Below are 57,671 nucleotides of genomic sequence, written 5' to 3' on the forward strand. Positions count from 1 at the left end.
TGGCGGTATTTTTCCCTCAAGCTCTGCCAATGGCGCAGCGATTTCCTCAAATGAACCCAGCAGGTTGATAAAGGCCGGCCTACTGATACCAAACGATGCGGCCAACGCCTCCATGTCTTTGATGCTGCACATCAGCTTTGACGCAAGGGCCCGGCAAATAATGCGCATGGCCTGTCCGCGTCCAGAAGGTCCCACATACCGGCACCCTGGCGCAAAGCATCTGATCAATGACTGAACTGCCGAAAAACTTTCCCCGTTTCCTCCCACGAACACGGAAAACGGCTCTGTCAATCCGCTGCTTCCAAAGACACCGCAATCAAGATAAGAGACGCCGAACCGGCGCATTCCATTTGCAATGGAATGCGCCAAGGCAGGCGATGTGTCCGTCAAATCTATTATAATCTGGCCAGTATGCAGAAACGATGAAACAGCATTACAAAGCGCCGTCAACTCCGCAGGAGCGGCGAGCGCGATCACAATACGCTCACACTGATCGAATAGTTCTGCTGCTGTATCGCACCGAACAATTGTACCGCATCGCCTGCCGTCCGGGTCATATGTACAAATATCATGCGCTGTTTTCGCAAGCAGATGCCCTGCAATGATACAGCCGGCCGCATCAAGGCCAACGACCCCAATCTTCATACTTCGCTCCCCCTGTCTCCCTTGAATGATTATAACAGGTCTACGGCTGCAATTCCAGAGTAAATCTATTTTCAGAGCAATGATATCTCGACTATAATCAAATATATTAAATTATAATTCACTATTGACTTTAATAATATTTAAGTATATAATAAATATTATTAAAGAAGGTGTTGAAATGGCGATTGAAATCATGCCCGAGTGGTTGGCTAATCTTGATCATGAAGACCTTGTATTTATTAAAAAATTTTTGCTGGCGTCCGGTTCGCTCAAGGAAATTGCCAAGCAGTATGGCGTCACTTATCCGACGGTACGGCTGCGTCTTGATAAATTAATTCAAAAAATTAAAATCAGTGAGGATGCAGAAAACGAACCGTATATCGCCCTGATTAAACGTTTGGCAGTCAACGATAAACTTGATTTTGATACAGCAAAAATTTTGATTCATGAATATAAGAAAATCCCAAAGGAGTGAATACCATGGCAATCGCCACCTTTATTTTGATCATCCCCCTCATTGCCGTTCTGGTTGTTTGTATCGGGGCGATCCTGCTTCAAATTTATCTTTCCAAAAAAGAAAACCGATTGTTAGGATTGATTCTGCCCTTACTGACGCTCCTCAATTCCCTGCTGGCAATTCTGAGCCTTTCAAAATCGTATTCTTATAGCGGACCTTTTTGGGCTGCCATCCAAACATTTCTTATTATGAATATCCCTACGGCGATCCTTATTTCCATATATTTTTTATGTCAGCATAAACAAAATCGTAAAAAACTGCTGGAAAAGATGAATATACAGGATTTGGAGTAGATCTATATCAGTATAAATTGAAATAATCGCCGGCAAATGCCGGCGATTATTTTTGTATCATTCGGTCGATCACGGGCTGACCGTATAATTGGGCGCTTCCTTTGTGATATAAATATCATGCGGATGGCTTTCCTTAAGGCCCGCACCGGTAATCCGGATAAACTGCGCGCGCTCGTGCAGGTCGACGATCGTTTTGCATCCCGTATACCCCATACCGGCCTTGATACCGCCAATCAATTGGTAAATGGTATCCGCAACGGTTCCCTTATACGGCACGCGGCCCTCAACGCCTTCAGGAACAAGTTTCTTTTTCGAATCCTGAAAATACCGGTCGCTGGAACCCTCACCCATTGCCGCCAAGGAACCCATACCGCGATAAACCTTGAAGCTGCGGCCCTGGTAAATTTCTGTTTCACCCGGACTTTCCGCGCATCCTGCCAGCAGCGAACCAAGCATGACCGTTGACGCTCCAGCAGCAAGCGCCTTGACAATATCGCCGGAAAACTTAATCCCGCCATCGGCAATGACAGGAATACCATATTTCGAGGCGGCGCATGCCGCATCATAGACAGCCGTAAGCTGTGGGACGCCGATACCAGCCACCACACGCGTTGTACAAATGGAACCAGGGCCAATTCCGACCTTGACGGCGTCCGCCCCTGCTTTTATCAAATCTTCAGTCGCCTGCGCCGTCGCAACATTACCGGCAATGACAGGAATGTCGGGATATTTTCGCTTGATCTCACGCAGACAGTCAAAAATCATAATATTATGACCATGCGCGGAATCAAGAGACAGCACATCGGCCTGCGCCTTGACGAGCATATCCACACGGTCCATAAAGTCGCGTGTAATGCCGACCGCGGCCCCAACAAGCAAACGGCCGCCTTTATCACGCGCCGAGTTTGGATACTGGACGGCTTTTTCAATATCCTTGATTGTGATAAGCCCCTTGAGATACCCTTGCGCATCAACAATTGGCAGCTTTTCAATCTTATGTTTGCGAAGAATCTGGCGTGCGTCGTCAAGCGTTGTGCCAACTGGAGCAGTCACAAGGTGGTCCTTTGTCATGACCTCCTTGATTTTGATGCTGTAATCCTCCAGAAAACGCAAGTCACGGTTTGTCAGAATACCGACCAGTTTACTGTTTTCACAAATCGGCACGCCTGAAATCTTATATTTTCCCATGATTTCATCAGCATCGTACACAAAATGCTCCGGCGACAGATAGAACGGATCGGCAATCACGCCATTTTCAGAACGTTTGACCGTATCGATTTCATCGGCCTGCGCCTCAATGCTCATATTTTTGTGGATGATACCGATACCGCCCTCTCGAGCCATTGCAATTGCCATTTTCGAAGTGGTAACTGTATCCATCGCCGCCGACAAAAAAGGAGAATTCAAATGGATCCCACGCACCAGCTCCGTGCCAATCTCCACGTCCGCCGGAACGACCTCCGAACACGCTGGGATCAGCAGCACATCGTCAAAGGTCAAACCTTCCTTCAAAAACTTTTCACTTGCATTTGTGTTCAGCATACGTCCTCCATTCCTCGCTTTTCACAGCCAACTGTTCACTTGTCAGGTGTATATTTTTATTATCATATCACTAAATACGTCTGTGATCAAGAGATTTTTGTCTTAAATTTCCGTTAGCCGCAAACAGTCAAGATGCTGCTTGACCGCTTATGGAACACATGGTACAATATGCGCAGGGTTACGGCTTTGACGTTTGCAGCCGCTGTCTGGCGGCACGCTGCATCAAAGCGCTGTTCCGAGCGCTGTTCCGAAATCTGCCAACTGGTCCGCCGCATACAAGATCATCCGTTTTGACGGACAATTTGGACATGCCGTTTCACAGATATGATATCATTTCTTTAAATCAAACGACGGTTTGCCGTTATACCATGGGGGTATTATTCTGATGAAAAAAATTCTCTGCGGCGCGCTGTGCGCCGGTTTATTTACTTGCGCCGTCTGGATGACTGGCTGTGAGGCGCGCAGTGCGGCCAATATGCAGCCCTCCTCTGAGCCGGTCTCTCAAAGCGAGCTTCCTTCTTCTGACGAACTGGTGGTTTCCTCTCTCCCTTCTTCATCCAAATCCTCATCAAGTGAGTCTGAGGAAGAATATCCGCTTCCCGAACTTAGCGATACAGATCAAAAGGTTTTGGAAACCGATCTGATCCAATTCATCAGCTTTTTTGGCATGGAAGGCACTGCAACTGCCTCGGAGCTTGATTCGCAGGATGTGTTATTTTTCTGCCTTGTTGAAGCGTTCCGCCAAAAGGATATGCTGGGTTACTATTTCGAACAGAACGACAGCGGCGAATATTTGATTCCATCCTCTATTGTCACACAGCAAGCAAAAAACCTGTTTGGGCTTGACGGGTTTGCGCCAACAGATTCCACGCGTTATGATGCTGATAATGACGCTTATCTTTATTCCGTCGGCCATGATGCCGGCAGCTATAATTACGCGTTAGCTGATCCAAAAGGCACGCCTGACGGCGGCATCGCCTATGAAATTGATTTTTTTGCACCTGAGGATCTCAATTTCGAGCAGCCGCCGCTTTATACTCTGCGCCTGTCTTTTGCTATGGCCCGGATCAATGGAATGCCCTATTTGCAATTTGTCTTGAAAGAAACGATTTGATATAAAAAGGCATCCCCTTGCGGGGATGCCTTTTTATATCAAGTTATGGCGGCTTCTATAATCGGCCAGCAGCAGATCGACCATGCGTCCGTAACTTTTAACGCCGTCGCTCTGATGATTCATAACCAGATAAGCATTGTTCACTGCATCAGATACCTCGGCTACCGGTCCTTCAAATTGCGCCCAATACGCATTATTATCTGCGAAATCCCGCCGCACACCATCGGAAAATGTTGACGCTACATCTTGGTACAACATCCGATCCGTCTCATATAGCCGATTACTTGCATGAACCAGAGCCAACATGACGCCGCTATACTGAAACTCTGCCGAATCACTGTTGATGCATGCGAGATAACCGATAAAATTCGCCTCATCCTCACGCATAAAACCGCGCGTATGCGCCAGCTCGTGGCACATCGTCGCTGGGATGGAATAATCCGGCGCATCTTTGTTGATATTAGCCTCAAATGTAAACAACGTAAACTGACCCGTCAGTTGCATACGCGACATAAAGCGCGAATTTAAAACCGGCTTCGGTGCAATCGCATAGTTTGGAAAAACCGCGTATTCCTGTGAGAGCGATCCAAAAGTATCGCGTGCTTTATGCGCTGTGTCAAAAAAATCTGATTCCAAACGCATCACACCAGATGCATCCTCCCCAACCTCCAGCCGCAATTCATTTGCACGTGCAGACAGTTCCAGACACAGCGCAGCAAGTTCCTGCGCAGAGGAATCACGGATTTGCAGGCCACTTGTCTGCGCAAATTCCAAACGATGGTAATTCAAGCCACAGGTCGTAACAAATATAAAAAAGATCACGCATACAGCTTTCGGCAACAGGGCAAACAGGCGTTTCCATGCAACACGTATTGGCGCGGGACGGCGCAGCAATGCAAGCAGCAGCCACACCATCCCATATAACAGCAGCAGCGCCGCAGCAGCCAGCAGCAGCAGCAGCCCAATTTCAAACAGTGAAAATGGGAAAAGAGAAGTCAGCGCGCCGACTGAAGCGGCCAGCAATGGATAAATCGTTCTGGAATAAACCTGTTCTGTGACCACAGGAAATCTGTGTGCAAGCCAGATCAACAAAAGTCCCGCAGGCAATAGAAACAATGTCCACCAGCGCCGCACCCATAAGCCAAGGCGCGGTTTCACCGCGGCTCTCATCTCTCCCTCCGGCGAGATGTTTTTAACAATGTTCCCATACAGCTATACCAATGCGGCGCAGTCGGCCTCGGTCAATGTCAGATCGGAATCCGACATGCTGTCCTCCAGTTGCTCCACCGTAGAACAACCGATGATTGCGCACCCCGGCACACGGTTTGAGGTGATATATGCAAGGCTAACCGCAGCGGGCGACTTTCCGGTCTTTTCACACAACACGCGGATGCTTTCGAGTCTGCGACGATTTTCCGGACAATCGTACCGTTCCATATATTTTTGTTTCAGAGGCTCGCCCGCAATCAGTTTGGAAAAGTACCCGCTTGCCTGTGGAGAAAACGCCATCACCGGCAGGCCGTTTTTTATGTATCCTGTATACTCCGTTTCATTCATAGATACAATGGTTGGATCCGGCCAGGCGTTTGGTTTCACATAGGCGGCGCACCACTGGATTTGTGAAATAGCAAAGGGTGTCTTTCCATGTGTCCGTGCATAAGCATTGGCTTCGTCAATGCGGGCGCATGTCCAGTTAGACGCGCCAATCGCTCTGATTTTTCCTGATTTTACATGATCATCCAATGCGTCCATAATTTCCGAAACAGGCTTTTCGGGGTCGTCTCTATGTAAAAAGTAGATATCGACATAATCAACACCAAGCGCTTTTAGGGACTGCTCCAAATCAGCGGCAATACATTCAGGGTTCACACGCCGTTTTGAAATGTCCTCAATCACTGGATGAGCGCCTTTTGTTACAAGGATCACCTGATCGCGATTCCTCCGGGTACGCAGCCACTCCCCCACAATCGGTTCGCTGTGCGCATATTCGGCGTCAAATGGCCGTGCACGGCCATAAAGGCGCGCCGTATCAATCACATTGCCCCCAAGCTCCAGGTATCGATCCATCAGCGTAAACGCACGCTCTTTTGGAATTGTTACACCAAAATGGTCGGCACCTTTAGCGATTTTTGACAATTTTATCGTACACCCGGCCGACTTTACATCCATAAATTTCATGATGCATTCCTCCTTACCGCTTTCTACGCCGCCTGCGGACAACCCGTTCGCCAGAACTGCTGCATCTGTCATTTATTATAATATTTTCTTTTATTTTTTACAACCTGTTCCCCGTTTTCCAGAGCTGGAAAAGTCAGGTTTCCAAAAATTTCTTGTCCATTTACAGCGTTGCATTTGCCTTAGAACATGGTATCATAAAAGCAAGATCATTTTTCAAAGGGGATGCCAATATGGGGGACAACTTGATTCGGGTGGTTTCCTTTAATCTCAAACGCGACTTCGGGATCGCACTGAACCGTTCACACAAGTGGGGGCAGCGGCGTGCTTTGGCAGCGCAATTTATTCGTGAAAGCGGAGCGACCATTGTCGGCGTTCAGGAGCTTCTTCCGAATATGCGCGACGATGTCAGCCGCCTGCTCGATGTCGATTACAGTGTGCTGGGATTTGGCCGTTTTTCCGGCGCCAAACCCCATAGCGACGAACATAGCGATATTATCATAAAAAATGAAAATGCCAGTGTGCGCCTGATAAAAACCTTTTGGCTGTCAAAAAGCCCGGAACGCCTTTCGCGCGCCTATTTTGCTGTATTTCCGCGGATCTGTACGGTTGCGGAGGTATATCTGACAAAGCTGAACAGATCGATTCGCGTGTTCAATACACATCTTGACCATATCTGCGGGATTGCGCGCACGCTTGGCATCCGAGTCATCCTGGACTATATGCGTTCTTTCAATGAGGAACGGCCCATGCCAACCATCCTGATGGGTGACTTCAATGCAAAGCCGACAAGCCGTCCTGTACGCTTGCTGCGCGGCTGTTCTGAGGAATATCCGCAGCTCCATCTGACAGATGTGTATACGCGTTTCCCGGCGCATGTAAACAATACGCTTCACAATTTCAGCGGCCGAGTACGTCCCGGCGCCCAGCCAATCGACTATATCTTTGTTTCAGACGAATTTGAGATCGTAGAAGCGCATATTATAACCGATCCGGTTGACGGACATTATCCGTCTGACCACTATCCGTTGGAAGCAACGCTTATGCTCAAAAGCTGACGATTATCAGATAGAAAACGCCCGCGGCGCGGCCGCGGGCGTGCTTCTTTTTTTGAAATCGCTGTTACTGTTTCCGGAAGGACTGGCAGTCCGTGCACTGATCCATCGACGGATTGTTTTCATGCGTACCGACCCTGATGCAGTCGAGCGCGCAATAATTTGAGGTGGAGCAGTGATTTGCACATTGAGTGACGGTGCATTCAATGCATCTGTTGGCTTTGCAGTTATCCATTTGAGGACGCCTCCTTTTAAAGTCTTGTATTTTTGCAAACGGGGACGCAACCCAATTGTTACGTCGATCTTAGTTTACCCGTCAGCCGCTGCAATATGCGCACCATAACCAAGCTTCAAAAGGGAAACCGGCCCTTCGCACATTCATCAGAACTGCGACGAACCGGTCGAACCAAAGGATACCAAGGACGGCAAATTCCGCCGAAATCAATTTGCATTTTTTAGCCGCAGGCGCAGCTTGTCGGCAATCATAGCGACAAATTCACTGTTGGTGGGTTTGCCACGCCCATTGTGAATGGTATATCCAAAGTAGCTGTTGAGCGTATCGACATCGCCGCGGTCCCACGCCACTTCAATTGCGTGCCGGATGGCGCGTTCAACGCGCGATGCTGTTGTCGCATATTTCTTGGCCACAGTTGGATATAACAGCTTTGTGACAGAATTGATGATCTCGGGTGTTTTTACCGCCAGCATGATTGATTCACGTACATAATGATATCCTTTGATGTGCGCAGGTACGCCAATCTGATGGATGATTTCTGTCACCATAACCTCCAGGTCAGGTTCGCTTCCCGCCACGGTCTCCGGCCCCGGAAAGCTGGCGCCCAAAGGCATCCCCGCCATCTTAATGACACGCTCAACCATAACCTCCGGATCAAACGGCATCAAAAAGAAGTAACAAGCACCCGCAGTGATCAACTCATTCTCCAGCATTGGATTGCTGAAGGTAGAAGTGATCATAAAGCGTGGTTCGTACCCAAGGGTCATTTCTTTGACAGATTTCATCACGCCTATGGCGTCAAGCCGCGGCATGAAAACATCCATCAGCACAACCTGAGGGCGCATCTCCCCAACCATCTGAACCACGGTCAGACCATCACGTGGTACGATCATTGCCTCAAATCCGTATGTTTTGAGCAAGGATGCGCATTTCGCACAATATTCGCCTGCACTCTCTGCAATCAGCACTTTTGCCTTTTCTTTCATCCTTTCGATAGCCCCTTCTTTGCGTTTCCCTAAACAAATAGTATCACCTTTTGCAAATTCTGGCAACCTTTTTTAGACAATTTTGACCTAGAAAGTTAAGGAACTTTCCAGCACTTATTTGTGTAATATACTCATGTCATTTTCGCCGTTGTTCGACACTTGATGACATTTTCTCCATGTTTTCTGCAAAGATACCGTATCCTCGAGTTGGATCGTTGACGAAAACATGTGTAACAGCACCGACTAGCTTACCGCCTTGCAGGATTGGGCTGCCGCTCATTCCCTGTACGATACCGCCTGTCTTTCCTAAAAGCCGCGGATCTGTGACGCGGATCACCATATTTTTAGTTGGATTATTTTCTGCAATACTGACTTTTTCGATGGAAATCGAATATTCCTGCGGACCCTTGTCATCAAGCGTGCAGAAAATCGTCGCCGGGCCCTCCACCACTTCATAACGAAGCGCAAGCGGGACAGGCTCCAAGGCTGTATCGGGTTGACCACCCGTTCCAAATATACCTACCTGTGAATTGATCAACAGCTCTCCTGTAGTGTCGCCTGTAAAGCTCCCGCGCAGTTCACCCGGCGAACCGCTTGTGCCGCGATGGACGCCGGTGATGGTCACGTCAACAATCTCACCAGAATGGAGCGGCATGATGTCTCCTGTGTCAATATCACAGATCGCATGTCCAAGGCCGGCAAATACATCTGTTGACGGATTATAATATGTGAGCGTTCCAATACCAGCCGATGAATCACGAACCCAAATACCTGCCCGATAAACGCCGTCATCGCTCTTAACAGGCTGCATTTGACAAGTCATCGGTTCTCCGTTGCGCTCCAAATCAATGCGTACCGGATTGCCGCCACTGGCCGTTACAATCCGTCCCACATCCTCATTTGTTTGAACTGTGTTGCCATCCATAGCTGTAATGATATCGCCGACACGCACACCGGCTGTTTTGGCCGGATTCGATGAAGTACCTCCACTTGCAATATCGCTCATACCAACAACGATGACGCCCTCGGTAAACATTTTGATTCCAAATGGCGTGCCGCCTGGAACCACCATCTCACGGTCAACAACCTGAACCTGTACTTGTTTGATTTCAACACCGTATGGCAGGCGCAGGTCGACATTATAGCTGTTACCCGCAGCTGAATAGACTTCTACCGGCATACTGCCGCGGCTAGCCTGGGACGTGATCGGCAGGGTAGAATTGATTGTAAGTGTTTCACCCGCCGCAACATAATAATGATCCGGCAGAATGGACTGTGTATAGAGCGCCAGCGTCTGTACCGCGACGATTGCCGCCGAGAGCACGCACGCAAAGCGTTTATAATGCTTTCTCATTGGTATGATCCCCCTACAATTTTTTAAGTTACGTGTCTACTGTTCCACCGGATAATCTGATTATTGCGGGGAATAACTTCATTAAAATTTTGAAACAAAATTTAAAGGTCCGCAAAAGCCCTCCACAACGGCCATCCCATATTTTCATCGTTCAATCTGGCGAATGATTTCCTTGCATGTTATAATAGAAGCAACCAGAATTTTTGGATGGATTTTTTAAAAGGCGGTGTTAAGGATGCGGGTGGCGATTATTGGTTCACGTGAAATTGGACCATTTGGTACGGATGATCTCATCAAGCATATCCCGCTCAATACCTCCGAGCTTGTCAGCGGCGGCGCGGCGGGAATTGATGCGATGGCGGAGGAAGCAGCCCGCAGGCTTGGTCTGCCAATGACCGTATTTCGTCCAGACTATGAAGCAAACGGACGTCTTGCGCCGTTGATACGCAATAGCAGAATTGTCGATTACGCAGATCTTGTGCTTGCTTTCTGGGATGGCCATTCACGCGGCACAGCATATACATTGCGCGTCTGCGTTGAGCACGGCAAGCCTTTCCGTATCATCTCTGTCCCAAGCGCACAATGATAGCTGACCATAATGGGCCGCGCGGCGCGCGGCCCATTATGATTTTTAATACCACGCCATACTCACGCTTCAACACCGGTGCGGTCGATCGTACAATGCACAAAAACGTTGTAGCCCGCCGTTGCAATCACCTTTGACCAATCGGCTTCATGTGCTTTGTAAAAGTCGGGGTGCCTCTGGCGCATTAACAGCGACAAGCCCATGACATCATAGCCTTCGCGTTGCGCATCAAGCACCGCCGCCTCGATCTCTCCACGAATCAGATGCTCTTGGAGGGCCGCTGTATAAATGCGTGCCTGTTCATCAAACAGCAGGCTGTCCGGCAATTGTTTTTCAAGCGCCGTGCTGCACACTGTCACATCGATGTTAAATACAGGCACATCGCCTGTCAGATCGACCTTTATCTTTGCTTTTTGATCATGTGTAACAGCAGCTACCTTTCCAATCCGGTTGTCTCCGACTGTCACTGTGGCGTTTTTCATATCCTTACGCATCCATTCCAAACCGCGTGTCGCCGCGGGATTGAGGAATCCTGCAAGCTGTTGGCCATCAAACATCGCGCTGCCAGACAGACGCAGACGCTTCTCCTCCTGTCCGCCAGAGGAGTCCTTTGTATCTTCTCCCCCTTCGGATGAATCCTGTCCGCCGGATGACGCATCCTCCTTCGGTTCTTCTTGAGACATCTCCCCGTCGTCCTGCGAAAATAACGCCTCGGGGAGCGGTTCTTCAGGGGTCAGCGGCTTCTGACCGTTCTGTGACACCGGAACATATTCGATCAATGCCAAAGTTCCGGCGACAGGCGGTTCCCCACGGACTGCATTTATCAAATCGATCATGCGGCTTTTTGGGGCCAAACCCGCTTTATACGCACTTTGCATTACATCGAGCAGCCCGTCCGCTGAAAGCGCCGGATCATCACGCCCAGCCTGCACCAGCTCTCCAGCCTCACCGCGTGCCACCACAATTGCTGTCGTTGGTGAAATCTGATGGTTTGAATTGAGAAAATCGAGGACCCCGTCGATTCCCGCAGCAACCATTTCCTCCCCCAGAACAATGATTTGTACACTGCCAAGAAACATCTGACGGCCCTGCGTCACTGAAGCGCGTGTAAATACCTCTGTCAAGGTCCTCCCTGTTTCCTCGACAACAATACTTTTGCTGCTTTCGTCAGGCTGATTGGGCGCTCCGGATGTACCGACGGCCTCCCGTACCTGCAATGTCACACGGTAAAATCCATCTTCATTCAAGTCAATTCCTATTGTCTGTACGACACCCCGCTCGTTGAGCTTCACACTTTGCACGCAGCCGGTCAGCATTACAAGCGTCAATACCAAAGCCGCTATTCTTCTCATGACGCCCCCTCCTTTTTATCCGCCTGCTTTTGCGGCGCAAGTGTACGCCCTAGTGGCAGCAGACACAGAGGCAGAAGGATGGCAATTATCACGAGCGGTATGATCAGAATCATACGATTACCCGCCTCATCCCAAAGGTGCATTTTCTGTACTGTTAAAATCGCGGTGACACCGGCTGCGGCCGCACAGATCAACGTTCCAAATCCAACGGAAAGCTTCGGCGCCATGCGTCGCAGGCAGGTATATCCGCAATAAAGATAAGCCGAAGCACGTAAAAATGATATACCTGTCCATGTCAGGATATGAAACAAGTCCATACGCCCAAATAATGAAACGCGCGCCATGGTCGCAGCCGTTTGGAGCGGAAAGAGGCGGGTCACCGCGAATCCGCCAAGTGCAGCGATCAAAAATATTGTAAGCGCCATGCAGATGGCCAGCGACAGAACCGCCCACCATATATATGCTTTTCCGGCCCCCCGGCTGATACGTGGTACAAGCAGGATGAACAGAAGAATTTCTGCGTTTGATGCCAGCACACGGATTGTACCGGGTATGACCGGCTCGGGTCCGTCCACCAAAGGCCAGGCGATACGCACCAGCTCAAATTCGGGGAGCAGCGCTCCCAGGATCAGAAGCCCGACAACCAGTGTCAGCGCAAACAAAAACGCGCCGAGCCTTGCAATTGACTCCAATCCAAGCGATGCGGCATATCCGGCCGTGAGCAGAAAAATAACTATAAAAATCCATGGCGGCGCATTTTGATAAACTGTGCTGAGCATTAGAAAAACGAAATAGGCAGTTGTTTGAGCCGCCATATAGATGCAAAACAATCCAAACAATGCCGACGTCACCGCGCCGACTGGGCGGCCGGCGCGATAGGCGGCCGTCAACAAATCCGGGCCGGCATGTTTTTTCAGAAGGAAAAACGGAATAATCACGACCAGAGCGCCGACCGACGACAGCAAAAGTACCAGCGGCGCCGCCGGCGCAGAAAGTATTTCCCGCGTTCCTGAGGTATAGGAGAATATCGTGAATATGCTGCATAAAAAGAGCATCATGATCATCTGTCCAGCAGAAATATCATGTGGCTTTGTCCGCATTGTTCTTTCCTCCCTGTGTGCTGATGTCGCTGCCGGTCAGCCCCTGCACGCGCAGATCCTCCTGCGCAAGCGTTTTCCAGCTCCAACGAAATAATACGTCACGCATTGAGTAGAGCGAAAATGGCGTTGCAGGAGTTGTGACTGGTACTCCCAATGGATTGACTGCGCATAGGTTTGCCGCCACAGCAAAAAACGCGGCCGCCACGCCAAAAATTCCAAACATGCCGCCAATCAGAATAAATGCAAACCGCAAAATCGTAATCGGTTCATAAAGCGTCGGTACGACAAAAGAACTGATTGCGGTCACAGCCACGACAATTACCATCGGGGTTCCAATGATTCCCGCACTGACAGCCGCATCGCCAATAACAAGCGCACCCACTATGCTGACGGCATGCCCAACCGATTGCGGCATTCGAAGTCCTGCTTCACGCATAATTTCATAGATGAAAAAAATCACCAGCGCCTCAAACATCAATGGGAACGGCGTCGTCTCCTCGCTGACAAGTAAACTGTTCAGCAGCGTGGCTGGCAGCAGCTCCGGATGGAAGGAGCCGACAGCCACATAAAATCCGGGCAGAAGAATGGAAAAGAAAAACGCAGCATACTTGAGCCAGCGGATAAAGGTCGCATAATACGGCCGATGCGCGTAATCATCGAGACTTTGAAAGTGTTCATTGAATAAATACGGCACAATCAAAGCATATGGCGTCCCATCGACAATCAGCCCAATGCGTCCTTCAGCCACCTTGGCGCAAAGCGTGTCAGGCCGTTCCGTATATCCGACGCCTGAAAAAAGCGACAGCGGCTTTGCATCCAAAAAAGGTTGAATATAACCGCTTTCAAGGACAACATCCATGCGTACTTTTGACAGCCGCTCCTTAACCTTGCGCAGCAGCTCGGGCGCAACAGTCCCGCGCAGATAGACAAGCGCGGCGTCTGTACGGCTTTTTTCCCCAAACGTAATGATCTCAAACATCAAGTCGGGCGATTTAAAGCGCCGCCTCACCAGGGAAATATTGGGACGCAATTTTTCGATAAACCCTTCGCGGGAACCGCGTTCATTCGTCTCCCCTGACGGCTCGGATACGGAGCGCCCGGTATATCCCTGTATGCCGAATACAATACCAGGTTCTACGCCGTCTATCAGCAGGACAACAAAACCGGACATTATAAAACGAAAAAGCTCCGCATACGTATATATTTCCTTTTGATCAGGCGCGAGCAGCGCATTTTTACGCACCCACGTGAGGACAGCCTGTGGTGATGCATCCGAAAGCGAGAGGGAAGTCAGTGGAAGTGCAAACATTTTTGAAAACGTATTTGTATCGACCATGCCCTCACACAGTACCACGGCACAGGCGACACCGCTGACCTCCAGTTCGTGGACGATCAAATCGCCGGTACCGCCGCATAACGCACGAATATCAATCAAACGCTGCAAAAGCGTTTGATCCATCCTGCGATCCGCCGCGCTGTCCGCCTGCGGCGGCGCATAGGCGCCTGCGGGCGGCTGTGACCGGCTTTTCAAAAAATTCCAGATGCCCATGTTATCATTCCTTCCTGGTGTGCGAAACCTGCAAACATACTCTATTATTGCCATTCATTCGCTGGGAATATCCAAAGGTGTTATGGCCAGACTAAATTTTGTATTGAAATCCAGGAGGACTGATATTTTTGTTGATCGTATTTTTTCGCGTATTGCTGATTTACGCGTTAATCATTGTTAGCCTGCGTCTAATGGGTAAACGACAAATCGGCCAATTGCAGCCCTCCGAGCTTGTCGTTACAATTCTTGTTTCAAATATCGCCACAATGGCGATCGAAGACAATAACGTCCCGCTTATCAGCGGTATCATACCGATTTTAACACTGGTTTCCTTCGACGTTATTATTTCCGCCCTCACGCTTCGTTATAAAAAAATACGGCGTCTTGTATCCGGAACGCCGCGTGTAATCATCCGTGATGGAAAAATCGACCAGAAGCAGCTAAAAGAATTGCGCTTTACAATCGATGATATGATGGAGGAACTAAGGGGCAAGGATATTTTTGATATCCGAGACGTGGCCTTTGCCATCGTCGAAACAACAGGCACGTTATCTGTTTATCCCAAGTTCCAGGCACAGACTGTCACTGCTGAAATGCTCAAGCTCAAACCTTCGCCCGGAGACGACGCGCCGCCTGTTGTTCTCATCGCTGACGGTGTTGTGATTGACAGCGCGCTTGAGTACTGCAACCTCCGCTATGAATGGCTTGAAAAAACGGTCACGGATAATCATTATGTTATCAACGATATCTTTCTGATGACATGTAACCGTCAAGCCGACTATCTGATCGTTCCCAAAGAGAAAAAAGCGCCTGCCAAAAAGGAGGCTTCCGCATGAAACGGATTGTGATCGTTTGTTTCATCATGGTTGGTATTATCGCCACTGGCGTCGGTTCTCTTGTGCATCTGATCCGTGTATCTGATGAAATGGATCAAATGCTCTCAGAGGTTGCACAAGCGATTGACCGGGACGATCTGGAACATGCCGCCAGTATTGCAGATCAGTTTTCCAGCGCATGGAAAAAAAATGAAGCTGTCATGACACGATATATCCACCACGACGAATTGGACATGATCAATGGCGTGGTCGCACGGCTCCCCGCGCTCGCACAGTATGGGGCGAAAGCGGAGTACGCTGCCGAAGTCGACCGCTTGCGCAAGCTGATCAGTCATATACGCGATTCCGAAATTCCGAACCTGTCCAATATCTTTTAAGATAAAAGGAGGTCCCGGCTGGCCGGGACCTCCTTTTATCTTCTTTTCCTGCATGACAGCTCATAGCCGCCCCGTATCATAATGATCTTTACCTCGTATAAATCCTGATCGAGATAGAACGAGACGGGCATTTCACGGCTGACAAATGTCAGCCGCTCCTTACTACCGGCAGCATATGATTCGACAGCTTCACAAATGATTCGCGCGGATGGATAAGTCAAAGAATCCTCCAGTTCAATTTGAAAACTCTTTCGAAACATCAATGATCACTACTTTCGTGTGAATAGACTTATCCACGTTGATGGAGCGGAACATAATCGACACGCGGCGCAACGCTTCCATAAGCCGGGCGGATGATCTTTCCAGCGTTGGCAAGCTCCTCCAGACGGTGGGCGCTCCAGCCTGAAATACGGGCGATCGCAAAAATTGGCGTAAACAGTTCCGTCGGCAGATTGAGCATACTGTAAACAAAGCCGCTGTAAAAGTCGACATTCGCTGAAACGCCTTTATAAATCCGGCGTTCCTCGCCGATCACCTCTGGAGCGAGGCGCTCAACCAGCGAATAAAGCTGATATTCACGATAAAGTCCTTTTTCCTCAGAGAGCGACTTAACAAACGTTCGGAAGATATCGGCGCGCGGATCAGATAGGGAATAAACTGCATGACCCATGCCATAGATCAGACCCGCATGGTCAAACGCTTTCTTATTAAGCAGCGCGCGCAGATATTCCCACACCTGGCTCTCGTCGGTCCAATCATCCAGTGTCGCTTTCATATCTTCGAACATACGCACCACTTTGATGTTCGCGCCACCATGCCGTGGACCTTTCAGCGAACCGATCGCAGCGGCGATTGTTGAATATGTATCTGTCGCTGAAGACGAAACGACATGTGTTGTAAAGGTCGAGTTATTGCCGCCGCCATGCTCCGCGTGAAGCACAAGCGCGACATCAAGCACACGCGCTTCAAGCGCAGTGTAGGAACTGTCAGGCCGCAGAATGCGCAGCAGATTTTCCGCAGTGGAAAGCGCCGGATCTGGCGCATGTATGTACAGGCTCTGCCCCTCGTGGTAATGATTATATGCCTGGTAGCCATACACGGACAGCATTGGGAACAAAGCGATCAATTGCAGGCATTGACGCAGAACATTTGGGATACTGATATCATCAGCACGGTCATCATAGGAATAAAGCGTCAGAACACTGCGTGCAAGCGTATTCATCATATCACGGCTCGGCGCCTTCATAATGATATCACGCACAAAGCTTGTCGGAAGGGTCCGGTAACGCGCCAAAAGATCTGTAAAGCTCTTTAACTGTACCTCTGTGGGCAACTGGCCAAACAGCAGAAGATACGTGGCTTCTTCAAATCCAAATCTTTTCTCAGTGATAAATCCATTGACCAAATCCTTGATGTTAATGCCATGATAAAATAACTGTCCCTCACATGGAATAATAGAACCGGTTTCGTCCGTCGTGGTTGACTGGATATCTGAAATCTCCGTCAAACCAGCCAGAACCCCTTTTCCGTTTATGTCGCGCAGTCCACGTTTGACATCCAGCTTTTCATAAAGCGCGGGATCAATAGCGCTGTTCTTTTGGCTGAGCTTTGCAAGATCAAGAATTTCCTGCGTGATCTCAGAAAACGGATTGGCCGACATAAGCAAACACTCCCTTTCACCTGTTCTTTTTTATATTCATTTTCCATTATACCAACATCCAAGCCAGAGCCTCTCCAGCATAGCTCATACTTCAAACAGAATGAATTCCCCACTATATCATATGGTAATTGTATTGATTATAACAAAAATATATTGCGAAATTATGAATGGCCCTCATCAAATTTACAATTGTTCCCACAACGTAAGATAAGCCCGAAAAGCCGAAGGCAACGGATAATCGCCCTGTAGCCGGCGCGGGTCAATCCACTCAAGCCCCTCTTTTTCCAGCGGCTCCTCAACTGTAACGCGCCATCCGGTCATATGCCATTCAACATGTGTGAAAATATGCTTTGCATCTCCAAGCGGCGCTATGCGCAGCGGCGCCAACCCAAACCCGCGGACTGCTTCGATCACCTTTGTGTCGTCCAAACGGCCTTCAACAGACGGCAATTCCCACATCCCCGCCAAAAGCCCGCGCGTTGGGCGCCGCCGCACAGCTAAAAGCGCGTCGCGTGTCAGGACAAGGACCGTACGCTCCTCAATCCGACGCGGTTTTTTAGCTGCCTTGACCGGCAGGTCGCCCGCAGTCCCATTTGCATATCCCATACACAAAGAACGAAGCGGACAATATAAACACTCCGGCGGACCATTCGGACCACAGACCGTCGCCCCCAGCTCCATCATTGACGAATTAAACGCTCCAGCGCGCCCCTGTGGGATCACTGCGCGCAGCTTTTTTGCAGCCGCGCGCTTGACTGCCGTATCCGCAATATCGCTGTGATCATCCTCCAAGCGTGCGAGTACGCGCAGCACATTGCCATCGACCGCCGGCTCCGCCAGCCCATATGCGATCGACGCAATCGCGCCAGCCGTATATGGACCAATGCCAGGCAGCTTGAGCAGTTCGTCGCAGGAGCGCGGCAGCGCGCCGCCATACCGCTCCATGATCAACGCGGCGGCGCGCTTTAAATTGCGTGCGCGGCTGTAATAGCCCAATCCCTCCCAAAGCTTCAGAAGGCGTTTTTCTTCAACCAGCGACAGCGACTCCACATCCGGAAGTGCCTGCATGAACCGCTCAAAATATCCCTTAACGGCTTCTACACGCGTCTGCTGGAGCATGATCTCCGAGATCCACACGCGATAAGGCGTCACACCATGGCGCCACGGCAGATCCCGAGCATTTTTTTCATACCAGGCGAGCAACGGCTCCACTATTTGCTCCAATCGGCTCATACCAGCTTCTGCATCCTCCCGATCAGCTTTTGATAAACAGGCAACATATGCGTTTCATTACACATCCGCTCCAAACTATCAAACGCGATCCACTGGACGCCGCTGTTTTCGTCAGGCTGTGCAGAGATCGTTTGTTCCTCCGGCGCAATAAGCAAATAGGCTGCCGACAGATGCAGATGTGCCGACACATATGCTCCATGCTTGACGTGTCCCGGGACTGTCAGTACATCAAGCGACATGATTTCCTGGGAAAGCGGCGCCACATTGACAATTCCCGTCTCCTCACGCGCTTCACGCAATGCCACAGCCAATAAGTCGCTGTCTCCATCCGCATGGCCTCCTGTCCAAGACCAACTGTTATAAATATTGTGATGCACCATCAAAACTCTGTCGCGCGCTTCATTGATAATGAAACCGGACGCCGTCATATGCGCTGCAAGGCTCTCCCGTGTTAAAATAGCAGCCGGCTCCCGCAGTGCGAGCGAAAGGATCAAATCCTGATCGGCCGCTTCCTGTGCGCAGCCAGGCACAAATAATTGGATCGCCTCAATCCAGTTCATAAAACCCCTCCACTTCATTTTTAGAACAATTACAATTTGTTCTAAAAAAACCGGCCCGCGGCCTGTTCAGACAAAACATTCCCGTCCGCAATACAGGCAGGTATACAAAAAATTGTAAGCTCTTGCTATGAATTTCACTGCATTTTATAAAAATTGTACCATATCTTCATAAAATTTGCAAAACAGCCGTCAGCAAAGCTGACGACTGTAAAAAAGGAATCATATCTATATACCATTATTAAAGCTGCGCCCTGACTCCCGCAGCGGCCGTCCATTCCAAAATCCGATCATATACAGCCGCATCTGCATAATGCCGAAGCGGCTCACCCGCCGCTGCAATTGTTTTTCTCTCTGTCATTCCGGCCGTCTATATCGGAACAGCTCCACCTGCCCGCCGTTTCGATCCTCCGCCAGCACAACAATGTCTCCATCCTGTTCGACACGTTCCATACGTTCATAAGTATATCCGCTTGTTGTATTTTTGGGTTTGCCCGGCGTGCGTGTATCGTCCTCGGTGCAATCCACACGCAGCCCATTGAAATAGAGTTCAAGGATGCGCGGTCCTCCCTGGTCGTAATCCGTTACACGGATAATCGTCTGTTTTTGGAGGCCCATCTCATCAAAGAAGGCATCCAGGCGATTTAAATTTTCAATTTCTCCGCCGCTGATCACAATATCGCCATTTGCAGCAGCCTGGTCCTTTGAATAGCCAGGCGGCGGACCAAATTCAGGTGTCAACCGCGGCGGATGAGGCGCGTCTATCGGGCAAACCGTCACGCTTTCGGCAATTCGGATCGCTTCCTCCATCGGCATATTCTGTGTAATCACCATATACTGGTAGCGGCTATCATTCCAAAGAACAAACTGGCTGCCCCTGTTATCCATTTTGTAAGCAGTTTCACCATTCAAATCAAACTGCTCCAGCTGCGCGCCTTCCGTATTAATTGCTACGCCAGGTACGCCGATGATAGCCTGGTCAAACGAAATAAAACCTCCGTCCGGGCTTTCATACGTCGACCAATTGACGTATTCATCCAGCATTTGTGAAGTGAGGAAATATCCGTCCGGAAGATAGGACGGACGGTATTCAATCAGCTTAAAGTCCGGCTGACCGTCCATCTCTGATCCATCCACAGGACGATAGGAAATGTTAGAATACTCAGGATGCTTTTCCTCCACCATTTCATAGAGCTTATCACGCCAGGCGTCGACGCTCAACATACATGCTGAAAATCCCACAAATGCAGCCAGTACAAAAACAGCCGCTCTGCGCGCGGCGGCACGCAGATGTTTTCGCCATGTAAAGCGCTGCTGTGAACGTATCAATGCGCACATCTGCCGCTCAAAGTCTTCGGAAAACACATGCTCCGGCTCATTGGGCGGCGGACATTCAAATAATGTACGATCGCGCGCTTCCCGCAACGCCCGTGTCAAAAGGTCGTCATTAAGCCTCATGTGTTCACCTCCTCTGTGCCCAGAATCTGCTCCAGCTTTTTACGTGCGCGCTGGATGCGCTTTTTAACATTCTCCTCTGTTAAATCCAGCATCGACGCGATTTCCGCTGTCGAATAACCGTTATCATATTTTAGAAGCAGCACGCTGCGATAACTTTCCGGCATCCGGCCGATCAGCTCTATCAAACAATCGTAGCCTTCTTGGGCTTCCATTTCATTTTTCGGCGTAGCGGTACGCTCCGCCGACCAGTCAGCCAGCTCGTCAAAGGAAAGGACCGACTGCTTTTTGCGGCGGTTATAAAAATTAATCGCAATGTTCTTTACTATAATAACCACGAAGCTTTTCGTTTGGGGACACTCAACCTCCAAAATATTCCCCATGTGATCCATGATTCGCAGAAACGCCTGATGAACCGCATCCTCTGCGAGCTGGGAGTCATGCAGGATGCTGTTGGCTACGTAGAACATCGTCTGACGGTAGGTCAGATATAGCTGTTCAAATTTTGTTTTTTCCTGCTCTGTCTCCAACGCCGTCAGATAAACCAGCATCCCGCCCCTCCTTATTCACACAGATTTTTCATGACATCATCATATCATGAATTTCATTTATTTACAATCTCCGTTGCCATAAACCCGATGTCAGGCACGCAGCCTTACAAATAAAAGCCCCCGATTTCAGCCAGTTGAAACCGGGGAGGCTATTAAAAAATCCCGATGATATTCCACCAGAGCACTTCAAATAAAACAACAGCTGCGACCACCGCCGTTTGCGGTATGCCGAGACGCAGCACATCCCTTTTTTCAAATCCGCCTCCATCTTCACCACACCCCACCAAAAGATTCATATGGTGAAAAGGGAGCAGCCAATGCAGCGCAACAGATGTGTAAGCGATTAAGGCGGCGGCCAGGGGCGCTATACCAGCGGCTGTACCAAATGAAATAATTGCCGGACACGCGATTCCTAATACAGCCAATGTGCTGCCTAACGCCATATGAAGCGCCATACAGATCAGCATGGCCGTCAATGCAAACAGATAAGGACTCCGAACCGTCTGCTGCGGGATGATCAGTTCCGCCAGCCATGCATTCATACCGACTGCCTTTCCAACCGAACCAATAGCCAGCGCGGCACACAGAAAAAACAGCGTTCCGAGGTTTACGCCGCTCCAGGACTTTGCATCAAGCAAAGCACGCGGCGGCATTGCAAACGAAAGCGCCGCGATCAGAGCTACCCATCCGGGATGAAGTCCGTGCAGGGAATCTGTCATCCAAAGCAGAACAGCTGCCGCCATTACTGCAATCACACGCATTTCCGGTCGGGTCAGCTTTCCCATGTCCGCAAGCTGGCAGCGCACCTGCGCAAGATCCAATTGGAACTCCTCGCGCTGCCTGTAGCTCAAGAGCTGGACCGTCCCAGTCAGCGCTAGGGCCAGCAGTCCCGGAGGCCCCATATAGACCAGCCATTGCAGCCAGGAAACCGTCGTACCCGCAACAAAACCGCCGACAATCGGATTGAGCGTGCTGTCGCCAGTGAGCAGGATCATTGAAGCCGGAACCGAAGCGACAAAGACAGCCAGCCCTAAATTGGCCGCCGCCCTCTGCGAAAGCCCCGCAGAGCGCGCCGCATGCGACATCACGGAAAGCAGCAGAAACGACCGCGGCCATGGATGCGGAATCACAAAGCTCAAAAGAAGCCCAAGCAGGTAACAGGAAAATACCATGCCTCCATAAGAACGCGTAAAACGGCTGATAAACGCCAACGCCGCACGCCGGCCAAGGCCGGACGCTTCGACGGCCTTCGCGATCAGAAAGCCGCCGATCACAAGATACATCGTGGGGGTTGTCCAAAGCCCGAACACCGTGGCGGCGGGCGCAAGCTTGCTGTCCAGAAAAAGCGTGTAGCCGGCCAGAAGCGCCAGAGCGGTATATCCGGGATGCATTGCGCCGGTCGCCCACCAACAGACGGCACACAGGCTCATGGCAAGGCACTTTTTCCCATCCGGCATAAGACCAGGTATCGGCAATAGCCAAACGGCCGCACAAATCACCGCGCCGGCGGCAAGCCCTATAAACGCCCGATCCTTCCTGTCCGCCTTGCTCCGGCTGCCGGCAGGCGGCGCAAATATGCGGCCTGTTTCAAGCAGCCCCGCCATTATGAAACCGCCTGCATGACCGCGATTAAAACGGCATGGTATTTATCCTTCGCGCGGTCGGTACGGGAAGTCATAATCACGGGGACGGTTGTCCCATTCAGGACGCCCGCCGTAGGAAGTCCCGTCACATAGGTCAATGATTTTGTGAAAATATTGCCGGAAGCGAGATCCGGCAGGATCAACACGTCTGCTTCTCCCGCTACCGGACCGGTAATCCCCTTGTGGCGCGCGGCTTCTTTTGACAGGGCGTTATCCAGCGCCAGCGGACCGTCCACAATGCAGTTTTTAATCTGCCCACGCTCAGCAGCCTTGCTGAGCATCGCCGCGTCGACGGTGGATATCATCGCCGGATTGACCATCTCGACGGGCGCGAGAACTGCGACCTTCGGACATTCGCAGCCCAACCTGCGCGCCAGATCGACTGCATTCTGCGTAATTTTGACCTTATCGGGATATTCCGGCGCGATATTGACCGCGCAATCGCTCGCCACCATCAGACGCCCCTGGAATTCAAATACTGTGGCCTGGCTCAAAAGCTGTTTTTCCGGTACAAACCCGTTGGATTTATCCAAAATCGCCCGCATGAAGTCTGCAGTTTGCATGATGCCCTTCATTGGGATATCCGCTTCCCCGGCCTTCACCAGCCTGCATGCCCGGGCGGCGGCCTGTGCGGCATCCGGTTCCTCGATCAGCTCCCAGTCCGTTTCAAGCTGTCCAAGGCGCTTTAGAATCTCCCTGACCTGCTCTGTCCGTCCGATCAAAATCCCATGTGCAATCCCAGCTTCGCGCGCCCGTACCAGAGACGAAAGCGCGTCAAGGTCGTGCGCCCCCGCCAATGCGATCCGCGCGCGCTTGGCACTGTCCAATACCGCATGTTCAATCTCCTGAAAACTTTTAAACATTGTCCGCCCCTCCCTCAAACCAGTTCCTTGATCTGTTCAATGCCGCGCAGCGCGTCATAGGCGCTCAGGGCCAACGACTGCATCTCGTACTCGCCCGGATACAGCACAACCGGCGCGATGAATTCCACACGCCTGCGAATCCAATCCATCATCATCACGGAATGCGCCATCCCGCCGGTTATAATAATCGCATCCACTTCGCCGCAGAGCACCGCCGCACAGGCGGCAATCTCCTTGGAGGTCTGGTAACACATCGCTTCCAGCACCTCCCTGTGCTTTTGGCTGCCTTTGGCGGCCTCCTGTTCCGCCCGGTATGCGTCGGCGTCGCCGAGATAAGCCATAAGCCCGCCTTCCCCGTTTATTTTGCGCATCATCTGCTGATATGTAAAGGCTCCGGAATAGCAGGCATCCACCAGCGCGCCCACAGGCAGTGTCCCCGTGCGGTTTGTGGAAAACGGCCCGTCTCCTGCGATGCCGTTATTCGCATCCACCAGGCGTCCTTTTTTATGCGCCGCTACAGTGATACCGCCGCCCATATGTGCCACGATTAAGTTAAGCGCCCTGTAGTCCCTGCCCTGCTCCCTGGCAAACTGTTTGCCCACAGCCCGGTGATTGAGCACCTGGAAGCTGCTGCGGCGCGGCATCTCCGCAAGCCCGCTGTACCGGGCCAGCGGTTCGAACTCATCCGTGGTCGGCGGGTCTACCGTCAGGGGAACCGGTCCGTATTTGGCAAATCCCCAGGCGATTTGCAGCCCTAAATCTGTGGGGTGATTGCCATAACGCTCGCTGCGCGACTGTTCCAGCATCAATTCGTTGACGCGATAGACGCCCCCGGACAGCGGCTTTGTGTGTCCGCCGCGCGTCACAAAGGCGTCCAGCTTCTCCACCCGGATTCCATGAGCGTCTAAAAATCCGCCGATCGCGTCCATCCTGTAGTCATACTGTTCCCATACGGTTGCAAAGCCCTTTAAATCGCTGCTTTGATGGGACAGGCTCTCCTTGATAATGCAGTGGTCATTTTCATAATAGGCGATTTTGGTTGAAGTGCTTCCCAGATTGATGGCCACGATTTTATAGACCTTCATTGCGAGCCCCTTTCCTATCCGTTTTAAAAAAGAACCGGGGAAAAGCGCCCCCGGTTCCTGATGTTTGCATTTACACGCTTTTATCAACCAGCGCCTCATACCGTTCCCGCACCGACTTTTGAATTCGTTCGATCTGATCGGCCGGGACGCCTTTGAAACGGCCCTGCAAATTCAAATAATCCGCAACCGGATGCAGCTCCTTCGGTTTTACGTTGACTGTGGTCCTGCCGCCCTCAACCTCATAAAGCACCCATGCCCCGGTATTGACCGCCGCACGGCAAACCTCAATCGATTTGGCGGGCGGATATCCCCATCCTGTGGGGCAGGGCGCATGGACATGGATCAGGGAAGGGCCTGCGGTATCCCTGGCCTTTTGAACCTTTCTGCGCAGATCCGGAATATTTGCCACCGATGCGCTGGCCGCATAGGGAATCCCGTGCGCCACCGCAATCGCAATCAGGTCTTTTCGCGGCGTAAGCTTGCCGGCAGGCGTCGTCGTGGTGCTGGCGCCCATCGGCGTGGAGCTTGAGGACTGAATCCCGGTATTCATATACGCTTCATTGTCATAGCAGATATAAAGCACCCGGTCCCCGCGCTCCACCATTCCTGAAAAAGATTGCAGGCCGATATCAGCCGTAGCTCCATCCCCCGCGAACGCCAGCACGGTTGTATGATGGTTTCCCTGCGCCTCAAGGCCCGCTTTCACGCCGGCCGCCATCGCCGCCGTATTCTCCAGATTCCCCTGGAATCCGCCAAGCCTCATACCGGCTTCCGGTCCAAATCCGCAAAAAAGAGCGGAGCATCCCGGCGGTATAATGACAACCGTATCCTCCCCCAAAACGTCCAGGACATTTCTGAGGATCAGCTCCAGGCCGCATCCCGCACAGGCGCTCACCCCATGCGCAACAAGCCCCTTCGCTTGCTTAACGACATCAAACATGCTTCAACACCTGCCTTATATTCATGGGATGCTCCTTCAAATCGATCCAAGCCGGGTTTTCATATACCTGCGTGCATTCTTGCGCCATATCTTCGAAAATATGCCGGATGGTGTCCATGCTGATATCGCGCCCGCCCAGGCCGCCGATATAGCTGCACACATTGAGCCCCATGCTTTGAAGCGCCGCGCAGACCTCCAGCCAGACGGGCGCGCCCTGCGCGCCCAGGCCGGCGCTGCGGTCCAGAACGGCTACCTGCTCCACGTTTTTGAGCAGCGCGGCCACCTGCCTGTATGGGAACGGACGGAAGGAAACAATTTTCAAAACGCCAACACGCTGCCCCTGTTCACGCAGCAGGTCAGCCACATATTTGGCCGTACCCGCCATTGAGCCGATTGTCACCAGGACTGTCTTTGCATCCTCCAGCCGGTAAGGTTCAACCATATGGTGCTCACGTCCGAACTGCTCCTTAAATTCCGCGAATACCTCCTCCATTACGCTTTCCGCCGCAAAGAAGCCGCGGCTCTGCTGGTAGCGCATCTCTGTGAATTCATCCGACGAGGTTAGATTGTTGACGATCATCGGATCTTCCGGGTCGATGTAGCTGTTATGCCGCCGGTAAGGACCGATAAACGCATCCGCCTCAGCCTGTTCGGCGACCCGGACCTTCTGCATGGAATGCGATAGGAAAAATCCATCCAGACAGACCATACACGGCAGCTGTACACGACAGTCCTCCGCAATCCGATAGGCGCACATGGTCAAATCATAAACGTCCTGTACATTTTCGCAGTAAAGCTGCATCCAACCGCTGTCACGTTCCGCCATGCTGTCCTGATGATCGCACCACAGGCTCCATGGGGAGGCCAGCGCACGGTTGACAACCGGCATCACAATCGGTGCGCGCACGCCGGCGGCTGCGTTTACAATTTCGTGCATCAGGGCAAGCCCTACCGAAGCGGTGGCCGTGGCGGCGCGCACGCCGGTCATCTGCGCACCCAAAGCCACCGACAGGGCGGAATGTTCCGATTCCACGCGCACATAGTTCGCGTCCAGTGCCCCGTCGGCCACCGCGTCGGCCAGCTTTTCGGCGATGGTGCTCTGCGGTGTGATTGGATACGCAGAGATCACCTTGACGCGCGCCGCTTTGATCGCCTCGACGGCAGCGGTATTCCCATCCAGCATCTTGTCATGCGCCATTATGCGTCACCTCGTTCCGATACCATTTGGATACAGCCTTTTGGGCATTCATTTGCACAAATCCCACAGCCCTTGCAGTAATCCCACATAAATTCCACACAATCCGGCTGGTCCTTATGGATTGTAATGACATCCGCCGGGCAGTAACGCTGGCAGATGCCGCATTTGATGCAAGCCGAAGCGTCCACCTGTGGGCGTTCGATCCGCCAGCTTCCTGTATTTGCCGCGTCAAAGATATACGCGACCGGCCCTAAAATATCACATCTCGCAAGTCCGTTCATAGGCTTCTCTTGCAGCGTTTGCATTCTTATCCCCCGCCTTCTCTCCAAACGTTTCTTTCAGCGCCGCCATCACTGATTCAATGGAAACAAGTCCTGTTTTGCTCAACGCGCCAAGCATTGCTCCATTTGGAATCGGACGCCCAATCCATTTCAGCGCCACGTCGATTGCATCGGTATAATACGCCTTTTTGAACCCGTATTGTTCCATATATTCCGACGCTTCCCGTCCCGATTTTGTATTGAGCACCAGAACCGTACCGTCGTGTTTACCCTTGCCGACATCAATATCTTTTTCCCTTACAGACGGATCCATCACAAGCACGATATCGGGCTCATACACAAAACAGTTGAGCAGGATCGGTTCATTATCCACCACCACATCGGTGTACACCGGCGCGCCGCGCCGTTCATGGCCATAGGCTGGGATAGTAACAGCGTATTTGCCCTCATGGATCGATACCGCCGCCGACAACACTTTTGCCGCAGTCACGACCCCCTGGCCGCCCAAGCCGTAAAATTTCAGCCGGATCATATCGGCCCTCCTTTGATCGTTAAATTCATTTCCTGATGGATTGCAGCAAAGAATGGATTTTCTTCACCGCCTCGTCGAGCTGCCCTTGTTCCTCACTGGAAAGCTCAAGCTCCAAAATCTCCGTGATCCCCCGCTCTCCAAGGCGCGCCGGCACACCGACACTGACCGCCCGGTATCCATATTCACCATCCAGTATGGCTGAGCACGGCAGTATCTGTCCGCTGTCGGACGCAATTGCTGCTATGATACGCGTCAGTTGTACGCCGGAAGTCCACCCGCTGGTCCGCCCGCTTTGCAGCGCCTGATAGCGGGAAAACCAGGAACGCGTTTCTAAAAGTACATCCTCCTTCTGCCGTGCATCCAGCAGCACATGTTTTTGATCGATGAAAACACGGCTGAAAAGCGGGGCTGTTTTTTCCCCATGCTCACCCAGGCAAATAACGTCCACCCTGTCCGCCCCGATATCCAATACCTTTGCAATGGCCCATTTCAGCCGCAGCGTATCGTTCGCTGAAAAGCCGATGATCTGGCGCCGATCCAGGCCGGTGCAGTCCTGGATCACAACATTGATCACATCCACGGGATTGACCGCGTTGATAATCACATGGTTTTGGTTCAGCCCGCGCAGCCTGGAGCAAATCTCCGTCACGATCTCCCGGTTTGCCTGTAGGTAGCTGTCGCGCGTACCTGTTCCTGTTTCAGGAACGCTGGCGGTGATCAGGATCAGTTCGCAATCGCCGAGCTGCCCATAATCCCCCTTTGTGACTTTTGTGCGCGAACATGCCGAAAGCGCCTGATCCATGTCCATCACATGACTCATCGTCATATTTTCCCGGATATCCAGCAGCCGGATCTCCTCCAGCAGGTCCAGTCCGCCCGCGCAGAATGCCGCAGTGCTTCCCAGAAGCCCCGCGCCGCCGATGACCGCCAGTTTCACTCTGCTCCCCCGTTTCCGCCGCCTGTCTGTTTAAAATCCGCTTTGATTTTGGCGACAAGCTCCGGCGTGCAGAACAAGCGCATCGCCGTATCAGCAATCACTTTCGCCGCGTAGAGCATCCCCTTCTGCCCGATCGACATACCCGCGCAGGCGGCGACCTGCCAGGTGTGTCCGGGCGTTCCCACCGGCATGCAGCAGGTAAAGACCTGCCCGGTCGGGACCGCCGCGCTCACATCCGAAACGTCTGTGGAACCGGCAAGGAAAGCCGGGGCGGCCTTGAGCGGCGTCACGCCGCTGTGAAGGATCTGTCCCTCCAGTTCCACAACGGAAAATTCAAGCAGTGCGTTTCTTTGCACCTGATCAGGAAACGTATCCTGGATTTTTTTTGCGAATTCCAGTTCCTCCGGCGTCCAGTCCGGGCCAGGGATGCGCGTCATGCTTTCATAAAGCAGGCGGTTGAGCGGCCTATTCAATATGGTGTTGCTGCATCCGCTCAAAACCTCGTGCGTAACGGTTGTCCCGGTCATCAGCGCCGCGCCCTTTGATACGTCGATTAGGCGCTTTGTGATCTCCTCCACCTGCTCCCTATAAGGCGCGCGCACATAGTACCAGGACTGCGCCCGCCCCGGCACCACATTCGGTTTTCCGCCGCCGTCCGTAATTACATAGTGAACCCGCGCCTGCGGGATGATGTGTTCGCGCAGATAGTTTGCGCCGACATTCATCAGCTCCACCGCGTCAAGGGCACTCCGCCCCTGTTCAGGCGCGGCGGCGGCATGGGCGGTTTTCCCAAGAAACGTAAATTTCATGGAGGTCATCGCCGAATAGGAATAGTCAGACACCGTATTGCTGGCCATCGGATGCCATGTCAGGCAGACGTCGGAGCTGTCAAAAGCGCCCTGCCCTGCCATCACGATTTTTCCAAGCATGATCTCCTCCGCCGGGCATCCAAAGTACTGCACGGTTCCCGGCAAACGGTACCGCTCCAGCAGCTCCCTGACCGCCACTGCGCTGCCAGCCATTCCGCTGCCTAACAAATTGTGGCCGCATGCATGGCCCGGCGCGCCGTCTCTTATGGGTGCCTGTTCCGGCAGGGCTTTTTGGCTCAAGCCCGGCAGCGCGTCGTATTCCCCCAAAAACGAGATCACGGGATTTCCGCTGCCCCACTTCGCGCAAAACGCGGTCGGCAGCCCGCAGACGCCCTCCTCGACTGCAAAGCCGTTTTCCTTCAGATATGCCGCCAACCGCCGGCTGGAACGGTGTTCCTCCTCTGAAAGCTCGGCGTATTCCCAAATTTCCCGGCTCAAATCCGCCAGTTCCTGCCGGCGGCTGTCAAGCGCCTGAATCAGTTCCTCAGTAAAATCCTTCACCTGACCACCAAATCCTTCACAACGTTTTCATTTTTCGGGCCAAGTTCGAGCGATTCTTCCCAAACCCGGCAGGTGCAGGCCAGCCGCACCTTGCCGTTCACGCGCACCGCGCACCGTCCGCAGATTCCCTGGTTACAAACACTGTGCCGGTAATAGGAAAGCGTGCCGTCGAACTTTTCATAGATATAATCGAGAACGTCCATCACCGTATGGGTGCCATCCGCTGGCAATGGGAGCTGATAAAGCTGCATATGGGGACGGCTGTCTGTTTCAGGGTCCCATCGCGTCACCTGTACATTCATCCTTCATCCTCCTCACAGGATATCCGCCAGATAGTCGGCGACTGAATTGTAATCCTGGTCCGGCAGCGGCAGACGGCCGGCTCTTGGCAGGATGCGCCCCTGTATCAGGCGGCCGTTCTCCAGCTTTGCGGTCAGGCGGCACAGATAATTGTGATTGTCCACACCAGGATAGTCGGCACGGATGTGCGATCCCCTGCTTTCCCGGCGCTGGTCGGCGGCCAGCAGGGCGGCCTCTGTCAGGACGGACAGGTTTCTCAGTTCGAGCCAACCCAGGTAATCCAAATTGTAACGCCGTGATTTTGACGCAATGCCAACCTGCCCGAGCTCCCTGCGGATTTCCCGCACGCCGTCAAGCGCGCAGCGGATTTTTTGTTCATCACGCACCACATTCAGGCCGCTGTCCGCCAGGGAGCAAAGCCGCGCCGTCAGCATCGGCACGCGCGTTTCCCCGACGGGCCTCTCAAAGACCGACTCAAGCTCTGCGACTATTTTTTCGGCCTGTGCGGACAGGTTTTTGGGGCGCGCGGCTCCTGCCGCGAAAGCAGCGGCCTCCAAGCCGGCGCGGTATCCGTGCGCAAGCATTTCCGTCAGCCCGTCGCCGGCGCGCAAGGCGCCAAACAGGCCGCTGGTCGTTTCGCCCGCCGCAAACAGCCCTTCAAGGTCCGTCTGCATCCGCTCGTTGATTACGACGCCGCCGTTGCTGTACTCGTTGCCCAACGCAAATTCCAGCCTGCGTTCCCGCAGGATCAATTCACGCACCCCGGCAAGGTCGATGCCGTTATAAAAGCCCTTTTTATGCCAACGGGAATAATGCTCCGTAAAGAAATCGAACGCCTGATTGATCTGCTCGTCCGTGTGCATGGAGTAATCGAAAAAGAGGTTCCCATTCATTGTGTCACATGTGGAACCGGTACTCCAAAAGTAACTGTAAATCAGTTTTTTCAGTTTGTTGCTTCCGGCAACATCATCAAAAGGCGCCGGGATGTCGAGCGTTTTGCCGGTGCTGTCAATCACCTTAAACGGGAGCGGCATAAACACTGGGATTGTAAACAGATAAGGCAGAATGGAACCGCGCAGATACGACGGCTGGACAGCGGTTGGGATATAAAGCAGAAATTCCATGTCCGCCAGCCGTGCGCCGGCGCGCAGGGCCATGGCCATGCCGTCTCCGGACATTTCGCTGATGGTATTTTTCAGTGTATGCGGCTGGTATCCGCCTGTGGCGAGCACCACGCATTTCGCTTCAAATATCAGATAGCTGCCGGTATAAAGATCAAGCCCCACTGCCCCTGCGACCCGTCCGCCATCGGTCAGAAGCTCCAGAACCATCACGTCGTCATACACTTTGCAGCCCGTGATGCTTTTTATCCCCTGCTGGATGGTTTTTCCGACAGAGCTTCCGGAAACCGCATACAGGCCGCTTTTTACAAAGGAAAAATCCTGGCCGGCCGCCTTTGACCATTCCAGAAACTGTTTCGTCATCAGTGGCGCTTGTGTCACAAACTGTTCCGCCAGAGCCTGGTCCGACAGGAAGAACGAAGCCTTCACCACCTTTTCAAACAAAACCTGCGGCGTATAGTGTTCATCGGCCTGCGCCTCTCCCAGGATATTCCTGGCGCTGTAACCGTCCACGCCAAATCCGCCGCCAACCATCATCGCATTTCCGCTGCGCCCGGCTTTCCCTTTTGACACCAGCGCCACGGACATCCCCTTCTGCGCGGCCATAAACGCCGCTGAAACGGCCGCGCCCGAACCGCCGATGCAAAGCACATCGCAGCTTAAGCGGGTAAATTGCGCCGTCCGCATAATATGTACCTCCAGATCACTTGTCATAGGTGAAGTGCATGACGCACTCGTCGTCCCCCAGGCATTTGTTTTTTGGCCGGTCCAGATGGAACCCAAACCCGCCGTAGAGGATATAGTCGATCTCGCAGTAATATGAACCGAGCTTGATCCCAAGATCGCCGTACCGTTTCCAGACCTCGTGGAACAGGCACTGTTTGACCACGCCGCGCTCGTCCCCGTTGATCCAGCCGCAGTCCGGCATGTCGCGGACGGTAAAATACTTTTCAAAATCGGTCACTTCAACGCCTTTTTCAGCGGCTTCCCGCTTCATGGAGGCGACCCGGTCCTCGCCGAATTCCTTGAGCGCCGCGCGGATCACCTGCGCGCCTTTTTCTTCCCCCATCGCCTCCATAATGTGCTTTGCCATATAGTAATAACATTCCGCCATCAGCTTGCCGAAACGCAAGCCCTCGCTCTCGTCATGACGGATAATACCGACTTCGTTCATAATGATTCTCCTTTTTAAAATCTTAAAATTACACGCTCATCATGCTGGGCAAAAAGAGTGAAATCTGCGGGATGAAACAAACCGCCAGAGCAACGGCAACAAGGAGCAGCAAAAAAGGCATGATGCTTTTGCTTACCTGCGTCATTGTGCGCTTGCGCATCCCCATGGTCGCGTACAGATTCAGGCCGAACGGCGGCGTGATATAGGAAATCTGCACACACATCACGCACATGATTCCAAACAGAATGGGATCGATATTGAAAATCGAAAGTGTGGGCGCGAGAATCGGCCCCAGGATGACGATCAGCGCGATCAGATCCATAAAGCAGCCGGCTATAAAGAACAGCGCCATCAGGATCAGGATGAATATCACCTTGCTGCTTACATATTCCGTGATCATACCGGAGATCAGCGCCGGGAGCTGCTGTGTGGTAATCAGCCAGTTGAGCACCGCCGCGCAGGAAATGATAAAGATAATGGAGCCTGAGGTTTTGAGCGCGCCATAGGCCTCCTGGGCGATCTGTCCGAGCGTCAGCGTCTTATAGACGAAAACCTCAATCAAAATCACGTAAATCAGGGCAATCGCGGCCGCTTCGGTCGGGGTGGCAAAGCCGAAATAAATTCCTCCCAGTACAATAAAGGGATACAGCAAAGCCCAAATGCTCTTTTTCCAGATCTCCTTCTTTTCTTCTTTTGTGTATACCTTCGTGTCCTGAATATCGCTTTTTTTACATTTGAAATAGATATACACACACCAGACGGCCGCCAGCAGGATCCCCGGGATGAAGCCGGCCATAAACTGCTTGCCTACCGAGGTTCCCATAGCAACGCAGATCATAATCATCGGCGCGCTCGGCGGGATCAGGATACCGATCGAGCCGCCCGCGGTGATGGAACCTTCCGCCATTTCCTCGGGGTAGCCCATCTCAATCAGCGCCGGGATCATGATGGTGCCGATCGCCACCACCGTCGCCATGCTGGATCCGGAAATAGCGGCGAAAAACGCGCATGCACAGATACCGGCGATCACGCTGCCGCCTTTGACTGGGCCGAGCAGCATGCGCATGACATTGATCAGATGACCGGAGATGCTCCCCTTTGCAGCAATGTTGCCTGCCATGATAAAAAATGGGATACCCAACAGCACGAAGTTATTCAGTCCATTAAACATCTGTTCCGCAACCAGCAGCAACGATATGTCTGAAAATGCAACAATACCCAACACGGACGAAATCAGCACCACCAATGAAACCGGGATACCCAGGATCAGAAGCAGGAAAAACGATACGACAACAATCATGAAAGCTCCCCCTCCCCTTTCTGTCCCATGGATTTCATGATTTCCGCCGGCTCAAGAAAGCATTGCAGCAGAAAACGCAGGGCCATTACACTCAGGCAGACAGGCATCGCCAAAAACGGCACCCACATCGGCAGGCCCCAGAGGGACGAAGTTTTTGTGCCGATCCGGATATAATTGGCCAGCTTGATCCATGAATAATAGCTGACCACGCCAATACAGCCCGCACATAAAAGATTTGTCAGCACGCTGACCATGATCCGCGGCAGCCGCGGCAGAGAATCCTTAATCGCGGACATGGCCGGATGGGAACGGTCCTTGACAGCGATTGCGGCGCCTAAAAACGTCCCGTAAACCATGATGTATTTGCCCAATTCCTGAAGCCAGGAAAGCCCGAATCCAAAAAATTTTCTGGAGAACACCTCAAACACAATGCAGCATCCCAACAGTAAAAACGGATAAACAAGCAAAATCCGCTCGATCCCATCGATCGCCTGGCTAACCTTTTTCATAGTTCATACCTCAAAACCTTTCCTCGGTTCCTTCAGCGTTGAGCCGAACGCTTTCTATTTCTTGATGCTCGTGACAAAATCATAGTACTCCTCGCCGATCAGCGGGACATATTTATCATACACCGGCTGCACCAGGTCGCGGAACGTCTGGAATTGCGCATCGGTCAGATGGATGACCTCCACGCCAAGCTCTGTTTCGGCAACTTCATACGCGCCCGCATCGGATTTATTCGCCTCGTCCACCAGAATCGCCTCTACCTCTTTGCAGGACTCCCGCAGGATATTGCGCTGTTCCGGGGAAAGCTTCTGATAGGCCTGATCGGAAATAAACAACGGGCTGAGCTGGAAATAGTGCATGGTGTTGGTAAAGTATTTGGCGACCTCCGTAAATTTCATCATGTTGGAGGCAAAAATACCGTTGTCCAGGCCGTCGATTACATTCTGCTGCAAGGCGGTGTAGACCTCTCCAAAGGCAAGCTGCGTGGTCGTAACGCCCATCGCGTCAAACGTATCGGCCAGGATAGAGCCCGTATTGACACGTATTTTCATACCTTTGAGATCCTCCGGCGTCCTAACGCTGTGTTTTGTATTCAGGATTCCGCGCGCCGCCATCAACGGCGTCCCGAGGAAATGTACGCCCTTTTTTTCCACAATTTCCGCAGTCTTTTGATAAAACTCCTCATTGGCAATTACAGAACCGACCTGTTCAAAACTGTCGAAATAAAACGGCAGCACAATGCAGTTAAATTCTGGGATAGTGGTCGCCGCTACGTTTGCAGAAATAATGCCCATGTCCATTGTCCCGGAGAAGATGGAATCCAACATGGTTTCCTCGCCGCCAAGCTGTCCGTTTGGGTAAATTTCCACAATAACAGCTCCTCCGGTTTTTTCCTCCACCGTTTCTTTAAAAAGAACCGCATTCGCATGCATGTCCGAAGTGTCGGGAGAAATATGCCCAAATTTTAATGTGATGGGATTTTCAGGGGTTGGATAGCTGCCGGCGTCTGCTGTATCCGCCGTGTCAGGGGCAGCGTCCGGCTGCGCCTTTTCCGAGCATCCTGCAAAAAGGGAACAGACAAGAATCGCTGTGAGCGCGATGCTGATAATCTTTTTCATATTACGCCTCCTAAACTTTCTCATGTCTTTTGGACTTCCGGATTAACCTTTTTCCAGCCTCCTTTTGTTTCTTTATAAGAAATAATATTTCTTAATTATTAGTATAAGTGATTTTCTATAATAAGTAAATATAAACTTAAACTTTTTTTGTAAAATTTCACTTTGGTTTTTAGGTTATAATCAACAAATAAGCAACATCGGTTCCATATGCGAAACGATCCCCTTTGCTATGACAGCAAAGGGGATCGTTTCATGTTATGGGAACTTCTATTCATTTTTCATATCCAAGCATTGTGGACGCCTCTTTGGAGGCGCTTATAAGGGCCTTTAAAAGCTTTTCACGGTTTTGATGCATACGTACCGACGGTCCCGAAATACTGATCGCCGCGATCACAGCACCGCTGAAATTACGAATCGGAGCCGCATAGCAGACAAGCCCCACCTCGCTTTCTTCCATGTCTGATCCATAGCCATTGGAACGGATCGTTTGCAGACTCTGTAAAAGCCGCTCCTGTGACGTAATGGTTGCTGAGGTCAGCTTGTTGAATGTCATCTTCTCGAGCGCGGCATCCAATCGGTCTTCGGGAAGATAGGCCAGCAGAACTTTTCCCGTACCTGTGCAATAAGCCGGCATCCGCACTCCGATCTGCGAGGCCATCCGGATAGAGGTGTTGCCGATCTCCTTTCCAACAAATACAATCTCTGTATCGTCAACAAGTATCGCCAAATGCGAGGTTTCGTTGTTTTCGTCGCGCAGTTTTTGCAGAACAGGACGCAACAACACCATGAGATCCTGCCGCTCTGAGATATTGCTCCCAAACCGGACAAATTTCATCCCCAAGCGGTATTTGGCATCCGGGGTTTTATAAACAAACTGTTTGGCCTCCAGAGTATACAGCATACGAAATACACTTGTCTTGCCCATATGCAGCTTTTTGCAGATTTCAGCAAGGCTCAATTCCTCATGGTCGTTTAAAAGATCAAGAATATCCAATGTATTGCTTACGGAGCTTAAGAGATATTGATCCCCTTTCATTTTACCGCCACCTGTTCTGTCGCTTTTTTTTCATTGTAACATAACAACATATCCTTTACAATTCCTGACGATTGTGATTCAAGAAAAAAGCGCCTGTTCTGCTTATAGCAGAACAGGCGCTTTTTTTGACCGATGTATGAGGGGCGTCAACCGCTGACCACCTTGACAATTCCAGCAATTCCCATCGCCGTGACAATTACAATCAGGACAGGCGTAATAATCCGGATACACCACAGCCACGCTTTTTTCAGCTTAAAGGTCACGCCGTCCGATTCAATATGTGCAAGCAGGCGCTGGGGCCCCCATATCCATCCGACATAAATGCACATAGCGATTCCGCCGAGCGGCATCAGGAAATTGTCGGTAAGCACGCCCATGAAGTCAAAGAAGGTATAATTGAAGATCAGCAGGTCGCCGAGCGGCCCAAATGACAGAGAACTTGGCACACCAAGCAGGAAGATCAGGACGCCGAGTAAAAATACCGATTTCCCGCGGCTCCAGTGGAGATCATCCATTGTATAGGAGACAACGCATTCCAACAGCGCGATTGCCGATGTCAGGGCAGCAAAAAACATTAAAACAAAAAACAGAATTGCAAATACAGCGCCCGCAGGCATATTGCTAAACACATTCGGCAAAGTGCCGAAAATAAGCCCCGGACCCTGCGCCGGCTCCAGATTGAACGCAAACACCGCAGGGAAAATTGCAATGCCTGCAAACACCGCGGCCATCGTATCCAATCCGGCCACAGTTATACAACTGCGCGGAATATTTTCACTACGCCGCAGATAGCTTCCATATGTAATCGTGATACCCATACTGAGACTAAGCGAATAGAACACCTGCCCCATTGCAGCCACAATCGAATCGAAGCTGAAGCTGGAATCCGCTGGTGTAAAAATGAAACGAAGCCCGGACATCGCTCCTGGCAATGTTACAGAACGCACAATCAACACAATCAACAGGATAAACAACGCCGGCATCATAACGGAGGACGCCTTTTCGATCCCTTTTGTCCCTTTATAACATATAAAGCAGGCCAGAGCCATAAATATAAGATGCCATACAACCGGTTCGGCCGGCTGGCCAACATATGCCGAAAAATCAGCCGGCGCCGAGAAGGTAGTCGTATAGGACGCGATATATTTGAGAATCCAGCCGCCGATGACGCTGTAATAGGATAAAATAATAAAGGCGGAAAGCACACCCATAACGCCGATAAACGTTACTTTTTTATCGATCGCATGATAAGCGTTAACTGGATTTTTTTGTGTCAGACGGCCGATTGACATCTCAGTTATCATGACTGGTAATCCAAGCACCAGCACAAAGATCAAATATGCTACCAAAAATGGAAAACCGCCGTTGCGTCCCATCAGATATGGGAATTTCCAAAGATTCCCCAGGCCGACAGCCGCGCCGGCTGTCGCCAAAATAAACCCCATTTTGGATGCCCACTGGCTCCTTACAATTTTCCCCTTATGCGCTTCGTGATTCATTCGCATCATCCTCCAGCATTTATTATTTCTGATCCCTCAAACGGATTTATTGACCAGACAGGCTGACATTCTTCCTCCTTCTCCTGAAATCATTTAAATATTTGAAATCCCCGCCGCCCTGAAGGACGGACAATTCGGATATTATTGGCAATGAGCTTTCCGTTTCGACGGTCCAAGCGCTTTCATCTGTATTTGACAGGCAATCGCCGGCTCTATCGCCACAATACGGCATGGTTATGCGCGCAAGCCTGATTCCAGTGCGGGCAATCTTTGTTGCAGCACCTCAATCTTTAAAAACTCCTTCTCATCTATAACGCACGCCACATGTCTAGCCGTATCGTCGTCGTCAATCAAATACTGAAGGGTGGCGCGAAAATTTTCAAGCTCCCGCGCGGATACGCAATCCATATGGCTGGCAGAGCCGATAAAATCCTTTCCCATATATAATTCAGCCGCCTTACGGGACACATTCAGGCAGGTCGGCATATCCATCAAGCTGTATAAGGTTTCCCCTGTCAAACGGCCGTACCCTGTAAAATGCCGGTGTATACCCGGAATTTGGATTTCCAGCAGAGCGGCTGGCTTTTTCAATTCATAAAACCGCGGCTTTAAATCCTCTGAAAGCGTCTGCGGCAGCACAATATTCAGCTTCTGATTCATACCGTTAAACGCAAGCCGTTTTCCGCCGGACAGCACATAATCCTCTGTCAGCAGATGGCTGCATACCGGCTTTACGAAATTTTCAAAGTAAGAAAGCGCCGTGGCTGTGGAGGGCAGCATTGAGATGCGTGAAATCTGGCGTTCCTCATGGATTTTGTCTGCAATCTTTCCACATTCCTTTGGCAGGTCTTTTTCATTTTTAAAGAACACGTAGGTAATACCGCTTAAATCGGAAGGGACCCGCACTCCCTTTTGAATCAATGCAAATGTACGGTACCGGCTCAGGAGTCCTGTGAAAATACCATGCTCAAACAGGACGTTGTCACGCGCTGTAAAGCACCGCTTTTTTCTGATAACCGCATGGTCGTCCTTTGTATACAGCACAACAGCGTAATCAAATCCGACCGCCTATTTGCAGAGGTTTTCCAGCGTCGATTCTCCCAGCCTGAAAAAATTATCCGACCACTTTGTGACACGGCCGATATCTTCCAAGCAATCCTCGACTATCTCGGCATATTTTTTCCCTTCCGCTGACGACGCAATAAAAATACGATCCTGTATTCTGCACATGGCGTCCTCTCCTTTGCTGTCTCCAATCCCTTTACGTTTCTTTTGAATTCGTTTTGATATGCCGCCTACCTCAGCCTTCATGATCCCTGCGTTTTGAAACTGTATCAGAGCAATCCAAAAGCTCCTGATAGCGAAAGCAGGATTCCAGATGGTCATTGACAACGCCGGATGCTTGCAGATGAGAATAAACCGTAACCGAACCCATATACTTCAGACCACGGTTCTTCAAATCTTTACTGATAAGATCAGACAAGCCGTTTTTTGCTGGTATAGTGCCTTTTTGATGCCCCATATATAAATAAGTTCTGCCGTTCGTAAACCTCCAAATATATGAACTGAAGGACCCAAACTCCGAGCGAATCTCTTGAAAACACCGCGCATTGTGAATAACCGCCTGAATTTTCCGTGGGGATTTAATCATTCCATCCGTATTCATAATGCGTTCTATGTCCTCACCGCCATAAGCCGCCACCTTATCAAAATCAAAGGCGTCAAAACACTTGCGGAAAATCTCACGTTTTTGAATCATCATATTCCAATTCAAACCGCATTGCATGACCTCCATCATCAAAAATTCGAACTGCTTTTGATCATCATACAGCGGCACGCCCCACTCCTCGTCGTGGTAGCGCCGCATCTTTTCATTGCATTCACACCAAGGACATCTGCTCATATGGCTCACTTCCCGATATGCATTGTTGTTGGGATTTTCGCTTGACCGGCTCATGATTTCTCAGGTCTAATCCGATATATTTCAATCTGATTTCAGACGGGACAACAGAGCGACCGCTTCAACATGCGCAGTACGCGGGAACATATCGACCGGCCGGCAGCGGCGGGGCATATACCCGGCCGCCGCGAGCGCGGCGCAGTCGCGCGCCATGGTGGCGCTGTCGCACGAAACCATCACAACACGCTGCGGAGCCATCGCGGCGACCGCATCCAGCACCTCTGGCGCACAGCCCTTGCGCGGCGGGTCCAGCACGATGACGTCGGGCCGCACGCCTTCTCGTGCGAGCCGGGCGGCGGCTTGTCCCGCGTCCGCACAGAAAAAACGTGCGTTTTTAATCCCGTTGCGCACAGCGTTTGCGGCAGCGTTTTCAATCGCTTGTGGGACAACCTCAACACCAATTACCTGTTTGCACAGATGCGCGAGTGAAAGCCCGATCGTTCCCGCGCCGCAATACAGGTCCAAAAGCGTCTCCCCGCCTGTAAGCGCCGCAAATTCGGCAGCCACGCCATAAAGCCGCTCCGCTCCCGGGCTGTTGACCTGATAAAACGACTGTGCAGACAGCTCAAACTGTACGCCGCACAGCACATCGGAAATGGATGGCTTTCCATACAGAACGCGGCTGTGCTCACCAACAATTACATTCGTATTTCGTTCGTTCACATTCAATAGGATGGATACGATCTCGCCGCAGCGGGAAAGCAGCAGATCAACAAGCGCATTTTCATTTGGCAGACGCGTCCCGTTGACAACCAGGCAGACCATGATCTGCCCCGAGCGGTGTCCGCGCCTCAGGTAGACGTGGCGGATAAGGCCGGCCCCTGAGTTCTCGTCGTAGGCTGAGACATGATATGTATACATATAGGACAGAACAGCCTCCAGAAGTTCCTCAAAAACAGACGGCTGAAGTTTACAGGCGTGGCAGTCAATCACTTCATGTGTTCGCGGCGCAAAAAATCCGGCGCACAGCTCGCCCTTTTGCACCCGAACAGGGTACTGCGCTTTGTTTCGGTACCCGTCAATGACCGGCGACGGCTCAATAGGTTCTACCGCAAGCTCCAGCTTTCCGATTCGCCGCAGATTTTGCTGGACAAACGCCTGTTTGCAGCGCAGCTCGGACTCATAGGAAATATGACGGAACACACAGCCGCCGCACCGCCTGCTGACAGGACAGTCCGGCTCGATCCGGTCTGGCGAAGGCTCTATGATCTGTTCAATCCGTCCATAACAATGCGTGCGGTTTACCTTAACAATCCGCACGCACAAGCGGTCCCCCACAGCCGAGGCGGGCACAAAAACAGCCATGCCGTCCAATCGGCCGACGCCGTTGCCATCATGCGCAAGATCGATGATTTCCAGTGTGACCAGTTCATTTTTTCGCGGCATGTTCACGTTCCATCCTTTCCCTGCGCCGCCGCGTATACTAGGGACGGCTTTTCTTCACATTGACAATACATTTTGATTATTCTATCATAAAGCTGTTGGGATGGCAACGAAATCCATGATAAAAGGGATGGTCTTTGTGATGAAAAGATATTTTTCTCTGTTGCTTGCCGGCGTCATAGTTCTGGCGGCAACTGCTTGTGAAGCAAAGCCGCGGGAATTTGACCCTGCTGCATTTTGTATTCAAGAGAGTGTTGCGCTGACGCAGGAAATGGGCGCGATGGCCGCCAACCAGACGTATATGGAGCTTATGTCCGGTTCCGATGAAATCATGAAAATAACAGATGAAATCGGCGCGCAGGATTACAGTAAACCGATACGGATCTATCTCATTAATTTTTCTCAAGCGATGGCCAATCAGATTTTCAGCCTTATTTCACCAGGCCAGGCGCTTCCTGACGATTTACAGGACATCCTTTATAAGCGTATGAACGGCGTCATGGCAGCCAGTTTCATCAACGCCCAGCTTGGCGGCACTGCCGCGCTGGCCGCGGCCAGCCTGCTTACAACGGAAAAAGCATACATTGAGCCGGAAGGCTGGCCCGGCGGACAGCTGCTGTTTTTGCAATATGAAAGCGGCTGGTCAAGCATCGTTTCCTTTGCTTCCGCTGGGGAGGGAGTCATTGGGGCAAAAGCAGAACTCGTGCTTGTCTCCGACGAGATTGCCTCGGATCTTGACAGTCTGATCGCCATGCTCCCAGCAGATACGATTGAATTTGACTATACAGTTTACGAGGGCAGCGAGCTTGCGGCGCTGCTTGGCAGCGATTCATAGCTCTGTTTGACGGCGCCGTCTTATGTGCGTTATGTGAGAATTTTTCTAAACTTATATGAAAACACATGCAGTAAACGGACGAAAATGCTGCACCTATTAAAAGGTATTCTATCAGACGAGGGGGATGGCCTTGGAACAGACGGCACAGCGAAAAAGCGCGCCAAGAACCATTATCAGCGTTCGGCATCTGCGCAAGGTGTACCGTATCGGCGACGAAAAAGTAGTCGCGCTCGGCGATATCAACCTCGAAATTTTACAGGGACAGATTGTCTGTATCATCGGCACCTCCGGTTCCGGAAAGTCGACATTTTTAAACCAGCTCGCCGGGCTTGAAAAGCCGACGCGCGGCGCGGTATATATTGGCAAAACAAACATTTCACGCCTGTCTGAAAACCAGCTTGCCACCTTCCGGCAGCGGTATCTTGGATTCGTGTTCCAATCCTACAATTTGCTGCCGACCATGACGGCGCTTGAAAATGTCTCGCTGCCGTTGATTTTTAAGGGCGCGCCCAGGGCTCTGCGCGATAAGGCTGCAATGACGATGCTTGCCGCAGTGGGGCTAAAAAAACGCGCTTACCATCGTCCGACACAGATGTCCGGCGGTCAGCAGCAGCGCGTTGGCATCGCCCGCGCGTTTGTCACACGGCCGAAGGTCATTTTTGCAGATGAGCCGACCGGCAATCTTGATACAAAAACGACCATTGATGTGATGAAAATGATGGTCCGCTTTGCCCGCCGCTACCGGCAAACGTTAATCATTGTTACACACGACCCGGAGATCGCCGACTATGCCGACCGTGTTGTCACATTAATCGACGGCGCGATCACCTCTGACATATCCCACGAACCGATTTATGACGGAAAGAGCGAGCAGGAACAAACGCTTATCCCTGACGAGCTGATTGCTCCAGGCGACGAAATTCCACAGGGTCCCATTGATGAAACTGAGGACGAGCCTATACCGCCCCAAGCCGATACGCTTTTATTCCCGGACAGCGCGCCCGAGGACGGTTCTCATCAACCCGGCTGCGCACCGGCAGAAAAGGATATAGACTCTGCTCAAAGCGCCCCCAAACCTCCGCCGCCCACAAGCGGCGTATCCACCGATCATCCCGCGGCGCCTGACGATGCGCGGCAAAAAGGAGACGTTTCGCTATGAATCATTTTCCCGCACGCGCGGTTTCCCTGATCCTCGCTGTCCTGCTTTTACTGTTGGCTGCGGGCATTTCATTCGCCGCCGTCCTGTCCGGCACACGCGTTTATGCCGAGGAAGGGTCTTCCAGCGCCCAGACTTCCGCTGAGCCCGAAAGCGCGCCGCCGAAAACAAGCGCGCCTGACATCATTTTCGCTTCTTCAAGCACGTCAGGCGGCCGTTTGACCGCACCGGCTGATAAGATCGACGATTCCACGCCTGACAACGAGCGCAGCAGTTCCGAACCGAGCAGTTCTCAGACGAGCAGCGACGACAGCCCGGACGACGCAATCGCCGATATTCAAAGCCTGACCTTCTTTAACAGCAACGGCGCGCCTGTCAGCGAAGTGCAGCCGAATACGCGTATCACCATGAAGGTTGAAATTTCGGATGAAGGCGTTTCCAGGGACGAGTTTCTCGCCATCCGGGAGAGGGTGCGCGCCAACATCAACAGGGATACCTTCCAGCCGGATGAAAGCAACGGACCGGGGTATACGATTGAGCAGGTTAATACCTGGAAGAAAACGGGCGTCAAATATACCATCACATATACCGGCCTGCTTTATACCGGTGAAACAGATAAGCTTCTGCTTGTTGTGAATTACGGGATGGTCGGCACAAATGAAATCGCGCGCAGTTTTCGACGCGACAACATCGAAGACTTGATCGTGCGCGACAAAACCTCCCGCGACGACAGGTATGACGACGATGACGATGACGACGAATCTTCAAGCCGGCCGGAAATCGCGCCTCCCACGCCGACGATCATCGTTTCCGAATACGACTATGGCGGCGGCAATGTGACGGCCGCAAGCAAATTCAATCTCAAGATGCGTTTTACCAATACAAGCAAAAAGCTCCCGGTTGACAACATTGTTGTCAAGCTGACCATGCCGGAGGCGCTTACGCTTACGAGCTCTTCAAATACCTTCTATATTGAAAAAATGTCCCGTGAATCATCGGTTGAACGGACAATCGGCATCTCTGTCAAGCCCAATGCCGAACCGGTTTCCCAAGCGATCAAATTAAGCTTTACATATGAGGCGGTCATCGACGAGGAGCGCAAGCAGCTTACCGCGGAGCAGGAGATCAGCATTCCTGTTTCACAGCTCAACCGCTTCTCTGTTGACCCGGTCGAGGTGCCCTCAGAAATCTATGTCGGCGACGATACAAACCTTGAGGTAAATTTCGTTAACAAGGGAAAGACGCCCGTTTACAATGTCACCGCCGAAATTTCCGGAAACATTTCACAGCCGGGCCAGCGTCAGTTCATCGGTAATGTGGAGGAAGGCAAGGAGGACTCCGCTTCCTTTACGCTTGGCGCCACGGAAAGCGGCGAGATTTCCGGCGAAATCCTCATCACCTATGAGGACGCCAATATGAATGTCAGCGAAATCAGGCAGCCCTTTACAACGACTGCTGTTTCTTACGACGAGCCAGCGGACGACTCCATGATGACCGGCGGAATGCCCAGCGAAGATCAGCCGGTTGTCACGCCATGGTATCAGACGGTTCCGGTCTGGACCTGGATGGTCGGCGGTGTCGTGCTGGTGATTTTCCTGGCGTTCATTATCAAGCTTCTGCGCGCGCGCCAGAAGGAAGAATCGCTTCTGGAGGAAGAAGATGAAGATTTCTGATATGATTTCCATGTGCTTTGGAAATCTGTTCCGGCGCAAGATGCGCACCATCCTGACGGTGATCGGCGTCGTCGTCGGCACCTGCGCGATTGTTGTTATGATTTCGCTTGGATTGGGGATGAACCAGCAGCTCGAGCACACACTTGCGCAGATGGGAAGCCGTCTTACCACAATTGACGTTATGAACTACCGGTACAGCGGAATGAGCGACGGCGACAATGCGGTCATGGACGACGACGCTGTTGAGAAAATACAGAATTTGCCCGGCGTTGAGGTCGCAACGCCAATTTATTCCCCAAACCTCCAGGCGCGCATCTATGCCGGCAAGGACGACCGCTATCAAATGCAGATGTGGGATGTTACCGGTATGTACGCCGAGGCAATGCCCAAAATGGGGTATACACTTTTGGAGGGCGACTACCCTGCCGGTCCACAGACCGACAAGAAAAAACCGATCTATGTTGTCGTCGGCGAATATACCGGTTTCAGTTTCGAGGATACCAAAAAGAAATTTGATAATTACCGGTGGCCTGAAATGGACGAAAACGGCGAGTTGAAGCAGAAGCCGTTCGTTGATATCATGAACGACGAGTTGATTTTGCGCAGTGACAAGCAGGATGAGGACGATCCGGACTCGAAGCAATTCTCGTGTGAAATCAAGCCGGTCGGCCGTGTGAAGGAGGATTACGACAAAGGATGGGTCACCTCACAGGGCATCATTATGGATATCGAGGATGTCAAATGGCTTGAAAAGGAGTATAACCGCGTCAACAAAATCACGACCAGCAGCCGTGATAAAAGGGGCTACACCAATGTCACTGTCAAGGTCGAGACTATGGAGGATGTGGAGCCGGTCCAGACGGCTATTCAAGCGATGGGATTCGATACGAACTCCATGGAGGATGTGCGCAAGCCCATGCAGGAACAGGCCCGCCAGCAGCAGATTTTTCTGGGCGGCCTTGGCGGCATTTCCCTGCTTGTCGCGGCCATCGGTATCACGAACACGATGATTATGTCGATCTATGAACGCACCCGTGAAATTGGCGTGATGAAGGTGCTCGGCTGTAAAGTGAAAAATATCCGTTCTGTCTTTTTGATGGAAGCCGGGGTCATCGGATTTTTCGGCGGTTGTCTCGGCGTTGCGGTCAGCTACGGCATCTCCTATCTGATGAATGTCTTTAATTTTTCGTTCAGCGGCAGCGGCGGCGGGATGGGCGGCGGGATGAGCTATGGAATGGGATATATGATGGGCGGCGCAATGGATGCAGGCGGCGCTTCGGTGTCGGTTATCCCGCCGTGGCTGGTCGTCGCGGCCATTGCCTTTGCAACCCTGATCGGTCTGATTTCTGGTGTTCTGCCGGCCAACCGCGCCATGAAAATCTCCGCATTGGAGGCGATCAAGCATGAATAAATTCATGCGGCTTTTTACAGCCGCGGCGGTTCTGGTGGCCGCCGCGGCGCTTTTTTATGTCTGTGCGCGCCAGATACAAAAACAAAATTTTATTGACGCGCGCTTCACAACGGCATATATGCGAACTGTCCAAAACGAAACGGGGCTTTCCCTGGATCTCAATGAGCTGATTGGCCGTCCTGTTCCCGATACGGCGCAGGACGGATGGTTTCTTTACAGCGCGCTTTATTATCCGGGCGCGGACACAGTCGTTTGCACTGTGTCCATGCCGTTTTCAGACGCCTCGGCGCGCCTGATTCATTCCGACGGAACAGAGGCCGCCGGCTGGTATACAGCGCAAGCGGAGCAATTCGGCATACAAAAAATATTTTTCGAGGAATGCGGCTTACCTGATTTCGCATGGTTGGCTATTGAAGGCAGCGGCGGCAGCGCATGGTTTTTGATCGACCGTGAATTTGCATACCCCGATGAAACGGATTAGACAAACGGCTGGGGCTTGTCAAACAGGTCCGCATGTTGTAAGATGAAGGAGACGTCCATTCGCCGGTTCGGCATGGCCGTCTGATGATATATGGAAGGAACACAACATGCTTGATTTGACAAAAGGACCCATTACAAAATCCATGCTGCTGTTCGCCGGGCCGATGATCCTTGGGAACCTGCTTCAACAGCTTTACAACATTGCCGATACGCTGATCGTCGGACAGTTTCTTGGTCCGGGCCCGCTTGCTGCGGTCGGCTCATCCTTCACTCTGATGACGTTTTTGACGTCGATCATTCTGGGCCTTTGTATGGGCAGCGGCGTCGTTTTTTCCATGCTGTTCGGCGCAGGAGAAACGGACCGCCTCAAAAACAGTTTATTTATCTCATTTGCACTCATTGGCGCGGCGGCTATTGTGATCGAAATACTTTCTCTCGCGCTGCTCTCCCCCCTGCTCACGGTTTTACAGGTTCCCGCGGATATTCGCGCTGAAACCGGCGCATATTTGCAGGTGATCTTCCTTGGCATCTTTTTTACCTTCATCTACAATTATTTTGCATGTGTGCTGCGCGCCATCGGCAATTCTGCCACGCCGCTTGTCTTTCTTGCAATTTCATCGGTGTTAAATATTGTGCTCGATCTGTTGTTTATCATTGTGTTTGAAATGGGCGTGGCCGGCGCCGCCTGGGCGACAATCATCGCACAGGGCGTCTCCGCCAGCAGCATTATGGTATATTGCTTTCTGCGCGTGCCGCAGATCCGTCCTCAAAAACAACATCTGCATTTTGAGCGTGCAGCCGCATGGAACATTACACACTATTCCTTTTTAACCTGTATCCAGCAATCGGTCATGAATTTTGGTATCCTGATGATTCAGGGCCTCGTCAACAGCTTCGGCGTCTCCGTCATGGCTGCGTTTGCGGCTGCCGTCAAAATCGATTCCTTTGCGTATATGCCTGTACAGGACTTCGGCAACGCGTTTTCGACCTTTATCGCCCAAAATTACGGCGCAGGAAAACAGGAACGCATCCGCGGCGGCATCCGTTCCGCAGTCATCTGCGCGCTGGCGTTCTGCGCGGTTGTTTCATTGATTGTCTGCCTGTTCGCACGGCCCCTGATGCTGATTTTTGTAAAGCCGGACCAGACGCAGATTATCGCAATCGGGATGCAGTATCTCCGTATAGAAGGCGCCTGCTATGCCGGCATCGGATGCCTGTTTCTTCTGTATGGCCTGTTCCGGGGGATTGGCCGGCCGGCCGTATCAATTGTTTTGACAGTCGTTTCGCTTGGCACGCGGGTGGCTCTGGCTTATCTGCTCGCGCCCATTCCCGCGTTCGGGCTACCCGCAATCTGGTGGGCGATCCCAATCGGCTGGTTTCTGGCCGATATTGTCGGTCTGCTACTCTATAAAGCGCCGCGTCAAAAAAGCCGCTTGTCAAAGCATCCGGTCTGAACGGGATTAAGGATTGTTTAAAACATATGGTGGGATTCACTGGGCTGAATCCTTGTCTTGTCAATCAATAGAAAGGGGTCCTTATAAATGATCTGCGACATCTTTAACAAGCTATGTGAACACCGTGTCGTTTCCATTCTGCGCGGTGTTCCGGCAGACACGCTTGAACCCGTTTTGGACGCGCTCTGCAATGGCGGCGTCTATGCCGTTGAAATCACAATGAATACAGCCAACGGCCTTGATATGATCGAACGCGCCAAAAAATATGCCGGCGAACGGATGATGATCGGAGCGGGTACCGTACTGGACGCTGAAACGGCGAGACAATGTATCCTGGCGGGCGCCGACTTTCTGCTTTCGCCGGTTCTTGCGCCGGATATGATCGCCCTGTGCAATCAATACGATAAACTCGCGATTCCCGGTATTTTTACACCGACTGAGGCTCTGCAGGCCCGACGGCTCGGCGCGCTGATGATCAAGGTGTTCCCGGTTGGAAGCGTCGGCCCGCAGTATATCCGCGATTTGCTCGGTCCTCTCGGCCAGCTCAGCCTGATGCCGGTTGGCGGCGTCACGCTCCAAAACGCCGCCGATTTCTTCAAAGCGGGTGCTGTTGCGATCGGCGTCGGATCCTGCCTGGTCAGCGGCACGCTCGCCGCACAGCATGATTTTGATGAAATTACACGGCGCGCAAAAGCCTTTCAGAAGGCTGCCGGTCTGTGCACATAAATAAATCCGTTCGCCTGATTAAGAGCTGTTTAAAAAGCAGAGGCGCGGCCGCAAAAACGGCCGTGCCTCTGCTTTTCTAATTGATGTTTTCGCGGATCTTAATCACCGTATTTGTAATATGATTACACGGCGCAACCTGTTTACCGCTCATATAATAATCAAACATCATCTGTACCGAACAGTATCCCTGATCTTTTGGCTCCTGTCCGATTGTAAAATCAATCACGCCATCCTGTACCAACTGGCGGGTCGATTCAATCTCATCGTGGGAGAGAAGATAAATTTGATTCTGCCGCTCAAGTTCTGTGACAGCACGGCACACGCCCGCAACACCGGCCGCCGCAATATAGATGCAGTTGATCTCCGGGTGCGCTCTCAAGGTCCCCAGTGCCATTTGATAGGCGTATTCATCATTATCGAGCGCCTCAAACACGTCGACCAGCTTATACGGCACTTTCTTTTCCCGGAGGGTACGCGAAAATCCGCGGATACGATCGTTGTGCCCTTTCATTTTAAGCGAACCGGTTACGATCAAAAGATTAAGCTGATCTGAAGCCATCAGCGCAAGCAGCCCTGCGGCCGTACTCCCCGCCTGCAAATAGTCGCAGCCTACATAACAAAGCCTTCCGGTTTTTGTCAGATCCGTATTGACGGCGATCACTGGGATGCCGGAATCGATCAATTGATTGAGAAACGCGCGGATTTCTTTTGTATCGATCGTTGAAACACAGAGCGCCTGGCAGCCGGCCTCCACCAGCTTTCGTATCGCACGGATATGAACGCCCGCATCGTACCCCTCCACTTCCTGGAATACAAGCGTCACGCCAAAATCGGAAAGCTCGCTTTCCGCCTGCCGGAATCCGGAGATTACATCATTAAAAAAGGCGTTTCCAATGCTTGGAAGAAAACATCCGATTTTAAGCGGCTGCTTGCGTGCCGCGAGAATTTTTCCCGCACGGTTCGGTTCATATCCCAGGTCGTCCGCTATCTTGCGCACATGCAAGGCGATTTCCGGTTTTACCCCCGGACGATTGTGGAGCACCCTGTCCACCGTTCCGCGCGACACTCCCGCAACAACGGCAATCTGCTTGATGGTAACGGACACCGGCTCCTCCCCCTTTTCAACAAACAGGCAAAACGGCCGCGCGCCGTTTTGCCCCGAATGTCCTTATTATACGCTATGATACCCGGATGTGCAAGAAGCGATATCCGCTTTTACGCAAACGGATTTTCATCGGGGTAAAGCATCCCCTTAGGTTGGTTAAACGCAATATCCGGCACGCCAAGATAATCAAAAATAGTGTAAAGCGCCTTGCCGACATGGCCAAATGCAACCGCGCCGTGATGCGGATAGTGCTTGGAAATCAAAACATGGCGGTAAAAACGCCCCATCTCCGGGATTGCGAAAATCCCAATCCCGCCGAACGAGCGGGTCGCGACCGGCAGCACCTCGCCCTGTGCGATGTATGCCTGTAAGGAAGCGTCGGCGTTTGCATGAAGTCGGAAAAATGTAATCTCTCCCGATGCGATGTCGCCCTCAAGGGTGCCGCGGGTGAAGTCCGGCTCGCCGCCGTTTTCAAGCAGGCGGTTCTGGATAAGCTGATATTTGACCGCGCCGGCTTTCAGCCGGCAGAACGGAGTATTCCCGCAATGAAATCCCATAAAGGTGTCCCTCTGAGTATAAGGGAATTTACCGTCGATATCGGCCTGATACAAATCTGCAGGAACCGAATTATTGATATCAAGCAGCGTAACGGGCGCGCCGGTCACGCAGGCGCCGATATATTCGCTCACCGCCCCGTAGATGTCAACCTCACAGGCGACCGGAATCCCGCGCGCAGCGAGGCGGCTGTTGACATAGCACGGCTCAAACCCAAATTCCTTAGGGAACGCTGGCCAGCATTTATCCGCGAACACAACATAGTCGCGTGCGCCTTTGTTAGACTGGGCCCAGTCGAGCAATGTCAGTTCAAACTGTGCCATACGCGGCAACAGATCCGGATATTGATTGCCCTGCGCGCCGAGTTCGTCAGCCATATCCCTGACAACCTCATCGATTCGGGCGTCGCCTGCGTGCGCTTTGTAGGCGACCAGCAGGTCAAGCTCCGAGTTTTCCTGAATTTCGACGCCGAGATCATAGAGCGCCTTGATCGGTGCGTTGCAGGCAAAGAAATCCTGCGGGCGCGGACCAAAGGTAATTACCTTTAAAGACGCCAAGCCGAGCAAAGCGCGCGCAACCGGCAGAAAATCATCAATCATCCCGCACAGCTCGCCGGCAGTTCCGACAGGATATTCCGGGATAACAGCTTTCAGCCTGCGCAGGCCAAGGTTATAAGAACAATTCAACATCCCGCAGTACGCGTCGCCGCGCCCGTTGATCAGATCGGTTCCGGTTTCCTCCGCAGCAGCGGCGTACATAACCGGACCGTCAAAATATTTTGCGATCAGCGTTTCAGGCGTTTCAGGGCCGAAATTACCGAGGTAAACGAACAAGGCGTTGCAGCCGGCAGCTTTGACATCCGCGACCGCTTTCTGCATATCCTTTTCATTTTCAACCACAATTGCGCACTCATAGATACTGCCGCCTTTGGACGCATAGGCTTCGGCAATCGCTCTGCGGCGGCGTTCGGACAGGGAAATAATAAAACAATCGCGGGAAACTGCGATAATGCCAAGTTTAACTTCAGGGATGTTTTTCATGGATGATTCTCCTCACTCAATCGTAATATTGTCTCCGACAAGACCCGCAAACGCGCCATTCTTTGCCTCGTCTGAATCGGGATGGGCGATCAGCCATTTGTTGCGCGCATAGAGCAGCCGGTCCTCACAGAGCTGCGGCCCGATCGCGGGCTTTTCAGTGTTGGTGCCGCGCGGAAGCACCACGGCTACCCGGAACCCCGCCCCGCCCGGCGCAGTCACCGGGGCGTAGTGCAGGGTTGTTTCATAGAGCAGAACCGCTGTTTTGGCAGGCGCGGCGAACGCTTCCACCTCGCCGGTATCAAGCCGGCCGCCGCGCACCTTCCAAAGCGGCGCGACAAGAAGGACCACATCATCGTCTGTGATATTCAGTTCACTATTGCGGTGGTATTCCAGGCAATTCAGCTTCCGGTTATGACCGTTGCAGTAACCGATCTGAACCGGCATCCCGCCGAACAGATGGTCGAAAAGAAACTTATAAGCCGCAAGCGCCTCCAGTGCGGGATCGCTTGGAACATAAATCGTACAATCCGCTGGTTTCCCGCTGTTCTCGCGCAGCGCCTTGAGCAGAGGCGTAAAATCGTATCCCTCCACGACCTTGCCATAAACCGCAAATTCCTTGTCAAATACAGATTTCATCGGCCGAATCCTCCTTGTTACAGCTTTGAAAGCGCCTGGAAGCTCTCCCGAAGCGCCGGATAGAGCGATTGATATACCTGATAAAACCGCTCGTACCGCTCGGCGGCCTGCGCATCCGGCCGCTGAGCCGGGTTTGTCTGAATCATCCTGCGGCAGGCTTCCTGCACGTTCGGATAAAGCCCCGCGCCCACACCTGCCAGAATCGCCGCGCCGAGAGCCGGCCCCTCCTTGGAGGCGACCGTTTTCACTGGGCAGCCATAGACATCAGCAAGCATCTGCCGCCAGAGCGGGCTGCTTCCACCGCCGCCGCAGGCGAGCATCTCGGTCGAGACAACGCCCATACCGCGCAGCACATCGAGACATTGCCGCTGCGAATAGGTTACGCCTTCCATCACCGCACGCAGCAAATCGTACTTTGTATGGATCGCCGAAAGGCCAAAGAAAACGCCGCGGCTGTTCTCATCGAGCAGCGGGGACCGCTCGCCCATCAAATATGGCAGGAATATCAGCCTGTTCGCGCCGATCGGCACCCGTCCGGCCTGTTGATCCATCAGGAAATAGGGATCGACGCCCATCCCTTCTGCGGTTTTCATTTCTTCAGTGAAAAAGTGATCGCGCAGCCATTTGAGCGAAAGACCTGCCGCCAACGTGCAGCTCATAACCGTCCATGCTCCTGGCACAGCTGAACAGAATGTATGCACCCGTCCCTGAAGGTCGATCGTCACGCGGTCTGAATGTGCAAACACAACGCCCGATGTACCGATCGTGGTAAACGCCTTGCCCACTTCAACAACGCCTGTCCCAATCGCCGCGGCCGCATTGTCGCCAGCGCCGCCCACTACAGGAGTCCCCGCCGCGAGTCCGGTTAACGCGGCAGCCCTGGGGGTAATCTGTCCGGTGACTTCACAGGATTCATACATCCTTGCAAGCAGAGCATCGTCAATCTCCAGCTTTTCCAGAATCTCCCTTGACCAGCAACGGTTCGGCACGTCGAGCAGGTTCATTCCTGACGCGTCCGACACCTCGGTTGCAAATTCACCGGTCAACTGATAACGTATGTAGTCCTTTGGCAGCAGAATATGTCTGCATTTGGCGTACAGTTCCGGTTCATGGCGGCGGACCCACAGGATCTTGCCGGCGGTAAATCCTGTAAGCGCCGGATTCGCCGTAATCTCAATGAGCCGCTTATGGCCAACAAGCGCAGTGATCTCCGCACATTCCCGCGAGGTGCGCCCATCGCACCAGATAATGCTGCGCCGAAGCGGCTCGCCCGCCTCGTCAAGCATAACAAGCCCGTGCATCTGCCCCGAAAGGCCGACCCCCTTGATCGCTTCGGGCGCCACGCCGCTCTCATCGATCACCCTGCGGATCGTCGCCGCGGCGGCTTGCCACCAATCGGACGGTTCCTGCTCCGCCCATCCGTTCTTCGGCTGGTAGAGCGGGTATTCAACAGTCGCAGACGCTGCGACCGCTCCATTTTGGTCAAACAGAACCGTTTTCGTTCCGGAAGTGCCAAGATCAATACCAATCAGATAGTTCATAGGTTTATCCCCTTCCACTCCGGCCAAACTCCCTGCCGTATATTTTCAGGCCGGAATCGATTTTATATGTTCCCCAAAGCGGACTGGGAACAGATTTGTCAATATAAACGACATGTATGTGCTCGTGCACGAAATCGTTTTTAAAAAATGCAGGCTGTTTCTTGCCGCTGAATCAACCTGCTATGCCTTCATGTGCACGAGCACATTCTGTTTGTATTAAGAGTATTACGAAAACATCCATTTGTCAATTGATATTTTCTAATTTTGTAGGTTATCACAAATTTATTTCATCACAATTGGAAAAAATGATAAAATTTCCGCAAAAAATCCCGTGGCCGGGCTTACAACCCGGCCACGGGATTTTTTTGATTCAGGCAGAACCATTTTCTTCCGTATACTGTTTTCCAAACATCATATCATACTGGAGCAGCCAGTGGCTGTCAAACCACTGCTCCTGCTCCGGCGTCATCTCCTCTGAGAAAGAGCCGTCCGGATTAACAGTTATCCCACGCGAACGCGCACGGAAAATGTCCATCTCCTGGGAAAGAAATTCAAACATCAACGGTTTTTCAAGCCCATAAAGCTCCATCATCACTGGAGAGATGTTGTAGGCCGCAACCGTTCCAAGGTCGACCGGCGTGTTATAATAATTGCTCCAGATCACCAAAGGCGTACCATGCAGATTCGGACTGGAGGTATCTCCCTGCGCAATATAGCCTGTCTTTTCATAAAGCTCATAGCCTTTTCCAATGGTGTTGTAGTGGTCGCCCCAGAAAACGATAATCGTCGGCTCGTCAACCTTTGAAAAATAATCGACCAACGTGCCAAGCATTTCGTCGGCCTCCCGAACTCCAGTTGCAAAATCCTGGAGCTGCGAAAGCGTTTCCTGGGAAATACCGTCGGGCGCGCTTGTGATCCTGACAAGCTCCTCCTGCGGATAATTTTTCGCATTATAACCGGAGTGGTTCTGCATCGTTACCGCATGGATAAAAAGAGGCTTATTCTGATCCCGCTGTTCATATTCAGATATGATGCGCCGCCCCATCTCAGCATCCGTAATCAGGCCGCCGCTCCATTCCTCGGCGCGCTTGCGCTCCGGATTCACAAAGTCCTCCATCGCCACAAACCGGTCAATTCCCAGATGCGGATAAGCGGTATCCCTGCTCCAATACTTGCGATAGAAACCATGGATGGCCAGCGTATCATAGCCCTGCGTCTTCAAATAAGCCGGCAACGCAAACATATCACGCGTCACATGCTGCTGATAAGGCTTTGCGCCAAGCGGCAGATGCTCCACGGAATAACCGGTCAACGCCTCGAACTCCACGTCGCACGTACCGCCTCCAAAGCTTGGCGAATAAGACTTGCCAACAGCAGCCGTCTCCCTGAGGCGGTCGAGCGTCGGCGTAACCGGTTCGCTGTATGTAACGCCCGGCAGCTCGTTTACATTCCAAAACGCCTCATCCATGATAAAAATAATATTCGGTTTCTGTTCAGGCTCGGCGACGGCCGCCGCATAGCTGTCCGTATAATGCGGCATACGCGGTCCATTTGCTGAAATCTGTTCGATCAAATCCTGCACGGCCTGTTCACTATAGCCATCCGGCGCTGAGATATCAAGCGCCTGTAAATTGGAAAGAAATCCGGTAATAACGCCGTGATTTTTGTAATAACGATTCTGCATCCACATATCTGGCCTGATATCAAAATAGAGCGTGGCAGCCGGCTCCAAATAGACGCCGAATACAAGCACTCCCAACAAAATGCAGGAAACGCCGCCTGTGACCACACGTCTGCGCCAACCGCCTGGATTGGATTTCCGGCGCGGTTCACGCAAACGAAACGTCAATAAAAACAGCACAACGAAAATGATGATTGTCCAGATCATGGAGGTCTGAATTTCTATATTTGCCTTTCCAATTACGGCGCTTGCTTCTGCCGCCTGGGATATATCCCACGGCAAAAATGGTTCGCCGCGGATTTGCAGTTTATAGTAGGTAATGGCGGCGGGAAGCCCCCCCGCGATACCGGTTGTCAAAACCGCCAGCGAATGAAGGCTTGTAAACCGGCTCACGACGAGATAAATCAATTGTAAAAACAACCACGCCAAAGCGAAGCTCCAAAGATGCGCGGAAAGGACAGCGGCAAAGCCATCCAAGGTACCGCGATGAATCCATTCTGTTGTGAAAAGCGCAATTACCGGAACTGAAAGGGTTGCGGCAAACCGCGCGTCGCTGCTTGTAAGCGTCAGGCCATAAACAGCCATCCGTTTTTTTCTTGGTATCTGTACCGCTGACTGGGACAATGCGGACGCCTCCGAATTACAAAAATAGCACGCCGTTTTTTCAGCGCTTTTACATTATAGCTGGTCCGCGCGAAATTTGTATGAAAAAACTGAAAACAATTCAAAATTACAAAATATTGACGAAAAATGAAAAGCCGCCCGTATACGGATAAACATTCCGTGTATGGGCGGCTCAAACGCTTCAATGGAGAAGCTAAGGCATCATCATCAGTCGACATAAATTGTGATGTAATCAGTCACACGCTCATATCGCGAGCTATCTGGAATGAATCGGAATTTATATTTCTCGCCGTCCTCAACACGTGTACTTGCCGATTCAACCCATTCGAAATCACCTGAAATCTCATCGTCATTGTCGTTATAAGCGGTCACATTTGAACGCAGATCGCGGAGCAGGTCGCGCAGGCGGTCTCCCTTGTCCGCGTAGATCTCATCGATTTTCAGATAAACATTCTCATCGCTGTCGTCGCCGTCCACACGAACGCGGATGGTCCCGGTGGCATCGTCATATTTACTGCTGTCCGGGATGAAGCGGAATCGATAGTATCGATTGTTGCGGACCGTTGTGCTCTCAGATGTCACCCATTCCACATCGCCGGAAATCTTCCGATCATTATAGTAGGCTGTGACATTATCCGCCAATTCATCCACCAGGTCGCGCAGACGGTCGCCGCTGTTGGCATAGATCGTCCTGGTGCGGAATTTGAGATTTCCTGAGGACGAAGAGGAGGTGTAAGAATCACGTTCCACCTCGTCCAGGTTGCCGACCGATGAACGCGAAGGAATATTGAGCGTCGCCGAACTGTCAACACGCGCCTTTGTAACATAGGCGCCGTCCGACAGCGATATCTGAGCGGAAGTCGCAACGTCAAGCGTGCCGACATTTCCCTGGATTACCACGCTGACCGGCGAATAGACATACATGGTTCCAGCGCTGCCGGAGGAACCGACCACTACCTGAACGCCTTTATTCAGGCTGCTATCAACTGTCAGCGACGACATCACGCCCTGAATGGTCACTGATGTCTGCTTTCCAAGCGTCACGCCAAGGTAGCGGCCATCCGCCGCATGGAAGCAAACGAGCAGATCGCCCTCGCCGTCCGTCATAAGTTTCAAATCGGTCGATGACGCCTGATATGTACCAACAACCCGGCCGCCCAAAACAAACGAAATATTTTTCCCCGAAACGGAAACGCTGTAAAGATTGTTGCCCGTCGCATTCACAAAAATGCCAAGGGCGATTGCAAGGATAAGCGCGGTACAGACCGCCAAAACCCGCTTTTTCATATAAATCTCCTTTCCCCTTCACTGCTCCGTTCAATCAAGCCCTTCCTA

At 51.9% G+C, this 57,671-nt stretch carries 56 protein-coding genes and 2 pseudogenes (1 of these 58 cut by a window edge); 14 read left to right on the forward strand and 44 right to left on the reverse strand.

The features are described from left to right. Positions 1–645, reverse strand: the 5' portion of a protein-coding gene (locus tag FMM72_RS06115) for an NAD(P)-binding domain-containing protein (RefSeq protein ID WP_162220876.1). The gene continues 90 nt to the left of window position 1, outside the view; the window shows 645 of its 735 coding nt (coding positions 1–645); its start codon is at positions 643–645; its stop codon lies beyond the left edge, outside the window. A 178-nt stretch (positions 646–823) separates the two neighbouring features. On the opposite strand from FMM72_RS06115, the gene FMM72_RS06120 reads away from it, so the two are divergent. Both FMM72_RS06120 and FMM72_RS06125 read left to right on the forward strand, forming a co-directional pair. Beyond that, positions 824–1,120: a DUF2089 family protein gene (locus FMM72_RS06120; protein ID WP_024730301.1), complete on the forward strand. Its 297-nt coding sequence runs from the start codon at positions 824–826 to the stop codon at positions 1,118–1,120. Between the two features lie 5 nt (positions 1,121–1,125). Next, the gene (locus FMM72_RS06125; protein ID WP_006877100.1) at positions 1,126–1,455 is read left to right on the forward strand and encodes a hypothetical protein; all 330 of its coding nucleotides are present in this window, start codon (positions 1,126–1,128) and stop codon (positions 1,453–1,455) included. Between the two features lie 69 nt (positions 1,456–1,524). On the opposite strand, the gene guaB is transcribed toward FMM72_RS06125, so the two are convergent. Next, on the reverse strand, positions 1,525–2,997 hold the full coding sequence (gene guaB / locus FMM72_RS06130; protein ID WP_180322890.1) for an IMP dehydrogenase: 1,473 nt from the start codon (positions 2,995–2,997) through the stop codon (positions 1,525–1,527). A 385-nt stretch (positions 2,998–3,382) separates the two neighbouring features. On the opposite strand from guaB, the gene FMM72_RS06135 reads away from it, so the two are divergent. Then, on the forward strand, positions 3,383–4,111 hold the full coding sequence (locus FMM72_RS06135) for a hypothetical protein (RefSeq protein ID WP_162220877.1): 729 nt from the start codon (positions 3,383–3,385) through the stop codon (positions 4,109–4,111). A gap of 33 nt (positions 4,112–4,144) precedes the next feature. On the opposite strand, the gene FMM72_RS06140 is transcribed toward FMM72_RS06135, so the two are convergent. Beyond that, positions 4,145–5,281: a DUF3810 domain-containing protein gene (locus FMM72_RS06140; protein WP_162220878.1), complete on the reverse strand. Its 1,137-nt coding sequence runs from the start codon at positions 5,279–5,281 to the stop codon at positions 4,145–4,147. 42 nt (positions 5,282–5,323) lie between these two features. After that, entirely contained in the window at positions 5,324–6,289 is a 966-nt protein-coding gene (locus tag FMM72_RS06145; RefSeq protein ID WP_243151527.1) for an aldo/keto reductase, read from the reverse strand. 230 nt (positions 6,290–6,519) lie between these two features. Here FMM72_RS06145 and FMM72_RS06150 point away from each other — a divergent pair, with 230 nt between their 5' ends. Beyond that, the gene (locus FMM72_RS06150) at positions 6,520–7,344 is read left to right on the forward strand and encodes an endonuclease/exonuclease/phosphatase family protein (RefSeq protein ID WP_160208440.1); all 825 of its coding nucleotides are present in this window, start codon (positions 6,520–6,522) and stop codon (positions 7,342–7,344) included. 64 nt (positions 7,345–7,408) lie between these two features. Here the strand turns inward: FMM72_RS06150 and FMM72_RS06155 are convergent, their stop codons facing one another. The 3 genes from FMM72_RS06155 to spoIVB form a co-directional block, all read right to left on the reverse strand. Further along, positions 7,409–7,576, reverse strand: a complete 168-nt coding sequence (locus FMM72_RS06155; protein ID WP_160208438.1) for a DUF1540 domain-containing protein — start codon at positions 7,574–7,576, stop codon at positions 7,409–7,411. 206 nt (positions 7,577–7,782) lie between these two features. Next, complete coding sequence (spo0A, locus tag FMM72_RS06160; RefSeq protein WP_160208436.1) at positions 7,783–8,562, reverse strand: sporulation transcription factor Spo0A; 780 nt, start codon at positions 8,560–8,562, stop codon at positions 7,783–7,785. Positions 8,563–8,698: 136 nt separating this feature from the next. Further along, positions 8,699–9,916 (reverse strand): SpoIVB peptidase, encoded by a 1,218-nt coding sequence (spoIVB, locus tag FMM72_RS06165; protein WP_160208434.1) that lies wholly within the window; start codon positions 9,914–9,916, stop codon positions 8,699–8,701. Positions 9,917–10,151: 235 nt separating this feature from the next. Between spoIVB and FMM72_RS06170 the strand changes: the two genes are divergently transcribed. Then, positions 10,152–10,502: an SLOG family protein gene (locus FMM72_RS06170; RefSeq protein WP_162220879.1), complete on the forward strand. Its 351-nt coding sequence runs from the start codon at positions 10,152–10,154 to the stop codon at positions 10,500–10,502. 62 nt (positions 10,503–10,564) lie between these two features. On the opposite strand, the gene FMM72_RS06175 is transcribed toward FMM72_RS06170, so the two are convergent. The 3 genes from FMM72_RS06175 to FMM72_RS06185 are packed head-to-tail and all read right to left on the reverse strand — an operon-like array spanning position 10,565 to position 14,503. Further along, entirely contained in the window at positions 10,565–11,854 is a 1,290-nt protein-coding gene (locus FMM72_RS06175) for a Ger(x)C family spore germination protein (protein ID WP_162220880.1), read from the reverse strand. After that, positions 11,851–12,954 carry a GerAB/ArcD/ProY family transporter gene (locus FMM72_RS06180; protein WP_160208428.1) on the reverse strand — a complete coding sequence of 368 codons (1,104 nt, stop codon included), beginning with the start codon at positions 12,952–12,954 and terminating at the stop codon, positions 11,851–11,853. The genes FMM72_RS06175 and FMM72_RS06180 overlap by 4 nt, the downstream gene beginning before the upstream one ends. After that, positions 12,935–14,503 carry a spore germination protein gene (locus FMM72_RS06185; RefSeq protein ID WP_162220881.1) on the reverse strand — a complete coding sequence of 523 codons (1,569 nt, stop codon included), beginning with the start codon at positions 14,501–14,503 and terminating at the stop codon, positions 12,935–12,937. Before FMM72_RS06185 ends, FMM72_RS06180 begins: the two co-directional genes overlap by 20 nt. Before the next feature lie 128 nt (positions 14,504–14,631). Here FMM72_RS06185 and FMM72_RS06190 point away from each other — a divergent pair, with 128 nt between their 5' ends. After that, entirely contained in the window at positions 14,632–15,339 is a 708-nt protein-coding gene (locus FMM72_RS06190; RefSeq protein ID WP_243151526.1) for a DUF421 domain-containing protein, read from the forward strand. After that, a complete protein-coding gene (locus FMM72_RS06195; RefSeq protein WP_162220882.1) occupies positions 15,336–15,716 on the forward strand; it encodes a DUF4363 family protein in 381 nt (126 codons plus the stop codon). The genes FMM72_RS06190 and FMM72_RS06195 overlap by 4 nt, the downstream gene beginning before the upstream one ends. A 35-nt stretch (positions 15,717–15,751) precedes the next feature. Here FMM72_RS06195 and FMM72_RS06200 read toward each other — a convergent pair whose 3' ends face one another. The 28 genes and pseudogenes from FMM72_RS06200 to rlmD all read right to left on the reverse strand — a co-directional run bounded on the left by FMM72_RS06200 (position 15,752) and on the right by rlmD (position 41,422). Then, on the reverse strand, positions 15,752–15,976 hold the full coding sequence (locus FMM72_RS06200; RefSeq protein WP_006877117.1) for a DUF4318 domain-containing protein: 225 nt from the start codon (positions 15,974–15,976) through the stop codon (positions 15,752–15,754). Between the two features lie 29 nt (positions 15,977–16,005). Continuing rightward, a complete protein-coding gene (locus FMM72_RS06205) occupies positions 16,006–17,376 on the reverse strand; it encodes a citrate/2-methylcitrate synthase (protein ID WP_162220883.1) in 1,371 nt (456 codons plus the stop codon). A 183-nt stretch (positions 17,377–17,559) separates the two neighbouring features. Next, a complete protein-coding gene (gene mutY, locus FMM72_RS06210; protein WP_162220884.1) occupies positions 17,560–18,609 on the reverse strand; it encodes an A/G-specific adenine glycosylase in 1,050 nt (349 codons plus the stop codon). Then, complete coding sequence (locus FMM72_RS06215; protein ID WP_162220885.1) at positions 18,606–19,169, reverse strand: NUDIX hydrolase; 564 nt, start codon at positions 19,167–19,169, stop codon at positions 18,606–18,608. The genes mutY and FMM72_RS06215 overlap by 4 nt, the downstream gene beginning before the upstream one ends. 354 nt (positions 19,170–19,523) lie before the next feature. Beyond that, complete coding sequence (locus FMM72_RS06220; protein WP_162220886.1) at positions 19,524–20,624, reverse strand: DUF4367 domain-containing protein; 1,101 nt, start codon at positions 20,622–20,624, stop codon at positions 19,524–19,526. Continuing rightward, positions 20,621–21,172 carry an RNA polymerase sigma factor gene (locus FMM72_RS06225; RefSeq protein ID WP_160208412.1) on the reverse strand — a complete coding sequence of 184 codons (552 nt, stop codon included), beginning with the start codon at positions 21,170–21,172 and terminating at the stop codon, positions 20,621–20,623. Before FMM72_RS06225 ends, FMM72_RS06220 begins: the two co-directional genes overlap by 4 nt. A gap of 152 nt (positions 21,173–21,324) precedes the next feature. Continuing rightward, positions 21,325–22,776: an SLC13 family permease gene (locus tag FMM72_RS06230; RefSeq protein WP_162220887.1), complete on the reverse strand. Its 1,452-nt coding sequence runs from the start codon at positions 22,774–22,776 to the stop codon at positions 21,325–21,327. Next, positions 22,776–23,678, reverse strand: a complete 903-nt coding sequence (locus FMM72_RS06235; protein ID WP_162220888.1) for a phosphate acyltransferase — start codon at positions 23,676–23,678, stop codon at positions 22,776–22,778. Before FMM72_RS06235 ends, FMM72_RS06230 begins: the two co-directional genes overlap by 1 nt. A gap of 14 nt (positions 23,679–23,692) precedes the next feature. Further along, complete coding sequence (buk, locus tag FMM72_RS06240; RefSeq protein ID WP_162220889.1) at positions 23,693–24,763, reverse strand: butyrate kinase; 1,071 nt, start codon at positions 24,761–24,763, stop codon at positions 23,693–23,695. A 70-nt stretch (positions 24,764–24,833) separates the two neighbouring features. Beyond that, complete coding sequence (locus FMM72_RS06245) at positions 24,834–25,703, reverse strand: thiamine pyrophosphate-dependent enzyme (RefSeq protein ID WP_162220890.1); 870 nt, start codon at positions 25,701–25,703, stop codon at positions 24,834–24,836. Beyond that, positions 25,696–26,901 carry a pyruvate ferredoxin oxidoreductase gene (porA, locus tag FMM72_RS06250; RefSeq protein WP_162220891.1) on the reverse strand — a complete coding sequence of 402 codons (1,206 nt, stop codon included), beginning with the start codon at positions 26,899–26,901 and terminating at the stop codon, positions 25,696–25,698. Before porA ends, FMM72_RS06245 begins: the two co-directional genes overlap by 8 nt. After that, the gene (locus tag FMM72_RS06255; RefSeq protein WP_160208401.1) at positions 26,901–27,182 is read right to left on the reverse strand and encodes a 4Fe-4S binding protein; all 282 of its coding nucleotides are present in this window, start codon (positions 27,180–27,182) and stop codon (positions 26,901–26,903) included. The genes porA and FMM72_RS06255 overlap by 1 nt, the downstream gene beginning before the upstream one ends. Then, positions 27,160–27,714, reverse strand: coding sequence for a 2-oxoacid:acceptor oxidoreductase family protein (locus FMM72_RS06260; protein WP_160208400.1), 555 nt, complete (start codon positions 27,712–27,714; stop codon positions 27,160–27,162). The genes FMM72_RS06255 and FMM72_RS06260 overlap by 23 nt, the downstream gene beginning before the upstream one ends. A gap of 25 nt (positions 27,715–27,739) precedes the next feature. Beyond that, complete coding sequence (locus FMM72_RS06265) at positions 27,740–28,651, reverse strand: lactate/malate family dehydrogenase (RefSeq protein ID WP_162220892.1); 912 nt, start codon at positions 28,649–28,651, stop codon at positions 27,740–27,742. Then, positions 28,648–30,021, reverse strand: coding sequence for an amidohydrolase (locus FMM72_RS06270; protein ID WP_162220893.1), 1,374 nt, complete (start codon positions 30,019–30,021; stop codon positions 28,648–28,650). The genes FMM72_RS06265 and FMM72_RS06270 overlap by 4 nt, the downstream gene beginning before the upstream one ends. After that, positions 30,018–30,323 carry a 2Fe-2S iron-sulfur cluster-binding protein gene (locus FMM72_RS06275; protein WP_160208397.1) on the reverse strand — a complete coding sequence of 102 codons (306 nt, stop codon included), beginning with the start codon at positions 30,321–30,323 and terminating at the stop codon, positions 30,018–30,020. Before FMM72_RS06275 ends, FMM72_RS06270 begins: the two co-directional genes overlap by 4 nt. Positions 30,324–30,335: 12 nt before the next feature. Next, positions 30,336–32,129, reverse strand: coding sequence for an FAD-dependent oxidoreductase (locus tag FMM72_RS06280; protein WP_162220894.1), 1,794 nt, complete (start codon positions 32,127–32,129; stop codon positions 30,336–30,338). Positions 32,130–32,145: 16 nt separating this feature from the next. Continuing rightward, on the reverse strand, positions 32,146–32,616 hold the full coding sequence (locus tag FMM72_RS06285; protein ID WP_160208395.1) for an L-2-amino-thiazoline-4-carboxylic acid hydrolase: 471 nt from the start codon (positions 32,614–32,616) through the stop codon (positions 32,146–32,148). A 28-nt stretch (positions 32,617–32,644) separates the two neighbouring features. Next, positions 32,645–33,916 carry a TRAP transporter large permease gene (locus tag FMM72_RS06290; RefSeq protein ID WP_162220895.1) on the reverse strand — a complete coding sequence of 424 codons (1,272 nt, stop codon included), beginning with the start codon at positions 33,914–33,916 and terminating at the stop codon, positions 32,645–32,647. After that, positions 33,913–34,425, reverse strand: a complete 513-nt coding sequence (locus FMM72_RS06295) for a TRAP transporter small permease (protein ID WP_160208390.1) — start codon at positions 34,423–34,425, stop codon at positions 33,913–33,915. Before FMM72_RS06295 ends, FMM72_RS06290 begins: the two co-directional genes overlap by 4 nt. A gap of 54 nt (positions 34,426–34,479) precedes the next feature. Continuing rightward, positions 34,480–35,541, reverse strand: a complete 1,062-nt coding sequence (locus FMM72_RS06300; RefSeq protein ID WP_162220896.1) for a TRAP transporter substrate-binding protein — start codon at positions 35,539–35,541, stop codon at positions 34,480–34,482. Positions 35,542–35,812: 271 nt separating this feature from the next. Continuing rightward, on the reverse strand, positions 35,813–36,577 hold the full coding sequence (locus tag FMM72_RS06305) for an IclR family transcriptional regulator (protein ID WP_160208385.1): 765 nt from the start codon (positions 36,575–36,577) through the stop codon (positions 35,813–35,815). Positions 36,578–36,723: 146 nt separating this feature from the next. After that, the gene (locus tag FMM72_RS06310) at positions 36,724–38,076 is read right to left on the reverse strand and encodes a sodium-dependent transporter (protein ID WP_160208383.1); all 1,353 of its coding nucleotides are present in this window, start codon (positions 38,074–38,076) and stop codon (positions 36,724–36,726) included. A 234-nt stretch (positions 38,077–38,310) separates the two neighbouring features. Further along, positions 38,311–38,856, reverse strand: a complete 546-nt coding sequence (locus tag FMM72_RS06315; RefSeq protein WP_306815417.1) for an STING domain-containing protein — start codon at positions 38,854–38,856, stop codon at positions 38,311–38,313. A gap of 90 nt (positions 38,857–38,946) precedes the next feature. Further along, positions 38,947–39,123, reverse strand: a pseudogene (locus FMM72_RS17510) (TIR domain-containing protein); the annotation flags it as partial. Positions 39,124–39,144: 21 nt separating this feature from the next. Further along, positions 39,145–39,306, reverse strand: a complete 162-nt coding sequence (locus tag FMM72_RS06320) for a hypothetical protein (protein WP_162220898.1) — start codon at positions 39,304–39,306, stop codon at positions 39,145–39,147. A 70-nt stretch (positions 39,307–39,376) separates the two neighbouring features. Further along, positions 39,377–40,033 (reverse strand): DNA-3-methyladenine glycosylase I, encoded by a 657-nt coding sequence (locus FMM72_RS06325; protein WP_367116950.1) that lies wholly within the window; start codon positions 40,031–40,033, stop codon positions 39,377–39,379. A 27-nt stretch (positions 40,034–40,060) separates the two neighbouring features. Then, positions 40,061–41,422, reverse strand: coding sequence for a 23S rRNA (uracil(1939)-C(5))-methyltransferase RlmD (gene rlmD / locus FMM72_RS06330; protein WP_162220899.1), 1,362 nt, complete (start codon positions 41,420–41,422; stop codon positions 40,061–40,063). 139 nt (positions 41,423–41,561) lie between these two features. Here rlmD and FMM72_RS06335 point away from each other — a divergent pair, with 139 nt between their 5' ends. The 7 genes and pseudogenes from FMM72_RS06335 (at position 41,562) to FMM72_RS06365 (ending at position 49,154) form a co-directional block, all read left to right on the forward strand. Beyond that, positions 41,562–42,254 (forward strand): hypothetical protein, encoded by a 693-nt coding sequence (locus FMM72_RS06335; RefSeq protein WP_160208376.1) that lies wholly within the window; start codon positions 41,562–41,564, stop codon positions 42,252–42,254. A gap of 124 nt (positions 42,255–42,378) precedes the next feature. Next, positions 42,379–43,089: pseudogene (locus FMM72_RS06340) on the forward strand (ABC transporter ATP-binding protein); the annotation flags it as partial. 320 nt (positions 43,090–43,409) lie between these two features. Next, positions 43,410–45,083 (forward strand): hypothetical protein, encoded by a 1,674-nt coding sequence (locus FMM72_RS06345; protein WP_162220901.1) that lies wholly within the window; start codon positions 43,410–43,412, stop codon positions 45,081–45,083. Beyond that, positions 45,070–46,494, forward strand: a complete 1,425-nt coding sequence (locus tag FMM72_RS06350) for an ABC transporter permease (RefSeq protein WP_162220902.1) — start codon at positions 45,070–45,072, stop codon at positions 46,492–46,494. The genes FMM72_RS06345 and FMM72_RS06350 overlap by 14 nt, the downstream gene beginning before the upstream one ends. Continuing rightward, the gene (locus tag FMM72_RS06355; protein ID WP_160208366.1) at positions 46,487–46,975 is read left to right on the forward strand and encodes a hypothetical protein; all 489 of its coding nucleotides are present in this window, start codon (positions 46,487–46,489) and stop codon (positions 46,973–46,975) included. The genes FMM72_RS06350 and FMM72_RS06355 overlap by 8 nt, the downstream gene beginning before the upstream one ends. A gap of 106 nt (positions 46,976–47,081) precedes the next feature. Further along, positions 47,082–48,428 carry an MATE family efflux transporter gene (locus FMM72_RS06360; protein WP_162220903.1) on the forward strand — a complete coding sequence of 449 codons (1,347 nt, stop codon included), beginning with the start codon at positions 47,082–47,084 and terminating at the stop codon, positions 48,426–48,428. An 87-nt stretch (positions 48,429–48,515) separates the two neighbouring features. Continuing rightward, complete coding sequence (locus FMM72_RS06365) at positions 48,516–49,154, forward strand: bifunctional 4-hydroxy-2-oxoglutarate aldolase/2-dehydro-3-deoxy-phosphogluconate aldolase (RefSeq protein ID WP_160208362.1); 639 nt, start codon at positions 48,516–48,518, stop codon at positions 49,152–49,154. Between the two features lie 76 nt (positions 49,155–49,230). Here the strand turns inward: FMM72_RS06365 and FMM72_RS06370 are convergent, their stop codons facing one another. From FMM72_RS06370 to FMM72_RS06395, 6 genes are all read right to left on the reverse strand, one after another. Next, complete coding sequence (locus tag FMM72_RS06370) at positions 49,231–50,259, reverse strand: LacI family DNA-binding transcriptional regulator (RefSeq protein WP_162220904.1); 1,029 nt, start codon at positions 50,257–50,259, stop codon at positions 49,231–49,233. Positions 50,260–50,369: 110 nt separating this feature from the next. Further along, positions 50,370–51,854: an L-fucose/L-arabinose isomerase family protein gene (locus FMM72_RS06375; RefSeq protein WP_162220905.1), complete on the reverse strand. Its 1,485-nt coding sequence runs from the start codon at positions 51,852–51,854 to the stop codon at positions 50,370–50,372. Between the two features lie 12 nt (positions 51,855–51,866). Continuing rightward, on the reverse strand, positions 51,867–52,490 hold the full coding sequence (locus FMM72_RS06380) for a DUF4867 family protein (RefSeq protein ID WP_160208356.1): 624 nt from the start codon (positions 52,488–52,490) through the stop codon (positions 51,867–51,869). Positions 52,491–52,507: 17 nt separating this feature from the next. Next, positions 52,508–54,031, reverse strand: coding sequence for a xylulokinase (xylB, locus tag FMM72_RS06385; protein ID WP_162220906.1), 1,524 nt, complete (start codon positions 54,029–54,031; stop codon positions 52,508–52,510). A 370-nt stretch (positions 54,032–54,401) separates the two neighbouring features. Continuing rightward, a complete protein-coding gene (locus FMM72_RS06390) occupies positions 54,402–56,336 on the reverse strand; it encodes an LTA synthase family protein (protein WP_243151525.1) in 1,935 nt (644 codons plus the stop codon). Between the two features lie 207 nt (positions 56,337–56,543). Further along, a complete protein-coding gene (locus FMM72_RS06395; protein ID WP_162220907.1) occupies positions 56,544–57,623 on the reverse strand; it encodes a hypothetical protein in 1,080 nt (359 codons plus the stop codon). Between the last annotated feature and the right edge of the window lie 48 nt (positions 57,624–57,671).

This window comes from Anaerotruncus colihominis (assembly GCF_010206195.1).
Classification (GTDB): Bacteria; Bacillota; Clostridia; order Oscillospirales; family Ruminococcaceae; genus Anaerotruncus; species Anaerotruncus colihominis_A.

Bases quoted from the DNA above. Each gene is read 5' to 3' on its own strand.
- FMM72_RS06185 (WP_162220881.1), bottom strand. From the start codon at position 14,503: ATGGGCATCTGGAATTTTTTGAAAAGCCGGTCACAGCCGCCCGCAGGC.
- FMM72_RS06275 (WP_160208397.1), bottom strand. From the start codon at position 30,323: ATGAATGTACAGGTGACGCGATGGGACCCTGAAACAGACAGCCGTCCC.
- FMM72_RS06195 (WP_162220882.1), top strand. From the start codon at position 15,336: ATGAAACGGATTGTGATCGTTTGTTTCATCATGGTTGGTATTATCGCC.
- FMM72_RS06175 (WP_162220880.1), bottom strand. From the start codon at position 11,854: ATGAGAAGAATAGCGGCTTTGGTATTGACGCTTGTAATGCTGACCGGC.
- buk (WP_162220889.1), bottom strand. From the start codon at position 24,763: ATGAAGGTCTATAAAATCGTGGCCATCAATCTGGGAAGCACTTCAACC.
- FMM72_RS06395 (WP_162220907.1), bottom strand. From the start codon at position 57,623: ATGAAAAAGCGGGTTTTGGCGGTCTGTACCGCGCTTATCCTTGCAATC.
- FMM72_RS06360 (WP_162220903.1), top strand. From the start codon at position 47,082: ATGCTTGATTTGACAAAAGGACCCATTACAAAATCCATGCTGCTGTTC.
- FMM72_RS06260 (WP_160208400.1), bottom strand. From the start codon at position 27,714: ATGATCCGGCTGAAATTTTACGGCTTGGGCGGCCAGGGGGTCGTGACT.
- FMM72_RS06180 (WP_160208428.1), bottom strand. From the start codon at position 12,954: ATGCGGACAAAGCCACATGATATTTCTGCTGGACAGATGATCATGATG.
- FMM72_RS06245 (WP_162220890.1), bottom strand. From the start codon at position 25,703: ATGTTTGATGTCGTTAAGCAAGCGAAGGGGCTTGTTGCGCATGGGGTG.
- FMM72_RS06205 (WP_162220883.1), bottom strand. From the start codon at position 17,376: ATGTCGGCCAATCCGTTTTCTGAGATCACGCAGGAAATTCTTGATCTT.
- FMM72_RS06280 (WP_162220894.1), bottom strand. From the start codon at position 32,129: ATGCGGACGGCGCAATTTACCCGCTTAAGCTGCGATGTGCTTTGCATC.
- guaB (WP_180322890.1), bottom strand. From the start codon at position 2,997: ATGCTGAACACAAATGCAAGTGAAAAGTTTTTGAAGGAAGGTTTGACC.
- FMM72_RS06315 (WP_306815417.1), bottom strand. From the start codon at position 38,856: ATGCTGCCCTCCACAGCCACGGCGCTTTCTTACTTTGAAAATTTCGTA.
- FMM72_RS06120 (WP_024730301.1), top strand. From the start codon at position 824: ATGGCGATTGAAATCATGCCCGAGTGGTTGGCTAATCTTGATCATGAA.
- FMM72_RS06225 (WP_160208412.1), bottom strand. From the start codon at position 21,172: ATGCTGGTTTATCTGACGGCGTTGGAGACAGAGCAGGAAAAAACAAAA.
- FMM72_RS06230 (WP_162220887.1), bottom strand. From the start codon at position 22,776: ATGGCGGGGCTGCTTGAAACAGGCCGCATATTTGCGCCGCCTGCCGGC.
- FMM72_RS06345 (WP_162220901.1), top strand. From the start codon at position 43,410: ATGAATCATTTTCCCGCACGCGCGGTTTCCCTGATCCTCGCTGTCCTG.
- FMM72_RS06235 (WP_162220888.1), bottom strand. From the start codon at position 23,678: ATGTTTAAAAGTTTTCAGGAGATTGAACATGCGGTATTGGACAGTGCC.
- FMM72_RS06150 (WP_160208440.1), top strand. From the start codon at position 6,520: ATGGGGGACAACTTGATTCGGGTGGTTTCCTTTAATCTCAAACGCGAC.
- FMM72_RS06290 (WP_162220895.1), bottom strand. From the start codon at position 33,916: ATGATTGTTGTCGTATCGTTTTTCCTGCTTCTGATCCTGGGTATCCCG.
- FMM72_RS06135 (WP_162220877.1), top strand. From the start codon at position 3,383: ATGAAAAAAATTCTCTGCGGCGCGCTGTGCGCCGGTTTATTTACTTGC.
- FMM72_RS06145 (WP_243151527.1), bottom strand. From the start codon at position 6,289: ATGAAATTTATGGATGTAAAGTCGGCCGGGTGTACGATAAAATTGTCA.
- FMM72_RS06305 (WP_160208385.1), bottom strand. From the start codon at position 36,577: ATGAAAGGGGATCAATATCTCTTAAGCTCCGTAAGCAATACATTGGAT.
- FMM72_RS06365 (WP_160208362.1), top strand. From the start codon at position 48,516: ATGATCTGCGACATCTTTAACAAGCTATGTGAACACCGTGTCGTTTCC.
- rlmD (WP_162220899.1), bottom strand. From the start codon at position 41,422: ATGCCGCGAAAAAATGAACTGGTCACACTGGAAATCATCGATCTTGCG.
- FMM72_RS06220 (WP_162220886.1), bottom strand. From the start codon at position 20,624: ATGAGGCTTAATGACGACCTTTTGACACGGGCGTTGCGGGAAGCGCGC.
- FMM72_RS06215 (WP_162220885.1), bottom strand. From the start codon at position 19,169: ATGAACTGGATTGAGGCGATCCAATTATTTGTGCCTGGCTGCGCACAG.
- FMM72_RS06170 (WP_162220879.1), top strand. From the start codon at position 10,152: ATGCGGGTGGCGATTATTGGTTCACGTGAAATTGGACCATTTGGTACG.
- xylB (WP_162220906.1), bottom strand. From the start codon at position 54,031: ATGAACTATCTGATTGGTATTGATCTTGGCACTTCCGGAACGAAAACG.
- spo0A (WP_160208436.1), bottom strand. From the start codon at position 8,562: ATGAAAGAAAAGGCAAAAGTGCTGATTGCAGAGAGTGCAGGCGAATAT.
- FMM72_RS06300 (WP_162220896.1), bottom strand. From the start codon at position 35,541: ATGAAAAAGATTATCAGCATCGCGCTCACAGCGATTCTTGTCTGTTCC.
- porA (WP_162220891.1), bottom strand. From the start codon at position 26,901: ATGGCGCATGACAAGATGCTGGATGGGAATACCGCTGCCGTCGAGGCG.
- FMM72_RS06375 (WP_162220905.1), bottom strand. From the start codon at position 51,854: ATGAAAAACATCCCTGAAGTTAAACTTGGCATTATCGCAGTTTCCCGC.
- FMM72_RS06320 (WP_162220898.1), bottom strand. From the start codon at position 39,306: ATGTGCAGAATACAGGATCGTATTTTTATTGCGTCGTCAGCGGAAGGG.
- FMM72_RS06285 (WP_160208395.1), bottom strand. From the start codon at position 32,616: ATGAACGAAGTCGGTATTATCCGTCATGACGAGAGCGAGGGCTTGCGT.
- FMM72_RS06380 (WP_160208356.1), bottom strand. From the start codon at position 52,490: ATGAAATCTGTATTTGACAAGGAATTTGCGGTTTATGGCAAGGTCGTG.
- FMM72_RS06140 (WP_162220878.1), bottom strand. From the start codon at position 5,281: ATGAGAGCCGCGGTGAAACCGCGCCTTGGCTTATGGGTGCGGCGCTGG.
- spoIVB (WP_160208434.1), bottom strand. From the start codon at position 9,916: ATGAGAAAGCATTATAAACGCTTTGCGTGCGTGCTCTCGGCGGCAATC.
- FMM72_RS06125 (WP_006877100.1), top strand. From the start codon at position 1,126: ATGGCAATCGCCACCTTTATTTTGATCATCCCCCTCATTGCCGTTCTG.
- FMM72_RS06200 (WP_006877117.1), bottom strand. From the start codon at position 15,976: ATGTTTCGAAAGAGTTTTCAAATTGAACTGGAGGATTCTTTGACTTAT.
- FMM72_RS06335 (WP_160208376.1), top strand. From the start codon at position 41,562: ATGAAAAGATATTTTTCTCTGTTGCTTGCCGGCGTCATAGTTCTGGCG.
- FMM72_RS06155 (WP_160208438.1), bottom strand. From the start codon at position 7,576: ATGGATAACTGCAAAGCCAACAGATGCATTGAATGCACCGTCACTCAA.
- FMM72_RS06295 (WP_160208390.1), bottom strand. From the start codon at position 34,425: ATGAAAAAGGTTAGCCAGGCGATCGATGGGATCGAGCGGATTTTGCTT.
- FMM72_RS06255 (WP_160208401.1), bottom strand. From the start codon at position 27,182: ATGAACGGACTTGCGAGATGTGATATTTTAGGGCCGGTCGCGTATATC.
- FMM72_RS06325 (WP_367116950.1), bottom strand. From the start codon at position 40,033: ATGAGCCGGTCAAGCGAAAATCCCAACAACAATGCATATCGGGAAGTG.
- FMM72_RS06355 (WP_160208366.1), top strand. From the start codon at position 46,487: ATGAATAAATTCATGCGGCTTTTTACAGCCGCGGCGGTTCTGGTGGCC.
- FMM72_RS06350 (WP_162220902.1), top strand. From the start codon at position 45,070: ATGAAGATTTCTGATATGATTTCCATGTGCTTTGGAAATCTGTTCCGG.
- mutY (WP_162220884.1), bottom strand. From the start codon at position 18,609: ATGAGCCGATTGGAGCAAATAGTGGAGCCGTTGCTCGCCTGGTATGAA.
- FMM72_RS06310 (WP_160208383.1), bottom strand. From the start codon at position 38,076: ATGAATCACGAAGCGCATAAGGGGAAAATTGTAAGGAGCCAGTGGGCA.